Source organism: Streptomyces sp. NPDC051963, from assembly GCF_044593495.1.
GTDB lineage: Bacteria > Actinomycetota > Actinomycetes > Streptomycetales > Streptomycetaceae > Streptomyces.
Window position 1 is genome coordinate 826373 of record NZ_JBIUCC010000002.1, and the last position, 57086, is coordinate 883458.

The following is a 57086-nucleotide window of genomic DNA, read 5'->3' on the forward strand; positions in this document are numbered from 1 at the left end:
GCGCCCCGTCCACGAGCAACGCGGTCGCGGCCCGCGCGTCCGGCCCGAGCGCGGTCGCACAGACCGCACAGGGACAGTCGGGGCGGGGGAGTCCCGCGGGGGCGCCGGTGCCGAGCAGAGTCACGTCCACAAGTTGATTTTCGCCGTTCACTTGTAGTCACGCGCGACTGGGACGCCCCTTAGGGGCGCGGGGCTGTATCGACGTGCGGCTCCGCTGCGTGGCCGCGACCGGCCCCCACCGGCCCGCAGACAACGAACAACCGCATACCCTGCTGTTTCGGTAACCGCTCAGACACGGGAGGCGCACATGGCCGTATGGACGTGGCGATTCGAGAAGACCGACGGCGCGGAGGTCCAGCCCGCGGTGCAGCCCGAGGAGTTCACCACGCAGGGGGACGCCGAGTCCTGGCTCGGGGAGCACTGGAAGGACCTGCTCGCCGGCGGTGCGGACCAGGTGCGGTTGTTCGAGGACGCCACGGAGATCTACGGCCCGATGAGCCTGGATGCCGCCGAGGCGTAGGACCGTTGGGGCAGGGGGCGACCGCAACGGGCCGCCCCCTCCTCACTGCTCACCCAGCGTCACATCCACCGTCTTCTCGGCGCCGTTGCGCGAGAACGTCACCGTGGTCTTGTCACCCGGCTTCTCCGCGGCCAGCGCCTCGGTCAGCGAGGTGATGGTGGTGATGTCGGTGTCGCCGAGCTCGGTGATGATGTCCCCGGGCGCCAGGCCCGCCTTGTCGGCCGCCCCGCCCTTCGTGACCTCGACGACGGCGACCCCGGTGGCCTGGTAGTCGTCGTCGAGGACCGTACGGCCGGTGATGCCGAGCGCGGCCCGGCCCGAGTCCGTCACCCTGCCGTCCTTGATGATCTGGTCGGCGATGGTCTTCACCATCGACGCGGGGATCGCGAACCCGATGCCGGGTGCCGCGCTGTCCCCGACGTTGGGGTCGGTGGCGGCGAGCGTCGGGATACCGATGACCTGGCTGTCGAGGTTCACCAGGGCGCCGCCGCTGTTGCCGGGGTTGATGGCGGCCGACGTCTGCACCATGTTCGCGATGGTCGCGCCCGTACCGCCGCCGGTCCGGCCCTCGCTGACGGTCCGTCCGGTCGCCGAGACGATGCCCTGTGTCACGCTCGACGACAGTCCGAGCGGCGAGCCCATGGCGAGGACGATCTGCCCGACCTCGACCTTCGAGGAGTCCCCGAACTTCGCGGCCTTGAGCCCGTCCGGTACGTCGTCGAGCTTGATGACGGCGAGATCCTGCTGCGGATACGCGTAGACGAGCGTGGCGGTGAGCACGTCCTCGCTGTTGGCGGTCGTCACCCGGAACGTCTTCTCGTCCCCGACGACATGCGCGTTGGTGACGATGTGGCCCTGGCCGTCGTACACCACCCCGGAGCCCAGGTCGGACGTGGCCTGGATCTGCACCACCGACGGCAGGACGTCCTTGATCACCTTCGTGTAGTCGTCCTGGAGGTCGCTGTCCACCGCCGGCACGGCCGCCTGCGTGGTGGTCGAGCCGTCCTTCTTCGATCCCGAGGACTCCGAGGATCCGGAGCCCGAACAGCCGGAGACGATCGCGAGGGAGCAGGCGAGTACGGCGACGAGCGTGACGAGCCGCGGGGCACGGATACGGGAGGCGTCCATGCCCCGAGTCTCTCGTCGGGGTGAATGCCCGGCCCCCGCTGTTGACCCGAACGGGCTTCAGCCACGCACCCCGCACAGATGCAGCAGCGCCGCGACGCGCCGATACGGATCCGTCCGCCCGGCCCGCTCCTCCGCGGCCAGCAGCGCGTCGATCTCGCCGGGTATCTCCGCCCCGTCCGCCGCCGTGTCCGTGAAGACCCGCACGCCGTACCAGGTGTTCAGCGGAGCCCCGATCCCGGCCAGCGTCCCGGTCAGCGCGTCCAGCCGGTCCGCACGCACATCGAGTCCGAGCCGGTTCCGGTAGGACACCGTGTCGAAGGCGCCCAGCGCGCCCGTCCAGTCCCCGGACAGGCCCGGCCGCATCGCGAGCGCGTCCGCGTTGCGCACCAGCAGCGACAGCAGACCGCCCTGGGCGAGCATCCGGGCCAGCCCCGCCAGCAGCGGGTCGGGCTCGTCGACGTACATGAGCACGCCATGACACAACACAACGTCGAAGCTGCCCGGCAGAAAGTGCACGCCGGTGTCGCGGCCGTCGCCCTGGACGATCCGCATCCGCTCCCGGATCCCCTCCGGCTCGGCGGACAGGGCCTCTCTCGCCACGGAGATCATCTTCGGATCCTGCTCGACACCGGTCACCTGGTGTCCGGCCCGGGCCAGCCGCAGCGCCTGCGTGCCCTGGCCCATCCCCACGTCGAGCACCCGCAGCCGCTGCCCGACCGGGAACCGGCCGGCTATCTGCTCGTCGAGCTGGCGGGCCACCAGCTCCTGGCGTACGACGTCACGGAGCCCGCCGAGCTTGCTCAGCCAGGCTTCCGCCGCGCCCCCCGAGAACGAATGCGTGCCGGTCAGGGCCGCTCTCCGCGCTTGACCTGCGGCTTCGGCAGCCGGAGCCGGCGCATCTGCAGGGAACGCATCAGCGCGTAGGCGACGGCGCCGCGCTTGTTCTCGTCCGGGAAGCGCTCGGCCAGCCGCTTCTTCAGCCGGACCGCGGTCATGACCGAGTCGAGCACGATCAGGACGATCACGACGAGCCACAGCAGCAGCGCGATGTTCTGCAAGGAGGCCACCCGCACCATGCTCAGCACGAGGATGACCACGGCCATCGGCAGGAAGAACTCGGCGATGTTGAATCGCGAGTCGATGAAGTCCCGCGCGAACTTGCGGATCGGCCCCTTGTCACGCGCGGGCAGATAGCGCTCGTCGCCGCCGGCCAGCGCCTGGCGCTGCTTGTCCATGGCGGCACGACGCTCCTCGCGCTGACGCTTGGAGGCGTCCTTGCGGGTCATCGACGTATTGGCGACGCTGCGGCGCTGGGACTGGGACTCACTCCGCTTGGGAGTGGGCCTGCCCTTCGGGGCCTGCGGGTCACGGGTCTGAGTGGAGTCGGTCAGCGACGCCTTGTCGGCGAGCGCGGCCTTCTCTTCCTTGGCACGGCTACGGAACACAAAACCCAAGGGTACGGGGTCCGGGGCATGGACCCCAGCCCCGCGGGGAACGATCCCGCAACACCAGTCGTCGTACTGGGGCAGAGGGGACGTTGCTCTTAAGGGGTCACCTACTCCCTACGCCGGAGCGAGGCCTTACGCAGTCGTCCTTGGGGATGAGCGCATCCATCCCCGAACAGTGCGGTAATGGATGCAGGGCCCGTACTGTGGGTTCTGTCGCAGCAGCTGGAGCTGGAGTCCGTCAGAAGGGGGCGCGCGAAGCCCATGAGCGGTGTCATGAAGCGTATGGGGATGATCTTCCGCGCGAAGGCGAACAAGGCCCTTGACCGGGCCGAGGACCCGCGCGAAACCCTCGATTACTCGTACCAGAAGCAGCTTGAGCTGCTTCAGAAGGTGCGCCGTGGAGTCGCCGACGTGGCGACCTCGCGCAAGCGCCTGGAGCTCCAGCTCAATCAGCTCCAGCAGCAGTCCACCAAGCTGGAGGACCAGGGTCGCAAAGCGCTCGCCCTGGGCCGTGAGGACCTGGCGCGCGAGGCGCTGTCCCGCCGCGCCGCCCTCCAGCAGCAGGTGACGGATCTGGAGACGCAGCACGCGACGCTCCAGGGCGAGGAGGAGAAGCTCACCCTCGCGGCGCAGCGCCTCCAGGCCAAGGTCGACGCCTTCCGTACGAAGAAGGAGACCATCAAGGCCACCTACACCGCCGCCCAGGCGCAGACCCGCATCGGAGAGGCCTTCTCCGGCATCTCCGAGGAGATGGGCGACGTCGGCATGGCCATCCAGCGTGCCGAGGACAAGACCGCGCAGCTCCAGGCCCGGGCCGGCGCCATCGACGAGCTCCTCGCCTCCGGCGCCCTGGACGACCAGTCCGGTATGCACAAGGACGACATCCAGGCCGAGCTGGATCGCCTCTCCGGTGGTACTGATGTAGAGCTGGAGCTTCAGCGCATGAAGGCCGAGCTGGCGGGCGGCTCCTCGTCGCAGCAGGCGATCGAGGGCGGCAAGGACCAGTCGCAGTCCCAGCAGCAGCCACAGGACACCCCGCGCTTCGACAAGCAGTAATCGCCATACGGAGGGCGACATGATCGTACGGATCATGGGGGAGGGGCAGGTGAAGCTGGCCGACAGCCACTTCGCCGAGCTGAACAAGCTGGACGACGAACTCCTCGAGGAAATGGAGAGCGGCGACGGCCCGGGCTTCCGAGCCACTCTCCACGCCCTGCTCCACAAGGTCCGCGAACTGGGCGAGCCCCTGCCGGACGACTCACTGGAGCCGTCGGAGCTGATCCTTCCGTCGCCGGACGCGACGCTGGAGGAGGTCCGGGAGATGCTGAGCGACGACGGGCTGATTCCGGGCTGAAGCGGGGGTCTGGGGGCCACAGCCCCCAGGACGTACTGTTGACGACCGTGAGCAGCATCAACGGCGCCAGACAGTGGCTGAAGTCGCATCCGCTGGCGCTCGACGGGGCACTCGCGGCCACCGTGTTCGTCTGCATGGTGGCCGGCTCCTTCGTGGACCCGCACGGCGTGGACCCGCACGTGAACGACGGCGTCTCCTGGGGCGTGCGCACCCCCGACGCCCGCAGCCTCGTCCTCATGACGCTCGGCGCCGCGGCCCTGGTCTTCCGTCGCCGCGTCCCCATGACGGTCCTCGCCCTCACCGGCGCCCTCTCGGTCGTCGAGAGCCTCACCGGCGACCCGCGCGCCCCCGTGGCCATGTCCGCGGTCATCGCGCTCTACACCGTCGCCGCCAGCACCGACCGGCACACCACCTGGCGCGTCGGGCTGCTCACCATGACCGTGCTGACCGGCGCCGCGATGCTCGCCGGCCCGCTTCCCTGGTACGCCCAGGAGAACCTCGCCATCTTCGCCTGGACCGGCATCGGCGCCACCGCGGGCGACGCGGTCCGCAGCCGTCGTGCCGTCGTGCACGCCATCCGGGAGCGCGCCGAGAAGGCCGAGCGCACCCGTGAGGAGGAGGCCCGCCGCCGGGTCGCCGAGGAACGCCTGCGGATCGCCCGCGATCTGCATGATGTGGTCGCCCACCACATCGCCCTGGTCAACGTCCAGGCCGGAGTCGCCGCCCATGTCATGGACAAGCGGCCCGACCAGGCCAAGGAGGCGCTCGCCCACGTACGGGAGGCCAGCCGCTCCGCGCTCAACGAACTGCGCGCCACCGTCGGCCTGTTGCGTCAGTCCGACGACCCCGAGGCGCCGACCGAACCCGCACCCGGCCTGGTCCGCCTCGACGAACTCGTCGGCACCTTCCGCAGCGCCGGACTGCATGTCGAGGTCGCCCGCACCGACCAGGGCATCAGCCTGCCCGCCGCCGTGGACCTGGCCGCCTACCGCGTCATCCAGGAAGCCCTCACCAATGTGCAGAAGCACGCCGGCATCGAGGCCAAGGCCGAGGTCAGCGTCGTACGCGTGGGACCCAACGTCGAGATCACGGTGCTCGACAACGGTGCCGGTCAGGACGACACCCCCGAGGCGGGCGGCGGACACGGACTGATCGGCATGCGGGAGCGGGTCACCGCCCTGCGCGGCACCCTCACCACCGGTCCCCGGTACGGCGGCGGTTTCCGCGTGCATGCGATCCTGCCGGTCAAGACCCGCACCAGCCCAGCGAAGGACTCCGTATGACCATCCGTGTCCTGCTCGCCGACGACCAGGCGCTGCTGCGCAGCGCCTTTCGTGTGCTCGTCGACTCCGAGCCAGACATGGAGGTGGTCGGCGAGGCGTCCGACGGGGCGGAGGCGGTACGCCTGACCAAGGAAGAGCGCGCGGACGTCGTCCTGATGGACATCCGTATGCCGGGTACGGACGGTCTCGCGGCCACCCGCATGATCAGCGCCGACCCGAGCCTCGCCCATGTCCGGGTGGTGATACTGACGACCTTCGAGGTCGACGACTACGTGGTGCAGTCGCTGCGCGCGGGCGCCTCCGGCTTCCTCGGCAAGGGCTCCGAACCCGAGGAACTCCTGAGCGCGATCCGGATCGCGGCCGGCGGTGAGGCACTGCTGTCCCCGGCCGCCACCAAGGGCCTGATCGCCCGCTTCCTCGCCCAGGGCGACGCGGCGGACGACGACCGCGACCCCGCCCGCGCCGAACGCCTCGACGCGCTCACCGGGCGGGAGCGGGAGGTGCTGGTCCAGGTCGCCGGCGGCCACTCCAACGACGAGATCGCCGAACGCCTCGAAGTCAGCCCGCTGACCGTGAAGACGCACGTCAACCGGGCCATGGCCAAGCTCGGCGCCCGGGACCGGGCACAGCTCGTGGTGATCGCGTACGAGTCGGGACTGGTCCGTCCAAGGGTGGACTGAGCTCCACCCGGTCGTACTGCGGCCGGAGTATGCGAGAGATAAGGAACTGGACCCAGGGGCGACGGATCACGGTCCGTGGATGGCTCAGTGTGTACGGGAGGGCGCTCACATGTGCCCTTTCCTCCGCTCGGCCACAGAAGAGAGACGCTGACCCATGTCCTGGCTGTCGAGATTCAGCCTCGCGCAACGGGCCCTCATAGGGCTGATGTCGATCATTGCGCTCGCCTTCGGGGCGATCGCGATTCCACAGCTCAAGCAGCAGCTGCTGCCCTCCATCGAACTTCCCATGGTGTCCGTGCTCGCCCCGTACCAGGGCGCGTCCCCGGACGTGGTCGAGAAGCAGGTCGTCGAACCCATCGAGGACTCCCTCGAGGGCGTCGACGCCATCACCGGCGTCACCTCCACGGCCAGTGAGGGCAACGCCCTGATCATGGCCTCCTTCGAGTACGGCAACGACACCAAGCAGCTCGTCGCCGATGTCCAGCAGGCCGTCAACCGCGCCCGCGTCCAGCTCCCGGACGACGTGGACCCGCAGGTCGTGGCCGGCTCCACGGACGACATCCCGACCGTCGTCCTCGCCGTCACCTCCGACCGGGACCAGCAGGCCCTCGCCGACCAGCTCGACCGGACCGTCGTGCCGGACCTGAAGGACATCGACGGCGTCGGCCAGGTCACCGTCGACGGCGTACGCGACCTCCAGGTCACCGTCACCCCGGACCAGGCGAAGCTCGCGAAGGCGGGCCTGAGTTCGCCGGCCCTGTCCCAGGCGCTCCAGGCGGGCGGCGCGACCGTCCCGGCCGGTTCCTTCGACGAGGACGGCAACAACCGCACCGTCCAGGTCGGCGGCGGCTTCACGTCCCTGAAGCAGATCCAGGACCTGATGGTCACCGGCGAGGCCGGCGGCGATCCGGTGCGCCTCGCCGATGTGGCGACCGTCGAGCAGGAGCAGGCCGGCGCCGACTCCATCACCCGCACCGACGGCAAGCCCAGCCTCGCCGTGAGCGTCACCATGGACCAGGACGGCAGCGCGGTCGCGATCTCGCACGCCGTCGAGGACAAACTCGCGGACATGCGCAAGGACTTGGGCACCGGCTCCACCATCACGGTCGTCAGCGACCAGGGCCCGGCGGTCTCGAAGTCCATCTCCGGTCTGACCACCGAGGGCGGACTCGGTCTGCTCTTCGCCGTACTCGTCATCCTGGTGTTCCTCGCGTCGATCCGCTCGACGCTGGTGACCGCGGTCTCCATCCCGCTGTCGGTGGTGCTGGCCCTGATCGTCCTGTGGACCAGGGACCTCTCCCTCAACATGCTGACGCTCGGCGCGCTCACCATCGCCATCGGCCGTGTCGTCGACGACTCGATCGTGGTCCTGGAGAACATCAAGCGGCACCTCGGCTACGGCGAGGAGCGCGAGGAGGCCATCCTCAAGGCGGTCCGTGAGGTCGCGGGCGCGGTCACCGCCTCGACCCTCACCACCGTCGCCGTCTTCCTCCCGATCGGCCTGACCGGCGGCATGGTGGGCGAGCTGTTCGGCTCGTTCAGCCTGACGGTGACGGCGGCCCTGCTGGCGTCGCTCCTGGTGTCGCTGACGGTCGTCCCCGTCCTGTCGTACTGGTTCCTGCGCGCCCCCAAGGGCACCCCGGAGAACGCCGAAGAGGCCCGCCGCCAGGCGGAGGAGAAGGAGGCCAAGAGCCGCCTCCAGCGCATCTACGTCCCCGTTCTGCGCTTCGCGACCCGTCGCCGCCTCACCAGTGTGGTGCTCGCGATCGTGATCCTCATCGGTACGTTCGGCATGGCGCCGCTGCTGAAGACCAACTTCTTCGACCAGGGCGAGCAGGAAGTCCTCACCGTCAAGCAGGAGTTGAAGCCCGGCACCAGTCTGGCGGCGACCGACGAGCAGGCGAAGAAGGTCGAGAAGCTGCTCGGCTCCGTCGACGGCGTGAAGGACTACCAGGTCACCGTCGGCTCGTCCGGCTTCCTGGCGGCCTTCGGCGGCGGTACGGACACCAACCAGGCGTCGTACCAGGTGATGCTGGAGGACTCGGCGTCGTACGACGACGTACAGACCCGTATCGAGGACGGCCTCAAGAAGCTCTCCGGTATCGGTACGACGACCATCGCGGCCGGTGACGGCTTCGGCAGCCAGGACCTGAGCGTCGTAGTGAAGGCGGCCGACGCCGGTGTCCTGCGCGAGGCCGCGGAGGAGGTCCGCAAGACGGTCGCCGGTCTCGACGACGTCACCGACGTGACCAGCGACCTGGCGCAGAGCGTGCCGCGCATCTCGGTCCGGGCCAACGACAAGGCTGCCGCGGCGGGCTTCAACGACACGACCCTCGGGGCGGCCGTCGCCGAGGCGGTCAAGGGCACCACCGCCGCCAAGGCGACCCTGGACGACACCGAGCGTGACGTCGTCATCAAGTCCGCGAAGCCGGCCGAGACGCTGGCCGAACTGAAGGCGCTGCGCCTCGGCCCGGTGAAGCTGTCCGACATCGCGACGGTCCGGATGGTCGACGGACCGGTGTCGATGACCCGCATCGACGGTCAGCGCGCGGCCACCATCACGGCCAGGCCGACCGGCGACAACACGGGTGCGGTCAGCACGGACCTCCAGTCCGAGATCAACGGACTGGACCTCCCGGAGGGCGCCACGGCCTCGATCGGCGGTGTCTCCGAGAACCAGGACGACGCGTTCGCCAACCTGGGCCTGGCGATGCTGGCTGCGATCGCCATCGTCTTCATGCTGCTGGTGGCGACGTTCCGCTCGCTGGTCCAGCCGCTGATCCTGCTGGTCTCCATACCCTTCGCGGCAACGGGCGCCATCGGCCTCCTGATCGCGACGGGCACCCCGATGGGCGTCCCCGCGATGATCGGCATGCTGATGCTGATCGGCATCGTGGTGACGAACGCGATCGTGCTGATCGACCTCATCAACCAGTACCGCAGAGAGGGCTACGGCGTCGTGGAGGCGGTCGTCGAGGGTGGCCGCCACCGTCTGCGCCCGATCCTCATGACGGCGCTCGCGACCATCTTCGCCCTGCTCCCGATGGCCCTGGGCGTCACCGGCGAGGGCGGCTTCATCGCCCAGCCGCTGGCGGTGGTGGTGATCGGCGGCCTGATCACGTCCACGCTGCTGACCCTGCTCCTGGTCCCCACGCTCTACGCGATGCTGGAGCTCCGCAAGGAGCGCCGGGCGAAGAAGCGCGCGGCGAAGAGGCAGGCGAAGCTGCCCTCGAAGCCGACGTCGGCTTCCGAGGAGCCGGAGCCCGCGGGCGTATGACGGCCGGGTGACGGCCTGATCCACGGCGGCCCGGTACCGAACCTTCGGGGTTCGGTACCGGGCCGCCGCCGTTTGTCGTTACGTATCCTGTGGCCCGAACTGCTTTACGGGGGGAAGGGGATTCGGGCGTGCCGCTGCACAAGGACGACCCGAGATCGGTCGGCGGATACAAGCTGGTCGACCGGCTCGGGGCCGGGGGCATGGGGATCGTCTACTGGGGCCGCTCGCGCTCGGGCCGTGACGTCGCCGTCAAGGTGGTGCACGCCCAGTACGCCGAGGACCCGGTCTTCCGCACCCGCTTCCGCCAGGAGATCGAGGCCGTCCGCAAGGTGAGCGGCGCCTTCACCGCACCGGTGGTGGACGCCGACGCGGAGGCCGTACGGCCCTGGATGGCAACGCAGTACGTCCCCGGCAGCTCCCTCGCCCAGCGCATACGCGACCAGGGCGCACTCCGCGGCACCGAGTTGCGGCGACTCGCCCTGGGCCTTGTCGAGGCACTGCGGGACATCCACCGCGCGGGCGTCGTACACCGCGACCTCAAGCCCGCCAACGTCCTGATGGCCGAGGACGGCCCCCGCGTCATCGACTTCGGCATCTCCCGCGCGGTCGAGAACCACGCCACCCTCACCGAGACCGGCCAGATGATCGGCACCCCGCCCTTCATGTCCCCCGAGCAACTCACCGACGCCCGCACGGTCGGCCCCGCGTCGGACGTCTTCTCCCTCGGCGCGCTTCTGGTGTACGCGGTCACGGGGCGGGGTCCGTTCGACGCGGACAGCCCCTACTTGACGGCGTATCGGGTGGTGCATGACGCCCCCGTACTGGAGGGGATCGCTCAGCCGCTCCTGGGGGTCCTCGAACGCTGCCTGGCGAAGAACGCCGCGGACAGGCCCGAACTGGACGTACTGGCCGCGGAGTTCGCGAAGGTGTTGCCCGCAGCGACGGCGGAGGACTCGCCCACGGTGACGCTGCGTGCGGACGAGGTCGCGGTGGTGGCGATTCGCTCCGCGCCGCCCATCGGGGACCCCGGCGGGCGGCGCGGCCGTATCCGCCGGCTGTGGGCCACGACCGGCGTGGTGGGCGCTCTCGCGCTCGGCCTGACGGGGTACCTGCTGTTCGGGCCCGGACGCGGGGACGACAGTACCCGGGCGGGGGCGGGCTCCTCCACGTCCTCACGGTGGGAGACGCCGCCGACCGGCTGGAAACCCTGGCAGACGACGGTGTACGCCGCCGCCGCGCACGGAGTGAAGAAGGGCAGCGGCGTCACCGGCGTCGGGGCACAGGGCGACCCGAAGTGCAAGGTGTACGAGGGTGACGTCTACTGCGCGGGCGACGGGACCCTGCCCGTGCGCCTCGACGGGCTCACCGGACGGATCGCCTGGCGTGCCGCTGTGCTGCCGCCCGGCACGGGCAAGGGGTCGTACGCCTTCTCCGTCCTCGGTGTCGCGGACGACGCCGTGCTGGTCGAGCAGGAGTACCAACCCGAGAACTCGGGCGACTTCGTGACCTCGGTCGCCGCCTTCGACTCGGGGACCGGAGAGCGGCTCTGGCATCGCACGGTGAACCCCGAGTCCGTCCGTCCGTACTTCTCCGGCGACCTCGTGATCGCTCCGGACAACAACGGACGTTCGATCACCGCCCGTTCGCCGCGTACCGGCGCCGGGCGCTGGACGGCACCGCTGCCGGCGGGGCTGTACTGCGGCTTGGCGGACACCGATGGGGACCTCTACCTCCAGTGCGTCCCGGGCATCACGGCCTCCGAGGACATGGTGCTCCATCGGCTGGACCGGGCCGACGGCTCGGCGCGGCGCCTGACGGTGCCCAATCGCGGAACCCTCGCGGGGACGTTCGACGGCCGCCTGCTCTTCGTCGACCCGCTCGATGACGAGGAGGCGACCGTGGCCACCGACGACGAGGGGCCGTTCTCCCGGATCCGCCGGGTGGATCCGGACACCGGTGACGAGAGTTCGACGAAACTGGCGGAGGAATGCGAGGGCAATGTGACGCTGGGGGGCGGCACGCTGTGGTTCGCCACCTCCTCCGGTCAGGTGACCGCCGTGTCGGCCCGGACGGGCAGGCGGCTGTGGCAGACCCCGACGAGTCTGGAACAGCCGAGCAGCGTCACATACGACGCGAGCGCCGGCGTGATCTACCTGTCCAGCGCCAGCGGCCGGGTCGCCGCCCTCGACACGAAGAAGGGCACGCTGCTGTGGGAGACCCTGCCGCGTGCCGAGCGGGTGACCAATCGGGGCTGGGCGCTGTCCGAGGTGCTGCTCCACAAGGGCGCCCTCGTCGTCTCCACCCCGGACGGCGACATCTTCACCCTCGACCCCGCCCACCCCGACCGGAAACCCGTCTCGGGGTGAGCGTGCGTCACGCCGGGCCTACGGCAGCGCCAGCATCCGTTCCAGGGCCAGTTTCGCGAACGCTTCCGTCTCCTTGTCGACCTCGATGCGGTTGACCAGGTTGCCCTCGGCGAGGGACTCCAGGGTCCAGACGAGGTGGGGGAGGTCGATGCGGTTCATGGTCGAGCAGAAGCAGACCGTCTTGTCGAGGAAGACGATCTCCTTGCCCTCGGGTGCGAAACGGTTCGCCAGCCGGCGGACCAGGTTGAGCTCCGTGCCGATGGCCCACTTGGAGCCGGCCGGCGCCGCTTCCAGGGCCTTGATGATGTACTCCGTCGAGCCGACGTAGTCCGCCGCGGCGACGACCTCGTGCTTGCACTCGGGGTGGACGAGGACGTTCACGCCGGGGATGCGTTCACGGACGTCGTTCACGGAGTCCAGCGAGAAGCGACCGTGCACCGAGCAGTGACCGCGCCACAGGATCATCTTCGCGGCGCGCAGCTGGTCGGCGGTCAGACCGCCGTTCGGCTTGTGCGGGTTGTAGACGACGCAGTCGTCCAGCGTCATCCCCAGGTCCCGCACCGCGGTGTTGCGGCCGAGGTGCTGGTCGGGCAGGAAGAGCACCTTTGTCGTCGAGGGCTCCCCCTGCTCGAAGGCCCACTCCAGGGCCCGCTGGGCGTTCGAGGACGTGCAGATCGTGCCACCGTGCTTGCCCGTGAACGCCTTGATGTCCGCGGACGAGTTCATGTACGAGACGGGCACGACCTGCTCGGCTATCCCGGCCTCGGTCAGCACGTCCCAGCACTCGGCGACCTGCTCGGCCGTCGCCATGTCGGCCATCGAGCAGCCGGCGGCGAGGTCGGGCAGGACGACCTTCTGGTCGTCGGAGGTCAGGATGTCCGCCGACTCCGCCATGAAGTGCACACCGCAGAACACGATGTACTCGGCCTCCGGACGCGCGGCGGCGTCCCGGGCCAGCTTGAAGGAGTCCCCCGTGACATCGGCGAACTGGATGACCTCGTCGCGCTGGTAGTGGTGGCCGAGCACGAAGACCTTGTCCCCGAGCTTCGCCTTGGCCGCACGGGCACGCTCCACCAGGTCCGGGTCGGACGGCGAGGGCAGGTCGCCGGGGCACTCGACGCCGCGCTCGCTCCTCGGGTCGGCCTCGCGGCCGAGGAGCAGCAGGGCGAGGGGCGTCGGCTGTACGTCGAGCTCCTGGGTCTGGGCGGTGGTCACGACACGCACCCTTTCTGTTCTGCGGCTCGCCGACCCGGGGGCCGGGGCGGCGGGACATGCGGGACATCCTGCACCGGCGAGAAGAAGACTTCTCGTCGATTTGACGTTATCTATCATAACCGCTTCACGTCAGTTTGACGATGGCCATCATGTCGATGTGACGTGAATCCCGACACCTGGATGTCGGACCGCGTTGTCGTGCTGTCCGTGGTGCCGTCCGTGCTGGTGCCAGTGCTGCTGTCCGTGCTGCTGTCCACAGGTCGCTGTGCGCTTCCGGGCGCATGTGCGAGCATGAAGGGACAAGCCAAGGGAATGTCACGGGCGTGCCCGGAATGAATCCGCGGCCACGCCGGTTGAAACCGTCGGCAAGCAGTCTCCGTACTACCCGGGAGAGATGTAGATGTCCGTATCGGACGAGACCAGCACCGTCACCGACGGCATCATCCTGTCCGAAGCCGCAGCGGCGAAGGTCAAGGCCCTGCTCGACCAGGAAGGCCGAGAGGATCTGGCCCTGCGTGTCGCCGTTCAGCCGGGTGGCTGCTCCGGCCTGCGCTACCAGCTCTTCTTCGACGAGCGTTCCCTCGACGGGGACGTCGTCAAGGAGTTCGGCGGCGTCAAGGTCGTCACCGACCGCATGAGCGCCCCGTACCTGGGCGGTGCCTCCATCGACTTCGTGGACTCCATCGAGAAGCAGGGCTTCACGATCGACAACCCGAACGCGACGGGCTCCTGCGCCTGCGGCGACTCCTTCAGCTGAGCCCCAGAGAACGATGTGAAGGCGGCGGCCCCCTCCGACGGGGCCGCCGCCTTCACGCCTGTGTGGGGTGAATCACCGGGTGCCGGTCGGCGCCGGCAGCCGTGCCCCCGTCTTCTCCAGCGGGACCGCCTTGCCGTCCGACCCGACGACCTTCCGGTCACCCAGCGGCTCGTCCAGCTGGACGGTCTGGTAGTACTCCTTGGCGATCAGGATGCAGACCTTGTCCGGCCAGGGCGTCTCGGTCACCTTGACCGTCACCGTGTCGCCGTCCTCGGCCGCCGTGGCCTCGTAGCCGGCGCAGACCCCGCCGGTGAAGGCGACGGTCAGCTCGTTGCCCTCGGCCGTGTAGCCCTCGACCGTCACGTCACGGGTGGCCGGCGCGGACGTCGGCTCGTCGCCGGGTGAGGTCGGCAGGGTGCTGGGCTGCCCGCTCGGCGCGGAAGTCGTCGGCGAGGCGAGGAACTTCGGGTCGACCGCCGGATGCGTCACCGTGAAGGTGTCCTCGGCGCCCGGCGCCCGAACCTCGTACAGCCAGGACGGCACCAGGGCCGGCTGCCCGCCCACGGTGTGCGAGGCCAGTCCGAACACCGCCTTCTCGACGGTGATCGTCTGCTCCTGCGGAGTGCCGGCCGACGATCCGCACGGCGCCTCCAGCCGGTCCTTCAGCGGTACGGGACTCGCGCAGCCGCCGATGCCCATACGGTGGTCGGCCGCCGGAGCCGTGTTCATCAGGCCCAGCGTCTTCTCGGCGCTCAGGACGGGATACGTGTCCCCTTTCACCGGCGCCTTCAACTGGCCGCTGCCGCCCACGACTTCACCCTGTTGGCTGATCGTCAGCCCGGTCGTCCAGCCGTACGTCGGCAGCTCGCCGACCGCCGGATCGGCGTTCACCACCCGCTGGGCGCCGATGACCTGGCTCGTGTCGAGCTTGGCGTCGTCCTGTCCGACCGCCTTCAGGATCGGCGCGGCCGCCTCCTTCGCGGCCTCGGCGCTCACCGGGTCGTCGGCCGGATTGGCGGGATCCTTGGAGCAGACGGTGGTGCTCTCACAGGCGTCCGTCCCCGGCGCGTACCGGTGGAACGTCCACGTACCCGGCGCCGCCTTGCTCACCTGGAGACTCGGCCCCGCCGCGTCCTGCGCCCCGACCTTCCAGGCCTGTCCCTCGGCCACCGGCTTTCCGTCCACCCCGAGCGCGGCGGCCAGCTCGGCCACCTCGTCCTCGGTGACCTCGCCCTTCGCTCCGTACACGGGCGCGGAATCAGGACCGTCCGGCAGCTCGCCCGCGGCCCGGTACGTCACCCCGTTCGGGTCGGGCTCGCCCGGCGCGATGCCTGCGGCGCCCTCGGAGTACCCGTCGAGCGCGAGCGGCGGGGGAGTGCCGTCGCCGCCGGGGGCCCCGGACGTCGTACCACCACCGTCGGAACCACCGGACGCGGTGGCGGCGAAGTACGCCCCGCCACCGCCCACGAGCAGCACGGCGGCGGCGACGGAGGCAATGGCAACAGGCGAACGCCGCCGAGCAGCGGGCCGCACGCCATCGCCGTCCTTGGCGGCGACCAGGTGGATGTCGGAGGTGTCGTCGTCGGGGGTCTCCGTGCCGGGGGGAGTTACATCGGGCTCGTCGGAGCCGGGCGCTTCCGCGCTGACGGGTGTGACAGCGGGTCCGTCGGCGTCGACGTCGGCGGCTTCCGTGTCAGGCGTCTCGGCGCCGGAGCCGTCACCTTTCGCCAAGGTGCCCTTGTCCTCCTGGACCCCCTCGCCCTTCCCGGCGATGTCATCGGCGTCCCGAGTCGTGCCGCTGTTCTCGGCGGCACCGGTCTCGGCGGCGTCGTCGTTGTCGGGTCGCTCGGTGTTCACCGCATCGCTCCTTCTGCTGCACGCTGTCCCTTTTGACCCGGCCCTGCCAATATCGGATACAGCCAGATACAGCCGGACTCCGCCAGATACAGGCGGCCGCGGGTCGTATGACGCATCCCCTCTACGGGGGACAGCGATGGGACGCAGCGGGGGAGCGCGCGGTTCCCCTGGAGGCGCCGATTCAGTCGCCGTAGTCCGACATCGCGTCCAGCAGCCGCGCGGACTTCTTCGGCACGCTCACCCCGTGAATGAGTGACGGGGAGACGGGAAGGGCGGCGCTCCGGTCGGGAACCGTCCAGTGGGGGGCCATCCGGGCGCAGTCGCCGCGCAGCGACGCCAGATCGCCTTCCAGATCGACCGGGACCGGGGCTTGGACGTCGAGTTTCGTCATAACGGCACCGTAGGCACGCCCGAGCCGGCGAAGAAAGATCTACTATCGGGTAGTTTTGGTCGCTTCAACGTCACCACGCCGACCCGGTAGCGTTAACTGTCAATCCGCCTCCGCATCCGTTGGAGATTCCTAGCCGTGCGCATCGCAGTCACCGGCTCCATCGCCACCGACCACCTCATGACCTTCCCCGGCCGCTTCGCCGACCAGCTCGTCGCGGACCAACTGCACACGGTCTCGCTCTCCTTCCTGGTCGACAACCTCGACGTCCGCCGGGGCGGGGTCGGCGCGAACATCGCCTTCGGTATGGGCCAGCTCGGCACAGAGCCGATCCTGGTCGGCGCCGCAGGCTTCGACTTCGACGACTACCGTGCCTGGCTCGACCGGCACGGCGTCGACACCGACTCGGTCCGTATCTCCGAGACGCTGCACACCGCCCGTTTCGTCTGCACGACCGACGCCGACCACAACCAGATCGGCTCCTTCTACACGGGTGCGATGAGCGAGGCCCGCCTCATCGAGCTGAAGACCGTCGCGGACCGTGTCGGCGGCCTCGACCTGGTGCTGATCGGCGCGGACGACCCGGAGGGGATGCTCCGCCACACCGAGGAGTGCCGTACCCGGTCCATCCCGTTCGCCGCCGACTTCTCCCAGCAGATCGCGCGCATGAACGGCGACGAGATCCGGATACTGCTGGACGGTGCGACGTACCTCTTCTCGAACGAGTACGAGAAGGGCCTCATCGAGTCCAAGACGGGCTGGACGGACGAGGAGATCCTGGGCAAGGTCGGCCACCGCGTCACCACCCTCGGCGCACGCGGCGTCCGCATCGAGCGGGCCGGCGAGGACCCGATCGAGGTCGGCTGCCCCGAGGAGGACCGCAAGGCCGACCCCACCGGCGTGGGCGACGCCTTCCGTGCGGGCTTCCTGTCCGGCGTCAAGTGGGGCGTCTCCCTGGAGCGCGCCGCCCAGGTCGGCTGCATGCTCGCCACCCTGGTCATCGAGACGGTCGGCACGCAGGAGTACCAGCTGCGCCGCGCCCATTTCATGGACCGCTTCACCAAGGCGTACGGCCATGACGCCGCCGCCGAGGTCCAGAAGCACCTCGCGTAACTAGGAGACCCGGCGGACCAGGTACGCGGTGCCTCGGTCCGCCGGCTCCTCACCGACGTACCGCTGCCCCCGCATCTCGCACCACGCGGGGATGTCCAGCCGTGCCGCCTCGTCGTCCGACAGTACGCGGACCGTGCCGCCGACCGGCACCTCCCCGATGACCTTCGCCAGTTCGATGACGGGGATCGGGCACCGCTTGCCGAGCGCGTCGACGACTAGGGCGTCCTCCCGCACGATCGTCGCCGGCGCCGGTGCCCCCAGCTTCTCCCGCACCGCGGCCACGGCCCCCGGCAGCACCGCCAGGAACCGGTCGACGTCCTCCTCGGGTGTCCCGAGCGGCAGCGAAACCCGCACATTCCCCTCACTCAGCACCCCCATCGCCTTCAGCACATGGCTGGGCGTCAGCGTGCTGCTCGTACAGGACGATCCGGAGGACACGGAAAAACCGGCGCGGTCCAGTTCATGGAGCAGAGTCTCCCCGTCGACATAGAGACAGGAGAAGGTGACGATCCCGGGCAGCCGGCGCACCGGATCCCCGACCACCTCCACATCGGACACCAGCTCCGGCACCCGCGCCCGGATCCGCTCCGTCAACTCCCGCAGCCGTATCGCTTCCTGCGCCGCCTCCGCCCGCACCGCCCGCAGCGAAGCCGCCGCCGCCACGATCGCCGGCAGATTCTCGAACCCGGCCGCCCGCCCCGACTCCCGCTCGTCCACCGGCCCTTGAGCCGCGAACCGCACCCCTTTGCGCACGACGAGCAGCCCGACCCCCGACGGCCCACCCCATTTGTGCGCACTCGCCGTGAGCAGCGACCAGTCCCCCTCGACCCGCCCCCACCCCAGCGACTGCGCGGCGTCCACCAGCAGCGGCACCCCCGCCTCCCGGCACAACTCCGCCACCGCGCCGACGGGCTGCTCGCTGCCGACCTCATGGTTGGCCGACTGAAGACACGCCAACGCCGTGTCACCGCGAAGGGCAGCGCCGTACGCCGCCGCGGTCACCACACCCCCGCGATCCACGCCCACTTGCGTCACCGCCCCACCGCCCGCCTCGTGCACATCGGCCGAATGGAGCACCGAGGAGTGTTCGACAGCAGACACGATCAGGTGACGCCCAACGCGCCTGCGCCCCGCCAACGCCCCGGCGATCCCGCTGTGCACGGCCCGCGTACCCGAAGAGGTGAAGACGAGCTCGTCCGGCCGACAGTCCACGGCTTCGGCGGCGGCCTCCCGCGCAGCATCCAGCAGCATCCGGGCCCTACGTCCTTCCCTGTACAGACGTGCGGGGTCCGCCCACCCCTCGTCGAGGGAGGCCTGGAACGCCTGCCGCGCAACGGGATGAAGGGGAGCAGCTGAAGCGGCATCAAAGTAGGACACACGGCAACGCTAAACCGCCGTTCACCGCAACGCCCCGTCAGGGGCGCGGGGAACTGCGCGACCAGCCACAACGAAGCCGCACCCGCCAAACCAGCGAACCAACGGAGTTACAGGCACCCCTCCCCGCGAACCGTCGGAGACCGTCGGCTAGGGTTTGGTCCGCATAAACATCCAAACCCCTGCCCGACGCAGGGCGGCGACCGACCACCGAGCAAGGCAGGCCGCAGCCAAACCGCGCGGGCGAGACTCTCGGGAAGGCGCTACGTGAGTCCCAACGGCTCCGACCTCCCCCACGCCCTGGGGGGCGCGGGCGATACCCCCACGCCGCGGCGCCCGATGCGGCGGAAGCTGCTGCAGGCACTGACCGCGGGCTTGGTCCTTGCGACCGCAACCGGTTGCACATCCGAGGACTTCCCCCGCCTTGGTTTGCCCACCCCCACCACCGAAGAGGCCCCGCGAATCCTCTCCCTGTGGCAGGGATCCTGGGCGGCCGCGCTCGCCACCGGCGTGCTGGTCTGGGGCCTGATCCTGTGGAGCACCATCTTCCACCGGCGCAGCCGCACCAAGGTCGAAGTCCCTCCGCAGACCCGGTACAACATGCCGATCGAGGCGCTGTACACGGTGGTCCCGCTCATCATCGTCTCGGTGCTGTTCTACTTCACGGCCCGCGACGAGACGAAGATCCTCAGTCTCGACAAGAAGCCCGACGTCACGGTCAACGTGGTCGGCTTCCAGTGGAGCTGGGGGTTCAACTACATCGAGAACGTCGACGGTTCCACCGGCGACGCGAAGACCGACGAGAACCTGGACGCGATCCCGGACCGGTTCAAGGACGAGTTCCCGGCGAACGCCGGCGGTGTCTACGACGTCGGCACGCCCGGCACCCGGAACCCGCAGACCGGCAACCCGGGCCCGACCCTCTGGCTCCCCAAGGGCAAGACGGTCCGCTTCGTCCTCACCTCACGGGACGTCATCCACTCCTTCTGGGTGGTGCCGTTCCTCATGAAGCAGGACGTCATCCCGGGCCACACCAACTCCTTCCAGGTGACCCCCAACAAGGAGGGCACCTTCCTGGGCAAGTGCGCCGAGCTGTGCGGCGTCGACCACTCCCGGATGCTGTTCAACGTGAAGGTCGTCTCCCCTGAGCGTTACGAGCAGCACCTCAAGGACCTCGCCAAGAAGGGGCAGACCGGTTACGTTCCCGCCGGCATCGCGCAGACGAGCCACGAGAAGAACCGGGAGACGAACAACCTGTGAGCATCCTCAACGAACCCCAGGGTGCCGCCGCAGCGGAGTCCCACTACACGGACGAGCTGCCGGTCAGGCGCAAGCAGCCCGGCAACGTCGTGATCAAGTGGCTCACGACCACTGACCACAAGACGATCGGAACGCTGTACCTCGTCACATCGTTCGCGTTCTTCTGTATCGGTGGCGTGATGGCGCTCTTCATGCGCGCCGAGCTGGCCCGTCCGGGCCTGCAGATCATGTCGAACGAGCAGTTCAACCAGGCGTTCACGATGCACGGCACGATCATGCTGCTGATGTTCGCGACGCCGCTGTTCGCCGGCTTCACGAACTGGATCATGCCGCTCCAGATCGGCGCGCCCGATGTGGCGTTCCCGCGGCTGAACATGTTCGCCTACTGGCTGTACCTGTTCGGCTCGCTGATCGCGGTGGGCGGCTTCCTCACCCCCTCCGGTGCGGCCGACTTCGGCTGGTTCGCCTACTCCCCGCTGTCGGACGCGGTCCGCTCGCCGGGCATCGGCGCCGACCTGTGGATCATGGGCCTGGCCTTCTCCGGCTTCGGCACCATCCTCGGCGCGGTCAACTTCATCACCACCATCATCTGCATGCGCGCCCCGGGCATGACCATGTTCCGGATGCCGATCTTCGTGTGGAACGTGCTGCTCACCGCGGTTCTGGTGCTGCTGGCCTTCCCGGTCCTCGCGGCCGCGCTGTTCGCCCTGGAGGCGGACCGAAAATTCGGGGCGCATGTCTTCGACTCCGCCAACGGCGGCGCCCTGCTCTGGCAACACCTCTTCTGGTTCTTCGGCCATCCAGAGGTGTACATCATCGCGTTGCCGTTCTTCGGCATCATTTCCGAGGTCATCCCGGTCTTCTCCCGCAAGCCGATGTTCGGCTACATGGGCCTGATCGGCGCGACCATCGCGATCGCGGGTCTGTCCGTGACGGTGTGGGCCCACCACATGTACGTCACCGGCGGAGTGCTACTCCCGTTCTTCTCCTTCATGACGTTCCTCATCGCCGTACCAACGGGCGTGAAGTTCTTCAACTGGATCGGAACGATGTGGAAGGGCTCCTTGTCCTTCGAGACACCGATGCTGTGGGCGGTCGGCTTCCTGATCACCTTCACCTTCGGTGGTCTGACCGGTGTCATCCTGGCCTCGCCGCCGATGGACTTCCACGTCTCGGACTCGTACTTCGTGGTGGCGCACTTCCACTACGTCGTGTTCGGCACCGTCGTCTTCGCGATGTTCTCCGGCTTCCACTTCTGGTGGCCGAAGATGACCGGCAAGATGCTCGACGAGCGCCTCGGCAAGATCACCTTCTGGACGCTGTTCATCGGCTTCCACGGCACCTTCCTGGTCCAGCACTGGCTGGGCGCCGAGGGCATGCCGCGCCGGTACGCCGACTATCTGGCGGCCGACGGCTTCACCGCCCTGAACACGATCTCGACGATCAGCTCGTTCGTGCTCGGCCTGTCGATCCTGCCGTTCTTCTACAACGTGTGGAAGACCGCCAAGTACGGCAAGAAGGTCGAGGTCGACGACCCGTGGGGCTACGGCCGCTCGCTCGAGTGGGCGACGTCCTGCCCGCCGCCGCGGCACAACTTCCTCACCCTGCCGCGGATCCGCAGCGAATCCCCGGCGTTCGACCTGCACCACCCCGAGATCGCCGCTCTCGACCAGCTCGAGAACGCGCCTCACGGTGAGAAGGCTCTCGCGGGCGGCAAGGAGGCCGGCAAGTGAAGATCCAGGGCAAGATGTTCATGTGGCTGAGCGTCTTCGTCCTCGCCATGGCGGTCGTCTATGGCGTGTGGTCGAAGGAGCCGGCCGGTACCACGGCCCTCTTCCTGGCCTTCGGCCTGTGCATCATGATCGGCTTCTATCTGGGCTTCACCGCCCGGCGGGTCGACGCGGGTGCCCAGGACAACAAGGAGGCGGACGTCGCGGACGACGCCGGCGAGGTCGGGTTCTTCAGCCCGCACAGCTGGCAGCCGCTCGCCCTCGGCTTCGGTGGCGCGCTGGCCTTCCTGTCGATCGCGATCGGCTGGTGGCTGCTGTACTTCTCGGCGCCGATCATCATGATCGGCCTGTACGGCTGGGTCTTCGAGTACTACCGCGGTGAGAACCGCACCCAGTAGCACAAGCCGCGCACTCTGGAGCCCGGACACTCCGACAAGGAGTGTCCGGGCTCCTGCGTTTGCCGCAATCCATTTCACTCGTACGTGTCACCCAGCGCGCCGCGGTTGACGTGGCTTCCTAGCGTGAAGCCATGAACACCACACCCCGCACCCGCACCGTAGTCGGCTGCACGCTGCTGGTGATCGCCCTAGGCGCGGGCGTCACGGGCTGCGGCAGCGACGGCAACCCGCTGTCCGCCGCCCCGTACGACGCGGCGGACCAGATCGCCTTCAACGGCCCCTCCAAGGGCGGGAAGAAGGCCGACCCGGACAAGCCCCTGGAGGTCACCGCCGAGGGCTCGGACGGCCGTATCACGGACGTCACGGCCATGGACGGCAGAGGCCGGTACGTGGCGGGCGAACTCTCCGCCGACGGCTCCCGCTGGCACAGCACCTCGCCACTGGCCGCGGACGCCCACTACACGGTCCGGGTGAGCACCGAGGACGAGGACAGCGCGCCCGGCCGCAAGGTCCTCACCTTCGACACCGGCAAGCCCCTCACGAAGAAGCGCCTGAAGGTGGAGTTCGGGCCGGAGGCGGGCACGTACGGCGTCGGCCAGCCCATCACGGCCGAACTGGACCAGCCCGTCAGACTGAAGGCCCAGCGGGCCATCATCGAGCGGGCCCTGAAGGTCGAGTCCACACCGGCCGCGGAGGGCGCCTGGCACTGGGTCGACGACAAGGAACTCCACTACCGCCCCAAGGAGTACTGGCCCACCCACGCCACCATCCGGGTCCGCAGCACCTTGGAGGGCATCAAGATCAGCGACCGCCTCTGGGGCGGCAGCACCCAGCCGCTGAAGCTCACCACGGGCGACCGGGTCATCGCCGTGACGGACGCGTCGTCCCACTCCATGACGGTCTACAAGAACGGCGAGGCGATCAACGACATCCCCGTCACCACCGGCAAGCCCGGCTTCGAGACCCGCAACGGCGTCAAGGTCGTGATCGGCAAGCAGTACTTCGTACGAATGCGCGGCACCAGCATCGGCATCGCCGAGGGCTCCTCGGAGTCGTACGACCTCCCCGTCTACTGGGCGACCCGGCTCACCTGGAGCGGCGAGTACGTCCACGCCGCCCCCTGGTCCGTCGGCTCCCAGGGCTACGCCAACGTCAGCCACGGCTGCACCGGCATGAGCACCGGCAACGCCGCCTGGTTCTACGAGAACGTCCGCGAGGGCGACCTCGTCGAGGTCGTCAACTCCTACGGCGAGACGATGGAACCCTTCGGCAACGGCTTCGGCGACTGGAACCTGGAGTGGAAGAACTGGCGCCAGGGCAGCGCGCTGCTCAAGGGCAACCCCGAGGGGCCGAAGCCGGAGGACGTGTCAAGGCTGCGACCCGCGGCCGTGTGAGCTGCCTAGGCGCTCAGCGCACTCTTCCCGCGCAACAGGGAAGCCAGCGCAGAAGCGAACTCCACCGGATCCACCGGCAGCGTCACCGCGGCGTCCGCCCGGCTCCAGGTCGCCAGCCACGCATCCTGCGGCCGTCCGATCAGCACCAGCACCGGCGGGCAGTTGAACACCTCGTCCTTGATCTGCCGGCAGACCCCCATGCCGCCCATCGGCACGGACTCACCGTCCAGGACGCAGACGTCGATCCCGCCCTTGTCCAGCTCCTTGAGCACGGCAGCCGGCGTCGCGCACTCCAGGAACTCCACCAGGGGCACGTCCGGAGCGGGCCTGCGCCCGGTCGCCAGCCGTACCTGCTCACGGGTGTTGGAGTCGTCGCTGTAGACCAGCACCGTGGCGGTCGCCTGCATTGTTCCTCCGCGTCTTTGGTCGGGAACTTCCGGGTACCGATGCCGCGGATGCTACTCCCTCGGACTCTCCGTCAACACCTGTTGGAACATCGCTGCGATGGGCCATACGGGCAGTCCACGAGCTGCGAACACTCCGAACGGCACCCCCCGGAGTGAGGGCGGGATAAGCGACCGACATAATGTCGGTCGTGGCGACAGCAACGACAGTAGATACCGGGCATGCGCACCCGTCGGTCAACCGGCCGAACCTCACCAGCGTCGGAACCATCATCTGGCTGAGTTCCGAGCTGATGTTCTTCGCGGCCCTCTTCGCGATGTACTTCACCCTGCGATCGGTGACGGGACCCGATCACTGGAAGGAGATGGCGGACGCCCTCAACGTCCCCTTCTCCTCGGTGAACACCACGATCCTGGTGCTCTCCTCCCTCACCTGCCAGCTCGGCGTCTTCGCCGCCGAGCGCGGTGATGTGAAGAGGCTCCGGGGCTGGTTCATCATCACTTTCATCATGGGTGCGATCTTTATCGGCGGTCAGATCTTCGAGTACACGGAGCTGGTGAAGAAGGACGGGCTCTCGCTCTCCTCGGACCCGTACGGCTCGGTGTTCTACCTGACCACCGGCTTCCACGGCCTGCACGTGACGGGCGGCCTCATCGCCTTCCTGTTCGTTCTCGGCCGCACTTACGCGGCCAAGAGGTTCACTCACGAGCAGGCGACCGCCGCCATCGTCGTGTCCTACTACTGGCACTTCGTCGATGTCGTCTGGATCGGCCTCTTCGCCACGATCTACCTGATCAAGTAGCCGGGCCCGCTCCCGAACATTCCAGAAGCATCGACGCAGAAGATCCTGACACCGGGGTAATCCGTGAAAAAGCTCTCCGCACGACGACGCCATCCGCTGGCGGCGCTCGTCGTCCTACTCCTCGCGCTGGCATGCACAGGGGGGCTGTACGCCGTGTTCGCGCCTGCGGACAAGGCGCAGGCCGATACAACCGCCCAGTCCCTCGCCATCGACGAGGGCAAGAAGCTCTACGCCGTCGGCTGCGCCAGCTGCCACGGCACCGGCGGTCAGGGCACCACTGATGGTCCGAGCCTGGTGGGCGTGGGCGCCGCGGCCGTCGACTTCCAGGTCGGCACCGGCCGTATGCCGGCGCAGCAGCCGGGCGCGCAGGTCCCGAAGAAGAAGGTCATCTACTCGCAGGCCGAGATCGACCAGCTGGCCGCGTACATCGCCTCGCTGGGTGCCGGTCCGACCGTCCCGACCGAAGCGGAGTACGGCCCCGAGGGCGCCGACATCGCCAAGGGCGGCGAGCTGTTCCGCACCAACTGCGCGCAGTGCCACAACTTCACCGGCAAGGGCGGCGCGCTGACGCACGGCAAGTTCGCACCGGACCTTGAGGGCGTCGACCCCAAGCACATCTACGAGGCCATGCAGACCGGCCCGCAGAACATGCCTTCGTTCCCCGACACCACGCTGTCGGAGCAGAACAAGAAGGACATCATCGCGTACCTCGACGCGGTCAACGGCGACGACACCGAGAGCCCCGGCGGTCTTGAGCTGGGCGGACTCGGTCCGGTCAGCGAGGGCCTGTTCGCGTGGGTCTTCGGACTCGGCGCGCTGATCGCGGTCGCCGTCTGGGTCGCCGCTCGGACCGCAAAGGCCAAGAAGTCATGAGTAGCCAAGACATTCCAGAAGAGAACCTGCCCGCTGAGCAGGACACGCACGGCGCAGTGGGCGTCGCGGACGAGAAGCACCCGTTCGCCGACCCCGGTCTGCCGCCCCACGAGCACCGGGTCCAGGACATCGACGAGCGGGCCGCCAGCCGGTCCGAGCGCACGGTGGCCATGCTGTTCACGGTGTCGATGCTGGCCACCGTCGGCTTCATCGCCTCGTATGTGACGATCCCCGCCGACAAGTCGGTCTACATCTTCCCGCTGGGCCACATCAGCGGGCTGAACTTCGCGCTGGGCATGACGCTCGGCATCGCCCTCTTCGCCATCGGCGCCGGCGCGGTCCACTGGGCCCGCACGCTGATGTCCGACGAGGAGATGGTCGACGAGCGCCACGCGATCGAGGCGGAGCCCGAGGTCAAGGCCAAGGTCATGGCCGACTTCAAGCAGGGCGCCAAGGAGTCCGCGCTGGGCCGCCGCAAGCTGATCCGCAACACGATGCTCGGCGCGCTCACCCTGGTGCCGCTGTCCGGCATCGTCCTGCTGCGCGACCTCGGTCCGCTGCCCGAGACCAAGCTCCGCCACACGAGCTGGCGCAAGGGCAAGCTCCTCGTCAACATGAACACCGACGAGCCGCTGCGTCCCTCCGACGTCGTGGTCGGCTCGCTCACCTTCGCCAAGCCCGAGGGCCTGGAGGAGCACGACGAGGACTTCCAGCAGCACATCGCCAAGGACGCCCTGATGATCGTCCGGATTCAGCCGGACAACATCAAGGACAAGCGCGAGCTGGAGTGGTCCCACGAGGGCATCGTGGCGTACTCGAAGATCTGCACCCACGTCGGTTGCCCGATCTCCCTGTACGAGCAGCAGACGCACCACGTCCTCTGCCCCTGCCACCAGTCCACCTTCGACCTCTCCGACGGTGCCCGAGTGATCTTCGGTCCCGCCGGTCACGCCCTGCCGCAGCTGCGCATCGGTGTGAACGACGAGGGCTACCTCGAGGCGCTCAGCGACTTCGAAGAGCCCGTCGGTCCTGCATTCTGGGAGCGCGGATGAGCACTACGACGACCAACGAGGCCCGCGACCGCGGGAAGGCACCGGCCGGCGAGCGCGTCGCCGACTGGGCCGACGGCCGGCTGGGGATCTACTCCCTGGCCAAGACCAACATGCGCAAGATCTTCCCCGACCACTGGTCGTTCATGTTGGGTGAGGTCTGCCTCTACAGCTTCATCATCATCATCCTCACGGGTGTGTACCTGACGCTGTTCTTCCACCCGTCGATGAACGAGGTGGAGTACCACGGCAGTTACATCCCGCTGCAGGGCCAGCTGATGTCGGAGGCGTTCAGCTCCACGCTGCACATCTCCTTCGACGTCCGCGGCGGTCTGCTCATCCGGCAGATCCACCACTGGGCGGCGCTGGTCTTCCTGGCCGCCATGTTCGTGCACATGATGCGGGTGTTCTTCACGGGCGCGTTCCGCAAGCCGCGTGAGGTCAACTGGCTGTTCGGCTTCCTGCTGTTCGTCCTGGGCATGTTCACCGGCTTCACCGGCTACTCGCTCCCGGACGACCTGCTCTCCGGCACCGGTGTCCGCTTCATGGAGGGCGCGATCCTGTCCGTGCCGATCGTCGGCACGTATCTGTCGTTCTTCCTCTTCGGCGGCGAGTTCCCGGGCGGCGACTTCGTGGCCCGCTTCTACTCGATCCACATCCTGCTGCTGCCGGGCATCATGCTCGGCCTGGTGGTCGGCCATCTGATCCTGGTCTTCTACCACAAGCACACGCAGTTCGCGGGCCCCGGCCGGACCAACAAGAACGTCGTCGGCATGCCCCTGCTGCCGGTGTACATGGCGAAGGCCGGAGGCTTCTTCTTCCTGGTCTTCGGTGTCATCGCGGCCATCTCCGCGATCGCCACGATCAACCCGATCTGGGCCATGGGCCCCTACCGTCCGGACCAGGTGTCGACCGGCGCCCAGCCCGACTGGTACATGGGCTTCTCCGAGGGTCTGATCCGTGTGATGCCGGGCTGGGAGGTCAACTTCTGGGGTCACACACTCGTCCTGGGTGTGTTCATCCCGCTGATGATCTTCCCGCTGGTCCTGGTCGCGATCGCGGTCTACCCGTTCATCGAGTCCTGGGTCACCGGCGACAAGCGCGAGCACCACATCCTGGACCGCCCGCGCAACGCTCCGACCCGTACGGCCTTCGGTGTCGCCTGGATCACCTGGTACATGGTGCTGCTGATCGGTGGTGGAAACGACCTCTGGGCCACCCACTTCCACCTGTCGATCAACGCCATCACCTGGTTCGTCCGGATCGCGTTCTTCGTCGCCCCGGTCGTCGCGTTCGTCATCACCAAGCGGATCTGCCTCGGCCTCCAGCGCCGGGACAAGGACAAGGTGCTGCACGGCCGCGAGTCGGGCATCATCAAGCGCCTGCCGCACGGTGAGTTCGTCGAGATCCACGAGCCGCTCAGCCAGGACGCGCTGTACACGCTCACCGCTCACGAGCAGTACGAGCCGGCCGAGATCGGCCCGCTGGTCGACGAGAACGGTGTCGCGCGCAAGGTGAAGGGCTCCCAGAAGCTGCGCGCCAAGCTCAGCAAGGCGTACTACGGCGAGGAGAGCCAGATCGCCAAGCCGTCCGTCGAGGAGTACAAGGAGATCACGAGCGGCCACGGCCACCACTGATCGCTGCGCGCAAGCCACGCCACGGTCGAAGGGCCCCGTCCGGTGTACGGACGGGGCCCTTCGCCCTGCCCTGGGCTGGATAGGGTGGGGCTCACACTCTTCTACGACCCACAGGAGCGGCTATGAACGCTGTGACCCCCGCTGGAGGCGACATCGCGGCGGGCCGTTCCTGGCCGGAGGTGCTGAACGGGCTGCTGGAGGGCCGGGACCAGAGCGCCGACGACACGGCCTGGGCGATGGACCGGATCATGCGTGGTGAGGCCACCGACGCGCAGATCGCCGGGTTCGCGGTGGCGCTGCGCGCCAAGGGCGAGACCGTGGAGGAGATCACCGGGCTCGTCCGGGCGATGTACGAGCACGCGAACGTGATCGAGGTGCCGGGGCGTACGGTCGACATCGTCGGCACCGGCGGTGACGGCGCCAAGACGGTGAACATCTCCACCATGTCCTCGATCGTCGTGGCCGGCACGGGCGCCAAGGTCGTCAAGCACGGCAACCGGGCCGCGTCCTCGGCGTCCGGCGCCTCGGACGTCCTGGAGAAGCTGGGCGTCAATCTGGAGCTGACGCCGCAGCGGGTCGCCGAGGTCGCCGAGGTCGCCGGGATCACCTTCTGCTTCGCGGTGAAGTTCCATCCGGCGCTGCGTCATGTGGCGGCGGCGCGTGGCCAGTTGGGGATCCGGACGACGTTCAACTTCCTCGGCCCGCTGACCAACCCGGCGAAGGTGAGGGCGCAGGCGGTCGGCGTCGCGGACCTCCGGATGGCGCCGATCGTGGCCGGCGTCTTCGCCGAGCGCGGCAACTCGTCCCTGGTGTTCCGCGGCGACGACGGCCTGGACGAGCTGACCACCACGGCCACCTCCCGGGTGTGGATCGTCCGCGACGGCAAGGTCACCGAGGAGTCCTTCGACCCGCGCGACGTCGGCCTCGAACTGGTGCCGGTGGAGGCGTTGCGGGGCGCGGACTCCGCGTACAACGCCGAGGTCGCCCGGCGCCTGCTGGACGGCGAGACGGGCCCGGTGCGGGACGCAGTGGTGCTGAACTCGGCGGCGGCGCTGGTGGCCCTGGAACCGGCCGGCACCTCGCTCGTGGAGCAGATCAGCGCCGGGATGGAGAAGGCGGCGGAGTCGATCGACTCCGGGGCGGCTAAACTGACGCTGGAGCGCTGGGTGGCCGCGAGCAACAAGTAGCGGCCCACAAGGTCTCGTCCCGCAATCCGGACACGGGTTGCGGGACGTCGATCATTTCACGTACTTTTCTGCCCAGGTCATGAGTGACAGTCATGAGGCCCCGGCCGACTGTCCGGCAACCCTCCGTCCGTGGCGGGGTGCCCCGGGTGAAGACCAGGCCGTGCACAGCAAGGTGTACGGCAAGCGCGGATCCCTCACGCAGCCAGGGATCCTGGTCGTCGAGGAGTCCTCTGTGAGCAAGCGAATGCGATAGGGCGTAGAGCCCCCCTTCCGCGTACCCCTTTTCACTTTCCTTGCCTCTCACGGGAGTTCCCCATGTCTGTCCCCACCGCTGCCGCCGTCCAGACCATTTGTGCCCCGCTGCCCGTTCTCGGCAGGGATGTCACCGTTCCGCTCGTCACCGGCGGCGAGGTCACCTACGCCGCGCTCGACTACGCGGCCAGCGCCCCCGTGCTCCAGCGCGTCTGGGACGACGTGGCGGCGTATGCGCCGTACTACGGCAGCGTGCACCGCGGCGCCGGCTACCTCTCCCAGCTGTCGACCGACCTCTTCGAGAACGCCCGCGGGACGGTCGCCGAGTTCCTGGACTGCCGCGCCGACGACCAGGTGGTCTTCACCCGGTCCACCACGGATTCGCTGAACCTCCTCGCCGCCGCGCTCCCCGCCGACTGCCAGGTCTTCGTCTTCGAGACCGAGCACCACGCCTCGCTGCTGCCCTGGCAGGACGCCCGCGTCACCTACCTCAACGCGCCGCGCACCCCGCGCCAGGCCGTCGAGACCCTGGAGCGCGCCCTGGCCGACCGTGACCCTCAGGGCCCGGCCCTGGTCTGCGTCACCGGCGCCTCGAACGTCACCGGCGAGCTGTGGCCCGTGCGGGAACTGGCCGCGGCCGCGCATGCGCACGGCGCCCGGATCGTCCTGGACGCCGCCCAACTGGCCCCGCACCACGCGGTGTCGGTGCAGGACCTCGATGTCGACTGGGTCGCCTTCTCCGGGCACAAGCTGTACGCCCCGTTCGGCTCCGGTGTCCTGGCCGGCCGCGCCGACTGGCTGCGCGCGGCCGAGCCGTACCTCGCCGGTGGCGGTGCCAGCCGCAAGGTCACCCGGCGCCCGGACGGGGGAGTGGAGGTGGAGTGGCACGACACCGCCGCCCGGCACGAGGCGGGCTCCCCGAACGTCATCGGCGTCTACTCCATCGCCTCCGCCTGCAAGGCGCTCACCGAGGTCGGCTTCGACACCCTGGTCGCCCGTGAGCAGTACCTGATCGACACCGTGCGTGCGGGGCTCGCCGAGGTCCCCGAGGTCAGGATCCTGTCCCTCTTCGGCGACGACGCCCCGCGGGTCGGCGTCATCTCCTTCGTCGTCGACGGCTGGAACAGCTCGCACTTCGCCGCGGCCCTCTCCGCCGAGTACGGCATCGGCGTCCGCGACGGCCTGTTCTGCGCCCACCCCCTGGTCCGCACCCTGCTCGGCAGCGACCCGCAGACCCAGGGCGAGTGCGGCGCTCCCGAGGCGGCGCCCGGGGAGAAGTCCCTCAACGCCATCCGCGTGAGCTTCGGCGCGGGCACGCCGGACGAGCACGTCGAGCGGTTCGTGACAGCCGTCAAGGAGCTCGTCCGCAACGGCGCCCGGTGGAACTACCGCACGGAGGACGGACGTTGCGTCCCCGACACGTCCGCGTGAACCGGTGGCCGACCGTCAGTTGTCGAGCCCGATGGCGAACGCCGCCTCCAGGTCGTGCTGGGAGTACGTCCTGAAGGCCACGTGCGTGTCCGTACCCTCCACGCCGGGGATCTTGCTGATGCGGCCCGGGATGACGTCGGCCAGGTCCTCGTGTTCCTTCACCCGGACCATGGCGATCAGGTCGTAGGTGCCGGTGACGGAGAAGACCTCGCTGACCGAGTCAAGGGCGGCGATCGACTCCGCGATCTCGGGGATCCGGTCCACGCTGGTCTTGATGAGCACGATCGCGGTGATCACGGCTGTTTCTCTCCCTCGGGGGCCGGCGTCGCTGGGGTGCGCCTCACTCTAGCCGTCCGCCCGTCGCCCACCACCGCCCTTCCAAGGCCGCGCTACGCGCCTTTTTCCTTCTCCGAAACGGACCCACGCGTAACAGAGACCGAGGCCGAAGCCCGCCAGGTGGGCCAGGTACGCCACGCTCGGGCCCTGGGAGACGCGGGCCGCCGCCAGCCACTGGAGCGCCGCCCAGAAGGGCAGGACGACCCAGGCCGGGAAGCGCAGCGGCAGGAAGAACAGGAACGGCAGAAGACTGGTCACCCGGGCCCCGGGGAACAGGTACAGGAACGCGCCGAGGACCGCCGAGATCGCCCCGGAGGCGCCGACCAGGGACTGCTCGGAGTCGGCGTTGGCGGACGCGTAGGCCAGCAGGGCCAGATAGCCGCAGCCGAGGTAGAAGAGGGTGAACTGAAGGCGGCCCATCCGTTCCTCGGTCATCACCCCGAAGACGTAGAGGAAGAGCATGTTGCCCAGCAGATGCACCCAGCTGCCGTGCAGGAACAAGGCCGTGGCCGGAGTGAACACCGCCCGAGCCGATCCCTCGAACAGCTCTGCGGGGACCACCCCCCAGCGATGGAAATAGTCCCGCTGGGCGGCGAGCAGCGCGTCCCCGGTGCCGTACACCGGATTGAGCCCCGCCGCCGGTCCGACCAGGAAGAGCAGACAGCAGGCGGCGATCAGGGTGTACGTCATCGGTGCCGACGGCGTCCGGATGGCCTTGACCGCCGACGCGGTCCAGTTGCTGATCATGACCACAGAGCATGACGTAACGGGACGCAGCCGCACAGACCGCCTCGCCGCCGGACGGGCCCGGCGGACGGACGGGCGTCGAGTACGCGCCAGGCCGTAGGGTTACGAGCCACACGCATCAGGGAAGCTGGCGTGTCACGGACACTAGAAGGAAGGCCAACAGTCACGATGACGGTTCCCCTGCCGACCGCCACGACGCGGTGGCGCTGCACCCTCTGCGGCAATCTCACGCGCTTCGACGTGACCCGCTCGTCGAAGGTCGTCGAATACATCCACCTCGACCTCGCCGGTGAGCCGAAGGTCGAGGAGCGCGAGGTGGTCACGGAGGAGATCGAATCGGTGCGGTGCCGCTGGTGCAACGCGGTGGATCAGGTGGAACTCGTGGACAGGCCGGGCGCCGGCTCCTGATGGGAGCGGCCCCCGCACGGGCGATCCCTGCTCCGGGGATCCCGCACAGGTGATGGGGTGTGACGGATGGTGGAGAGTGCAGGCGGGGAGCCGGGCGACGGCGCCGCTGAGGTGCTCGACCGTCCGCTGCCCGACGGGGTGCGCCGCAGAGTCGTACAGATCGTCTCCGACGGTTTCGGCGGGCTGACCGTCGGTGAACTGCCCGCGCAGCTTCGGCAGTACGCACGCTTCGCCCCCAATCGCCGGGCCAAGTTCGCCGGCAACGCGATGGCGGCCGCCCTGGAGACCGATCCGCTGTTCCGGCAGCGCATCGGCGAGAAGTTCAGAGAGACCCAGCCGGAACTGTCCGGCGCCCTCGACTCCGGCTCGCCGCCCCCGGCCGCGGACCCGCTCGACGTGGCGGCCGCGGCCTATGTACTGCGCCCGACCGGCTGGGTGAAGCTGGTGACCGCGGCCGGCGAGGAGGCCCAGCGGGCCGATGCCGAGCGGGCCGACGAGGAGAGCCGCGCCGAACTGGAACGGCTGCGCGCCGAACTCGACCGGGCCCGCGAGCACACCCGGGCCGAGACCGAGCGGCTGCGCACCGAGCTGGACGCGGCGAAGAAGGAAGCCGACTCCCTCCATCGCAAGCTGCGCGCCGCCCTCAGTGACGTCAAGCGCGGCGAGGCCGCGCTGCGCAAGCTGCACGGCGAGGTCGAGGTCGTACGCACCGAGACGCATGCGCAGGTGTCCGCCGCGGAGAGCGAGTCCCGGCGGCTCAAGGCGCGGCTCGGGGAGGCGGAGGCCGCGCTGGAGGCCACGCGCAGGGCGGCCCGGGAAGGCCGCAGCGTCGAGGACATGCGCGTACGGCTGCTGCTGGACACCGTGCTCGACGCGGCCCAAGGGCTGCGGCGGGAGCTGGCGTTGCCACCGGTGTCGGTGCGGCCGGCCGAGACCGTGGATGCGGTCGAACCGGGACGAATGACGCCGAAAGACATCGCGGCGCGGGCGTTGTCCGAAAACGACCCCGCGATTCTCGACCAGCTCCTGGCCCTGCCGCAGGCGCATCTGGTCGTCGACGGCTACAACGTCACCAAGACAGGCTATCCCCAAATGCCGCTGGAGAAGCAGCGGTTGAGGCTGCTGGGGCAGCTCTCGCAGCTCGCCGCGCAGACCGGCGCCGAGGTGACCTGTGTCTTCGACGGGGCCGAGCTGGCGGCGCCGGTGCTGCTCGCACCGCCGCGCGGGGTGCGGGTGCTGTTCTCCAAACCGGGCGTCACCGCCGACGAGTTGATCCGCCAGCTGGTGCGCGCGGAGCCGCCGGGGCGTCCGGTCATCGTCGCCTCGACCGACCGCGAGGTCGCCGACGGGATCGCGAAGGCGGGCGCCCGGCCGGTCGCGTCTGCGGTACTTCTCAAGCGACTGTCCTGAAGGTCAACGTACAGACTCAATGCCCGAATTGGCGGATCTGTCACGCAACGTAGTGTCAATCGTGCATCACCGCATGTGAGTTGCGGGTAAAGAATGCGGTCCGTAACCGGGATTTATCGCCCAGGGATTTGATCTGATCACAGCTGTGTCACTAGGGTCTGGCTTCGAACCTCCGAGCGGGTGATCACTCACAAGAAGGAGTTCGCCTCCGTGGCGTCCCATCGTCGACCCAAGCAGCCCAGTCGCACACGCGTGACCGTGCTGACCACCGCGGCCGCTGCCGCTGTAGCGCTGAGCGCGCAGGCCGCCAACGCCGCGCCGAGCGAGAAGCCGAGCAAGGACGAGGTCAAGGCCAAGGTCGACAAGCTCTACGAAGAGGCGGAGCAGGCCACCGAGAAGTACAACGGGGCCAAGGAGAAGCAGGAGAAGCTCCAGAAGGAGATCTCCACCATCCAGGACAACGTGGCCCGTGGTCAGGCAGACCTGAACGAGCTGCGTGACTCCATGGGGCTTGCGGCCGCCGCGCAGTACCGCACCGGCTCCATCGACTCCTCCCTCCAGCTGTTCCTGTCGTCGAACCCGGACGACTACCTGGACAAGGCGTCCACCGCCGATCAGCTCAGCTCCCAGCAGGTCGAGCAGCTGAAGAAGATCCAGGACAAGCAGCGCGAACTCGCCCAGGACCGGTCCGAGGCGTCCGAGAAGCTCAAGGACCTCGCCTCCACCCGCACCGAGCTGGGCAACAAGAAGAAGGAAGTCCAGGGCAAGCTCGCCGAGGCGCAGAAGCTGCTCAACTCCCTCACCGCCGCCGAGAAGGCCGCCCTCGCCGCCGCGGACGCCCGCGCCAGCCGCTCGGCCTCCGCGCGCGTGGACCTCGGCAACACCGGTGCCGCCTCCGGCCGGGCCATGGCCGCCTTCCAGGCCGCCCAGAGCGTGATCGGCTCGCCCTACGTCTACGGCGCCTCCGGCCCGTCCTCCTTCGACTGCTCGGGCCTGACCTCCTGGGCCTTCGCCCAGGCCGGCGTCTCCATACCGCGCACCTCGCAGGCCCAGGCCACGGCCGGCACCCAGATCTACTCGCAGAGCGACCTCAAGGTCGGCGACCTGGTCATCTTCTACGGCGACCAGCACCACGTCGGCTTCTACGCGGGCAACGGCCAGGTGCTGCACTCGCCCCGCACCGGCGCGGTCGTGCGCTACGAGTCGATCAACAACATGCCGTTCCAGTTCGGCGTCCGGATCTGAGCCCAGCACTCCAAGATCAGCGCGTCGTACCGCCCGTTCGAGCGAATCACGACAACTGCGACTGACCCCGCGCCCCGCCGATGACCTGCGTCAGAGGCGGGGCGTCACGTTGTGTGCCCACGAAGGTCTTTGGTCGTCACCCCACCACGGGGCTACTGTCTGCCGCGTTTCCCTGTCCGCCAGCGGAAGGAGTGCGGCATCCGTGGGGTCCCATCGTCGCCTTGCACCGTCCGGATTCGACCGGGGCGCCAGCGCCGCGGTCTGTGTGCTGTCCGCCGCCGCCGCGGCCCTTGGCGCGTTTCCGGCGGGCGCCGCCCCGCACGACGACACGCGTGCCGAGGTGGACCGCCTCTACTCGGAGGCCGAGAAGGCCACCGAGGCCTACAACGAGGCCGATGAGCGCGCCGACGCGCTGCGCGAGGAGGTCGGCAACGCCCAGGACCGGATCGCCCGGCAGCAGGAGCGCATCAACACGATGCGGGAGGCGCTCGGTTCGCTGGCCGGCGCCCAGTACCGCTCCGGCGGCATCGATCCCTCCCTCGCGCTGCTGTTCTCCGACAACCCGGAGGACTACCTCGACAAGGCCCTCGTCCTCGACCGGATCACCGCCCACCAGACGGGCGAGCTGAAGGATCTCCAGGACGCCATGCGCACACTCGCCGGGGAGCGCACGGAGGCGGCCGGGAAGCTCTTCGAGCTGGAGAAGAGCCGCAAGGCCGTCGCCTCCCACAAGAGAACCGTCGAACGCAAGCTCGCCCGGGCCCGGCAGCTGCTCAACTCGCTGACCGCCGCCGACCGCGCCGCCTACGACCGCGCCTCCCGCTCCGGCCGCCTGGACCTGCCCGACTTCGGGGGCGCCGTCCCGCCCTCGGGCCGGGCGGCCGCCGCGGTCGCAGCCGCCATGTCCGCCGTGGGCAGGCCGTACGTCTGGGGCGCCAACGGCCCCAGCGGCTTCGACTGCTCGGGCCTGATGCAGTGGTCGTACGCCCAGGCCGGGGTCTCCCTGCCGCGCACCTCGCAGGCCCAGGCCGGGGCGGGCCAACAGGTCCCGCTGTCCGATGCCCAGCCCGGTGACCTGGTCACTTACCACGACGCCAGCCACATCGGGATGTACATGGGCAACGGCCAGGTGGTCCACGCCCCGTACCCCGGCGCACCTGTGCGCTACGACCCGGTGGGGATGATGCCGGTCTCGTCGGTGACGAGGGTCTGACCCGTACTCGACAGCCCCCGTACGATCGGGAACGTGGCTAAGCGACCCCGGGGAAGTGCAGGCACGCCCCCACGCCGCCCAGCACGCACTCTCGCTGTACCGGCCAAAGACCCAAGTAGCTCCGCTACGAGGGCCTTCGTCCGGCACACCGAGAGCACACACCGAACGACGCGGGAACGCACCTGCACTTCCCCGGGGCCGCTTCAAGGGCGGGCATCAGGATCCGGAGTCGTGGCGCTGTGTCTGCTGCTCGTCGCCCTGGTGTCGTGCGGTGGCAGACCGGCGACCGACAGCACCCGGGCCGATGTGCAGCGGGTCCTCGACACCCGGGCGATGGCGATACTCGGCCACGACCAGGCGGCCTTCCTGCGCACGGGGGCGCTGAGCTGGTTCGGCAATCTGCGGGAAGTGCCCCTCGCCGACTGGTCCTACCGGGTCACGAGCGTGCTCGGCTCCGGTGACACCGTGACCGCCGAGGCCGAGCTGCGCTACCGCGTCGACGGGTACGACAAGGCACCCATCACCGTCGGCCGCACCCTCGACCTCAGCCGGTCCGACGGCGGGCAGTGGTACGTCGACGCGGAGCGGCCGGAGAAGGAGTCCGCCGACCAGCTGTGGGACCAGGGCGCGGTGAGCGTCGTACGGGGCGAGGAGAGCCTTGTGATGGGGGTCGGGCAGTCCCATGAGCGGCTGGGCGAGTTCGCCGCTCTCGCGGACCGGGCGGTGCCCGCCGTGTCGGAGGCCTGGGGCACGGACTGGTCCCGGCACGTCGTGGTGCTCGTACCGAAGTCCCTGGAGGGCATGGCGGGGCTGCTGGGCTCGCCCGCCTCCTCGTACCGGGGGATCGCCGCGGTCACCACCGGCGAGACGGGCGCCCCGGCGGCCGCACCCGCGGACCGGGTGATCGTCAACCCGGACGCGTACGGCGTCCTCGGAGACAGCGGCAAACAGGTCGTGCTCACCCACGAGACCACCCATGTCGCCACCCGCGCCCACACCGGCCTCGCGACCCCGCTGTGGCTGTCCGAGGGGTACGCCGACTGGGTCGGCTACCGGGGCTCCGGGCGCACCCCGTCCGAGGCCGCGCCCGAGCTGGAGCGCGCCGTGACCGGCGGGCAGGTGCCGGCCGCGCTGCCCGAGGACGCGGACTTCGGGTTCTCCGGCGACGCGACCCGGCTCGCGCGCGCCTACGAGAGCGGCTGGATGGCCTGCCGGCTCATCGCGGACCACTGGGGCGAGGTACGGCTCGGCGAGTTCTACCGTGCCGTCGGCGACCATCAGGAGCGGGCGGGCGCGGTCGAGGACGCGATGAAGAGGGTGCTCGGGACGACGCCGGAGGAGTTCACCGCGCAGTGGCAGGAGTATCTGCGGGGCCAGTTCGGCTGATACCCAGGTCTCAGGTCTCGCGTCTCAGGTCTCAGGAGGGGAGGGACGCCTCCTTGCTGCGGGCGACCTGCGTGGGCAGGGGGAGCGCGGCGGCGGCTGACACGGTCGAGCGCCACAGGGCCCGGGCCGCCACGACGGTGGCGATCACCAGCAGGCCGTTGCGGACGAACAGGAGCGTGACGCCGAGGGTGTCGCCAGCCACGACATGGGCGAAGTAGACCGGGAACTCCAGCACCGTCACAAAGGACGCCGCCAGGACCAGCCCGGCGGGCAGCCGCATCGGGCCGGCGCGGTAGCAGAGGCAGACGGCCGCCAGGCCGACCAGCCAGACCATGTACTGCGGGCTGATCACCCGGCTCGTCGTCGTGAACATCAGTACCGCCACGAACGCCGCGTCGGCGAGGGTGTGCGTCACGAACCGTCCGGCCATCAGCCGCCACAGCAGCAGCCAGCCGAAGGCGAGCCCGGTCAGGGCCAGGGCGGCGGTGCTCACGAGGCTCACATACGGGCCGAGGAATTCGACCGAGCCGTAGTTGAGCAGCACCTCGCCGCTCCAGCCGAAGTGCCGGGCCACATGGAAGACGAGGGCGCCCAGCGACTCGATCTCGGTGCCGCGGTCGCGCTGGAAGGTCAGGAAGGCGAAGGCGCCCGGCATGACGGCGGCGAAGAGCGCGGCCAGCGCCAACGCCGTGACCCCGGCCGCGGCCCAGGCCCGCCGCTTGAGCGCACCGACCAGCAGCAGCACCGGCCACACCTTGACCATCGCGCCCAGGCCCACCAGCGCGCCCATCAGCCGAGGGCGCCGGGCTCCGGCGAGCAGCGCGGCCACCGCCACGGCCGTGACCATCACGTCGTACCGCGCGTACACGGTCGGCCCGAGCAGCGGGACGCCCGCCACCCACATCCAGGCGCCGCGCAGCGAGCGGCCGGGGCGCAGGCCCGCGTGCAGGAGCAGGGCGAGGACGGCCAGGTCGGCGAGGAAGGCGAGGACGAAGAAGGCGTTCGCGTAGTCCAGGAAGAACAGCAGTGCGGGGGAGAGGATCGCCAGGGCCGCGGCGGGCGGGTACTGCCAGGTGACGTCGTCGAGCGGGAAGGTGCCGGTGCGCAGCACCTCGAACCAGCCCTGGTAGATGACCGACACATCACTGGTGACGTCCGGGCCGGGGAAGACGAACACCTTGAAGACGAACAGCAGCAGCACCAGCCGGGTAAGGCCCCAGGTCCCCAGCAGCCACCACAGCGACCGCCGCCCACCTGCAATGTCCACCTGAGCCCCTGTTCGTCCCGGTCCGGTCCTGGCAGGGCCATGATCTCCCACCGGCCTGTGCGCCGGCCATGGAGCACGGCCACCTGGACGCGCCCGGTAGGGTCGGCCGCGATGGACAAGACCCTCATTGTGACGAACGACTTCCCGCCCCGGCCCGGCGGAATCCAGGCATTCCTGCACAACATGGCGCTACGGCTCGATCCGGAGCAGATCGTCGTCTACGCGTCCACCTGGAAGCGCAGCCAGGAGGGCATCGAGGCCACGGCCGCGTTCGACGCCGAGCAGCCCTTCACCGTCGTACGCGACCGCACGACGATGCTGCTGCCGACGCCGCAGGTCACCCGGCGGGCGGTCGGGCTGTTGCGTGGGCACGGGTGCACGTCGGTGTGGTTCGGGGCGGCCGCGCCGCTCGGTCTGATGGCGCCGGCGCTGCGGGCGGCCGGGGCCGAGCGGCTGGTGGCGACCACGCACGGGCACGAGGCCGGGTGGGCCCAACTGCCCGCCGCGCGCCAGCTGTTGCGCCGGATCGGGGAGTCCACGGACACGATCACCTACCTCGGCGAGTACACGCGCTCGCGGATCGCGGGTGCCCTGACGGCGCACGCCGCCTCGCGGATGGTGCAACTGCCGCCCGGGGTGGACGAGAAGACCTTTCATCCGGGGTCGGGGGGCGCTCAGGTGCGGGCCCGGCTCGGGCTGACGGACCGGCCGGTGATCGTGTGCGTGTCCCGGCTGGTGCCGCGCAAGGGGCAGGACACGCTGATCCTCGCCATGCCCCGGATCCTGGCCAAGGAGCCGGAGGCCGTGCTGCTGATAGTCGGCGGCGGGCCCTACGAGAAGGACCTGCGCAGGCTGGCGGCCGAGACCCGGGTGACCGACTCCGTGCGCTTCACCGGTGCCGTGCCCTGGTCGGAGCTGCCCGCGCACTACGGCGCCGGGGACGTCTTCGCCATGCCCTGCCGCACACGGCGACGCGGTCTCGACGTCGAGGGCCTCGGCATCGTCTACCTGGAGGCGTCCGCCACCGGCCTGCCCGTCGTCGCCGGCGACTCGGGCGGCGCCCCGGACGCGGTCCTCGACGGCGAGACGGGGTGGGTCGTCCGCGGCGGCTCCGCCGAGGAAGCCGCCGACCGCATCGTCACACTCCTGGCAGACTCCGAGCTGCGCCGCAGGATGGGTGAGCGGGGCAGGGAGTGGGTCGAGGAGAAGTGGCGCTGGGACCTACTGGCGGAGAACCTCAAAACACTCCTGTAGGACAACTCCCTTAGGGGCGCGGGGAACTGCGCGACAAGCCACGGACAACCCGCACTCGCCGAACGGCAGGTGCCGCGCTACTTCTGGTAGATCGCCTCGATCTCGTCCGCGTAGTCCTTCGCCACCACGTTCCGCTTGAGCTTCAGCGACGGCGTCAGATGGCCCGACTCCTCGGAGAACTGGGCGGGCAGAATCCGGAACTTCCGTACCGATTCCGCCTTCGACACCGCGGCGTTGCCGTCATCCACCGCGCTCTGGATGGCCGCGATCAGATCCGGGTCCTGATGCAGCGCCGCCGCGGTGGAGCCCTCCGGCTTGCCGTGCTCGGCCGCCCAGCGGCCCAGGAACTCCTCGTCGATGGTGATCAGCGCGCCGACGAACGGCCGTGCGTCACCGACCACCATGCACTCCGCGACCAGCGCATGCGCACGGATCCGGTCCTCGATCACGGCCGGAGCGACGTTCTTGCCGCCCGCGGTGACGATGATCTCCTTCTTGCGGCCGGTGATCCTCAGGTAGCCGTCCTCGTCCAGGGTGCCGATGTCACCGGTGTGGAACCAGCCGTCGGCCAGCGCCTCCTCGGTCGCACCCGGGTTGTTCCAGTACCCCGTGAACAGGTGCTCGCCGTGCAGCAGCACCTCACCGTCGTCCGCGATCCGCACCACGGAGCCCGGCAGCGGCTGGCCGACCGTGCCGATCTTCTGCCGGTCCCAGGGGTTGAACGCGGTCGCGGCACAGGACTCGGTCAGGCCGTAGCCCTCCAGGACCGTGAAGCCGATGCCGCGGAAGAAGTGCCCCAGGCGCTCGCCGAGCGGGGCGCCGCCGGAGATGGCGTACTCGCCCTTGCCGCCGAGCACCGCCCGAAGCTTGCTGTAGACGAGCTTGTCGAACGTCTTGTGCTTGATCTTCAGGCCGAGGGACGGGCCCGACGGGGTGTCCAGCGCCTTGCTGTACGCGATGGCGGTGTCCGCCGCCTTGTCGAAGATCTTGCCCTTGCCGTCCGCCTGCGCCTTGGCGCGGGCGGAGTTGTAGACCTTCTCGAAGACGCGCGGTACGCCCAGGATCAGCGTCGGCCGGAACGAGGCCAGCTCGTCCGTGAGGTTCTTGATGTCCGGTACGAGGCCCAGCTTGATCGGCGCCATCATCGGCGCGACCTGCACGAGCCGTCCGAAGACATGCGCGAGCGGCAGGAAGAGCAGCACCGAGCACTCGCCCGTGCGGAACAGCGGACGCAGGCGTTCCACGATGTTCCCGCACTCCGCGAAGAAGCTGCGGTGGGTGAGCACACAGCCCTTCGGGCGCCCGGTGGTGCCGGAGGTGTAGACGATGGTGGCCGCGTCGTCGGCCTTCGCCAGCGAGCTGCGCTCCTCGACGGTCTGGTCGGACACGTCCTGACCGAGCCGGCCCAGCTCCTCCAGCCCACCGGCCTCGATCTGCCAGATGTGCTTCAGGGCGGGCAGCCGGTCGCGTACCGACTCGACGGCGGCCGCGTGGTCGTCCGTCTCCACCACGAAGGCGGTGGCGCCCGAGTCGCTGAGGATCCACTGCATCTGCTCCGGCGAACTGGTCTCGTACACCGGCACGGTGACCGCGCCCGCGCACCAGATCGCGAAGTCGAGCAGCGTCCACTCATAGCGGGTACGGGACATCAGGCCGACCCGGTCGCCCGGTTCGACGCCGGCGGCGATCAGGCCCTTGGCGGCCGCGTGCACCTCCGTCAGGAAGGCGGTGGCCGTCACGTCCTGCCAGGCACCGCCCACCTTGCGGGCGATCACGGCGACGTCAGGATGCTGCGCGGCGTTTCTCCGGACGATGTCGGTGAGATTGCCGTCCGCAGGGACTTCGTACAAAGCCGGAAGGCTGAACTCGCGCAAGACTGCTGCTCCTCATAGGGCGCCGGCGCCACGACATTGTGTGATGCGACGGTGCGGTCCAAGGCTTGGGCAGGCACTCGGGACCCCGACATGACCGTGGTTGAGAATGATCATTGTTGAAATCCTGAGTACGACTGGACTGCCCGGACGTTACCCGCCGGTATGGCGTCTTCGACAGGGGGCCCGGCGATATGTTCGCTGCGTCACACAGATTGGTGTTCCTTCGCGCAGAGTAGTCCACGGTTTTGATGCCGTGCCAGTAACCGCAGGTCCAGCTGGCACTGTTCACGTACATCGCACACGCCTACCCTTGATCGCCATGGCACCCACACCAGCCGGAAACCGCCGGACACGCGTTCATGTGGTCAGTGACGTGCACGGAAACGCCCGTGACCTGGCCAGAGCCGGTGCCGGCGCGGACGCCCTGATCTGCCTGGGCGACCTGGTGCTGTTCCTCGACTACGCCGACCACTCGCGCGGCATCTTCCCCGACCTGTTCGGAGTCGCGAACGCCGACCGCATCGTCGAGCTGCGCACCGCCCGCCGCTTCGAGGAGGCGCGGGTGTTCGGGGCGAGCCTGTGGGCGGGCATCGGCGGCGACCGTGCCGCCGCGATCGAGAAGGCCGTGCGCAAGCAGTACGCCGAGATGTTCGCGGCGTTCCCGACACCGACGTACGCGACATACGGCAATGTCGACATGCCGCCTTTGTGGGCCGAGTACGCCGGGCCGGGCACGACCGTCCTGGACGGGGAGCGGGTCGAGATCGGGGGCCGGGTCTTCGGCTTCGTCGGCGGCGGGCTCCGCACGCCCATGAGCACGCCGTACGAGATCAGTGACGAGGAGTACGCGGCGAAGGTCGAGGCGGTGGGGGAGGTGGACGTGCTCTGCACCCACATCCCTCCGGAGGTCCCCGAGCTGGTCTACGACACGGTGGCGCGACGCTTCGAGCGGGGCAGCCGGGCGCTGCTGGCGGCGATCCACCGGACCCGGCCCCGCTATGCGCTGTTCGGCCATGTCCATCAGCCGCTGGTGCGCAGGATGCGGATCGGGCCGACGGAGTGTGTGAACGTCGGGCACTTCGCGGGGACGGGGAAGCCATGGGCGCTGGAGTGGTGACGGTCCCTCGACGGCGGTGAAGGCGGCAGGTCGGGTGCGCGGTAGCCTTCACGCTGCACACACGTGCGCACGAGGAAGATCTCGGTGATCTACCGGCCCGCATCTGGAGGAGCCACGGCGATGGCGGAACACACCAGCTCGAGCATCACGATCGAGGCGGCACCGGCCGATGTCATGGAGGTGATCGCCGACTTCGCCCGCTATCCCGACTGGACCGGCGAGGTCAAGGAGGCGGAGGTCCTGCGGACGGACGGTCAGGGGCGTGCCGAGGAGGTCCGTCTGGTGATGGACGCCGGGGCGATCAAGGACGACCAGACGCTGGCGTACACCTGGACCGGGGAGCACGAGGTGTCCTGGACGCTGGTGAAGTCCCAGATGCTGCGGTCCCTGGACGGCTCGTACATCCTCAAGCCGGCCGGCGCCGGATCGACCGAGGTCACCTACCAGCTGACCGTCGACGTCAAAATCCCCATGCTCGGCATGATCAAGCGCAAGGCGGAGAAGGTCATCACCGACCGCGCGCTGGCGGGACTGAAGAAGCGGGTGGAGTCGGGGGAGAAGTAGCCCCGCAGGCTGTGCCGGGCCACGGTCCGGCCGACGGTACGCACAGGTACCGTTCACCCCCATGCGCACCATCCTGATCACCGGCCCGGGCGGCAGCGGTCGTACGACCGTCGCCGCCGCCACCGCGCTCGCCGCCGCACATGACGGCATCGAGACGCTCGTGCTGAGCGGCGATCGGACGGACACGCTCGGAGCCGCGCTCGGGGCGGGCGTCGGACCGGCGCCGACCCGGGTCGCCCCGCACCTCACCGCCTGGCGACCGGACGCGACCGACGCGTTCCGGGACGACCTCGCCGCCTTCCAGAAACGCGCGAGTGCCGCCTTCGAACTGCTCGGTGCCTCCCGGCTCGACCCGGAGGAGGTCACCCCGCTCCCCGGCGCGGAAGAGCTCACGCTGCTGCGCGCACTGCGGGACGCCGCCCTCACGGAGGCGCACGAGCTGCTCGTCGTGGACCTGCCCGCCGTCCCGGACGCCCTGGCCCTGCTCTCCCTGCCCGAGGAGCTCCGGCGCTATCTGCGCCGGCTGCTCCCGCCCGAGCGGCAGGCGGCCCGCGCCCTGCGGCCCGTGCTGGGGCGGCTCGCCGGGGTTCCCATGCCCGCGGAGTGGCTGTACGAGACCGCCGCCCGCTGGGACACCGAGCTCGCCGCCGTCGAGGCCGTCGTCGCCGACCGGAACACCGTCGTACGGCTTGTCGCCGAGCCCGGTCCGAGCGGCGCCGACGCCGTACGCACGGCCACCCTCGGTCTCGCTCTGCGCGGCCTGCGCCCCGATGTCCTCGTCGCCAACCGCGTCCTGCCCGACACCGCCGCCGACAGCTGGCTCGCCGGGCCCGTCGCCCAGCAGCGCAAGACACTGGAGGAATGGGAGGGGGCGTACGAGGTCCGTCGCGTCGCGCATCTCGGCCATGACCCCCGTGGCGCCGACGACCTCACCGCCCTCACCGTCCCCGTTGTCAACACACGCCCCTCCACCGTGGAGTGGCCGGTCACCGACCAGCTCGCCGACGACGGCGACAGCCGGATCTTCGTCTGGCACATCCCGCTGCCCGGCGCCCTGCGGGACCACCTGGACCTCGTCCGGCGCGGCGACGAACTCGTCGTCACCGCAGGGCAGTTCCGCCGTATCGTCCCGCTGCCGTCGGCCCTGCGCCGCTGCACCGTGGAGGGCGCCGCCCTGCGCGACGGAGAGCTGCGCGTCCGGTGTGCGCCTGACCCCGATCAATGGCCCAGGACACGGTGAAACCGGTACGCCCGTTCGGGTAACGTCGGAGAGACGAACCGTAGTCAGGAGTCCGTCATGAGCGAAGAGCGCCCCGCGTCCGACCCCGCTCAGGAGAAGCTCGAGAAGTACGAGAGCGGCGAGCGGGAAACTGTCGACGAGGCACGCGCCACCGACGCCGACGCCTGGGCGACGGCGTGTGCCGAGGACCTCGCGGCGGAGAAGGCCCGCCGCCGCGCCGCCTACGGCCCGCCCCCCGGCTCGGCCGCCGAGGAACTGCGCAAGCTCGTCGACACCGTCGCGGACAAGCTGTCCGGCCTTCAGTCCCCCCTGCTCGGTGCGGTCGCCGGTCCGGCCGCCGAGCAGGTGGTGCGGCAGGTCGTCCAGCAGGCGAAGGCCGCCGTCGAGCCCGTCATCGAACGCAACCCGGACATCTTCGACCACCTGGCCGCGGCCGGCAACGAACTCCTCGCCGCCTACCGCTCCGCCGTCCAGGCCCAGGAGCGCCGCTGGACGGGCCGGACGGACGAGCTCGACGAGTCCGCCGACCACGACGACCCCGACGACCCCGGCGAGGGCACCGGCCCCGGCCAACGCATCGACTTGGACTGACGCCCACCCATGGCCCCTCAAGGCCCGCTCACCGGGCGGACGACGGGAACCTGACACAGAGGGCCTCGGGTACGGTTGGCCGTAGCGGGGCTCGACCGAAACTGAGGGATTCATGGGACTCACCATCGGCGTCGACATCGGCGGCACGAAGATCGCGGCCGGCGTGGTCGACGAGGAAGGCAACATCCTCTCGACCCACAAGGTGCCGACCCCGGGCACGCCCGACGGCATCGTGGACGCCATCGCCTCCGCCGTGGACGGGGCACGTGCCGGGCACGAGATCGTCGGCGTGGGTATCGGTGCCGCCGGTTACGTCAACCGCCAGCGCTCGACGGTGTACTTCGCCCCCAACATCGACTGGCGCCAGGAGCCGCTGAAGGAGAAGGTCGAGCAGCGCGTCGGCCTCCCCGTGGTCGTGGAGAACGACGCCAACGCCGCCGCCTGGGGCGAGTACAAGTTCGGCGCCGGCAAGGGCCACCGCAATGTCATCTGCATCACGCTCGGCACCGGCCTCGGCGGCGGCATCATCATCGGCAACAAGCTGCGCCGCGGCCACTTCGGCGTCGCCGCCGAGTTCGGCCACATCCGGATGGTCCCGGACGGCCTGCTGTGCGGCTGCGGCTCACAGGGCTGCTGGGAGCAGTACGCGTCCGGGCGGGCCCTGGTCAGATACGCAAAGCAGCGGGCGAACGCCACCCCCGAGAACGCCGAGATCCTCCTCGGCCTCGGCGACGGCAACCCCGACGGCATCGAGGGCAAGCACATCTCCATGGCCGCCCGCCAGGGCGACCCCGTCGCCGTCGACTCCTACCGCGAACTGGCCCGCTGGGCCGGCGCCGGCCTCGCCGACCTGGCCTCGCTCTTCGACCCCTCCGCCTTCATCGTCGGCGGCGGCCTCTCCGACGAGGGCGAACTGGTCCTCGACCCGATCCGCAAGTCGTACAAGCGCTGGCTGGTCGGCGGGAACTGGCGCCCGGTCGCCGAGGTGATCGCCGCGCAGCTGGGCAACGAAGCGGGTCTGGTGGGCGCGGCAGACTTGGCCCGGGAGCCAGACCCGATCATGTAACGCCGACTTTTCCGCTACGGGGACTGCAGCGCCCAGGGGCGCGAGGCTGTATAAACATGCGACTCCGCCGCGTGGGCGCGACCAGCCACACACGACCGGTAGTCGCCCACAATCCTCGCGCCCCGAGCTGTTGGGCGTACATTGATCCACATGCCGCCGCTCCCCAATTCCTGCACGGAGCCCGACGGTTCCGCGGTCATCAGGGTCCTCAGCTACAACATCCGCTCGATGCGGGACGACACCGCCGCCCTCGCCCGCGTGATCACCGCCTGCGCCCCCGACCTGGTGCTGATCCAGGAGGCCCCCCGCTTCTTCCGCTGGCGCAAGAAGCTGGCCCGTCTGGCCCGCGCGGCGGACCTGGTGATCCTCTCCGGCGGAGGCACGGCAGCGGGGCCCGCGCTGCTCTGCTCGCTCCGGGCGACCGTCGAACGCACCGAAGACGTCCTTCTCCCTCTCACCCCCGGCCAGCACCGCCGCGGCTTCGCCACCGCCGTCGTACGCTTCGGCGGCACGCGTCTCGGCGTGCTGAGCTGTCATCTGTCGCTGAGCAAGGACGAGCGCTACGACCAGTCCGGCATGCTCCTCGACCGCCTCGCCGGCCTGGGCGTGGACCATGCGATCGCCGGCGGTGACCTCAACGAACGCCCCGGCGGCCGAGCCTTCACCCGGCTCACCGAGCCCCTCCAGGACTGCTGGGCCACCGCGCCCTGGGGCGGCGAGAACACCTGGACGCACACCGAACCCCACCGCCGCATCGACGCGATCTTCGCCACGAAGGGCATCGAGGTACTCGGCGCCGGCGTACCCCTCGACCACCCCGGAGTGACCGAGGCAGATCTGAGGGCGGCCACGGATCACCTTCCGGTGCTGGCGGCATTGCGCGTACCCGCAGCCTGAGAAGGTTCTGCTCTGAGGGCGGCCACGGATCACCTTCCGGTGCCGGCCGCCCTCAGAATTCAGGCCGGCTAGACGACCGCGCCCCGCCCCGGGTCGTCGTCGTCCTCGTCGTCCGTCCGCATCCGCATCACCAGCGTGGCGAAGCCGCCCACGAAGCCGCCGATGCCGAGTGTGGTGAGCCACCAGGTCATCTCCCAGCCCAGCAGGACCGCGAGCAGCAGCAGGATCGGGCCGCCGATCACACCGAGCCAGGCGAACTTGGAGGTGGCGTCGGCGGCCGGCAGCGGCGGTGGCTCGGGCGGTACGAAGTGGCCCTCGTCGTCCTCGGTGAAGTCCTCCTCGGACGGCTCGGGCGCGGTGTAGTCCCGGGGGCCGCCGACGCCGGGCGCGAAGGAGACGGAGCTGCCCAGGGGCTTGGCCGGCTTGTCGCCCCCCGCGGGCTCCTCGGCCTCTTTGGCTTCCTTGGCCTCCGGCGCTTCCTTGGGGCTCACGTCGTTCGTCTCCGGCTCCAGGAGTGCCAGGTCCTCGACGGACTTGAAGGGCTTGGAGCCCGGCGGGTCCGGCGGCTCCTCGCCGTACCCCTCGACGATCGCCTCCCAGGCGGCGGCCTCGTCGAAGGGCACACCCTGCTCGTCCGGCTCGCGGTCCTCGCGGTCGGAGTCGTGCTCAGCCACCTGCGGCCGTCCCTTCCTTGCCGAGACTGGGTGCGAGCCGGCCGATGAACGCGAAGCTCTCCGCGAAGATCCGGTCCGCGTCGTGGTCCAACGTCGCCACGTGGTAGCTCTGTTCCAGCAGGATCTCCTGTACGTCCGTGGAGGAGATCCGGCTGAGGACCCGCGCCGAGTCGGCGGGCGGCACGACATGGTCCTGCGGGCTGCGCAGGAGCAGCACCGGCTGGGTGACCTGCGGCAGCTCTCCGTCGACCTGCTGGAAGAACCTGCGCAGGGAGTGCGCCGCGTGCAGTGGCACCTTGTCGTACCCGATCTCCGTGCTGCCGGGCAGGGCGATGTCGCTGGCGATCCCCTTCGTCGTACGGACGAGGTGGCGGGCGACCGGAAGGGCGTACGCCGCGAGGCCGTGCACCTTGTTGCCGGGGTTGACGACCACGACGCCGCTGATCGCGTCGCCGTGCTTGGCGGCCAGCCGCAGCGCCAGCGTGCCGCCCATGGACAGGCCGGCGACGAAGACCTGCGTGCAGCGCTCGCTCAGGGCGCGCAGCTCGCGGTCCACCTCGGCATACCAGTCCTGCCAGCCGGTGAGTTCGAGGTCCTCCCAGCGTGTGCCGTGTCCGGGCAGCAGTGGCAGGGAGACGGTCAGGTCTCGCTCGGCGAGATACTCCGCCCAGGGGCGCAGCGACTGCGGCGAGCCGGTGAAGCCGTGGCACAGAAGGACGCCGATCTCCCCGCCCTCGTGGCGGAACGGCTCGGCTCCAGGGAGGAGCGGCACCTTCGGTCTCCTGTTCTCGGGGGCGGTTGCAGGTACTTCACCGTACGCGACGGCACTGACACCGACCAGGGTCGTCGGGTCCTTTGACAGTGCGCCGGGTTAAGGTCTGACCGACGGACACAGGAGGCAATCGGTTGTTGTACGGCGCGATGAAGGTATCCATCGGGGGGCCGCTGAAGCTCGCCTTCAGACCCTGGGTGGAAGGCCTGGAGAACGTACCCGCCGAGGGCCCCGCGATCCTGGCGAGCAACCACCTGTCGTTCTCGGACTCGTTTTTCCTGCCCGCCGTCCTCGACCGCAAGGTCACCTTCATCGCGAAGGCCGAGTACTTCACCACGCCCGGCATCAAGGGCCGGATGACCGCAGCCTTCTTCAAGGGCGTCGGCCAGCTGCCCGTGGACCGCTCCGGTGCGCGCGGTGCGGGCGAGGCCGCCATCAAGAGCGGCATAGACGTGCTGGAGCGCGGTGAGCTGTTCGGGATCTACCCGGAGGGCACGCGCTCGCCCGACGGCCGCCTCTACCGCGGCAAGCCCGGCGGCCTCGCGCGCGTGGCGCTCGCGTCCGGCGCGCCCGTCCTCCCGGTCGCGATGATCGACACGGAGAAGATCCAGCCGCCGGGGAAGGTGATGCCGAAGCTGATGCGCCCGGGCATCCGCATCGGCAAGCCGCTGGACTTCAGCCGCTACAACGGCATGGAGCACGACCGTTTCGTGCTGCGCGCGGTGACCGACGAGGTCATGTACGAGATCATGAAGCTCTCCGGCCAGGAGTACGTCGACATCTACGCGACCGCCGCCAAGCGGCAGATCGCGGAGGCGGCCAAGGCCGAGAAGGACGCGGAGAAGGCGGCCAAGGCCGCCCTCGCGCAGGCCGAGAAGGAACGGGCCGAGAAGGAGAAGGCCGAGAAGGAGAAGTCCGAGTCCTAGGCAAGGCAGTCCGGGACTCAGGGGGTGGGGGATATGACCAAGCGCGAACGCGTCATGCGAATGTCGGTCGAGCAGCCGCTGTGGCGTGCCCTCACCGGCTACCGGATCCTGACCCTGCTGTATGCGATCGGCCTCTTCGCCACCTCCTACGACGAGTTCACCCGCCCGTGGGTGGCCATCGTCTTCTACGCCGTGCTGGCCGTCTGGACGTTCGCGACCCTGCCCCGGGTGGCGAACGCGGCGAGCTGCACCAAGCGGTTCCTCGCCGTCGACCTCACCATCGCGCTCACCGGCATCCTGCTCACCGGACTCGCCGCCAGCCCCGAGCGGATCGACGCGGGCGGCTCGACGCTGCCGTCGATATGGACCGCCGGTTCCGTGCTCGCGTTCGCCATCAAGGGCGGCTGGCGCTGGGCCGTGTTCGCCTCCACACCGGTCGCCGTCGCCAACCTGATCTACCGCGGCGCCCCGGCCCGCGACACCGTCCACAACGTGATCCTCGTCTGGGTCGCCTCCATCGCCATCGGCTACGTCGTCGAGGTCGCCCGCGCCTCCGAGCGCACCCTCGCCCGCGCCCTGGAGATCGAGGCCACCACCCGCGAACGGGAGCGGCTCGCCCGGGACATCCACGACGGCGTTCTCCAGGTCCTGGCGATGGTGCAGCGACGCGGCGCCGTTCTCGGCGGCGAGGCGGCCGAGCTGGGCCGTATGGCGGGCGAGCAGGAGGTGGCGCTGCGCACGCTGGTCTCCGGCGGCCTGGTGCCCGTCTCCCGGGTGTCGGAGGACGCCGCCGAGGGAGCGGTCGTACGAGCCGTCGAAGAACCGGAGGACGACGGACCTGTCGACCTGCGCTCCCTGCTCGCCCCCTTTGCGGGCGCCCGGGTCAGCCTCGCCGAGCCCGGTGCCCCCGTGCCGCTGCCGTCGGCCGCCGCGAAGGAGATCGCCGCGGCCGTCGGGGCCGCTCTGGACAATGTCCGCAAGCATGCGGGGCAGGACGCCCGCGCCTGGATCCTGGTCGAGGACGAGCCGGACGAGGTCGTCGTGTCCGTACGCGACGAGGGGCCCGGCATCCCCGAGGGACGGCTCGCGCAGGCCGAGGGCGAGGGGCGGCTCGGGGTCGCCCTGTCGATCCGGGGGCGGCTGCGCGACATCGGCGGCAGCGCCGAGCTGATCTCGGTGCCGGGGCAGGGCACGGAAGTCGAACTGAAGGTGCCGAAGCAGATCACACGGGGGACGCGATGAGCGAGGGACCGAGCGCGATCAAGGTGATGGTGGTCGACGACCACCCCATGTGGCGCGACGCCGTCGCCCGTGACCTGGGCGAGTCCGGCTTCGACGTGGTGGCCACCGCCGGCGACGGCGACCAGGCCGTACGCCGCGCCAAGGCCGCCGCCCCGGACGTCCTGGTGCTCGACCTCAACCTGCCCGCCAAGCCGGGTGTCCAGGTCTGCAAGGAACTCGTCGGCCACAACCCGGCGTTGCGCGTCCTGGTGCTGTCCGCGAGCGGTGAGCACGCCGACGTGCTGGAGGCGGTGAAGTCGGGCGCGACCGGCTATCTGCTGAAGTCGGCGTCGACCGAGGAACTGCTCGACGCGGTGCGCCGTACGGCCGTCGGCGACCCGGTGTTCACCCCGGGCCTGGCCGGTCTCGTCCTCGGCGAGTACCGGCGGCTGGCCTCCGAGCCCGAGCCGGCCGCGCCGGACGCCGAGCAGTCCAGGGCCCCGCAGCTCACCGAGCGGGAGACGGAGGTGCTGCGGCTGGTCGCCAAGGGCCTGAGCTACAAGCAGATCGCCGAGCGTCTCGTCATCTCGCACCGCACGGTGCAGAACCACGTGCAGAACACCCTCGGCAAGCTCCAGTTGCACAATCGCGTGGAACTCGTGCGGTACGCCATAGAGCGCGGACTTGACGACGAGTAAACCAACCGCACGACGATTCACCGGAATTGCGCTTCCGACCCATCCCTAGGTGACCTGGATCACTATTAGCGTGGCCCTCACCAGGCAACCGCGGCGAAGGGACATTTCCATGCGGGTCGGAGTACTGACCGGAGGCGGCGACTGCCCCGGGCTCAACGCCGTCATCCGGGCCATCGTCCGCAAGGGCGTGCAGGAGTACGGCTACGACTTCGTCGGCTTCCGGGACGGCTGGCGCGGTCCCCTCGAGAACGACACCGTACGGCTGGACATCCCCGCCGTACGCGGCATCCTGCCCCGCGGCGGCACCGTTCTCGGCTCCTCGCGGACGAATCCGCTGAAGCAGGAGGACGGCATCCGCCGGGTCAAGGAGAACCTCTCCAAGCAGGAGGTGGAGGCGCTCATCGTGATCGGCGGCGAGGACACCCTCGGCGTCGCGGCACGGCTGTCCGACGAGTACGGCGTGCCGTGCGTCGGCGTCCCGAAGACCATCGACAACGACCTGTCCGCCACGGACTACACCTTCGGCTTCGACACCGCCGTCAGTATCGCGACGGAGGCCATCGACCGTCTGCACACCACCGCCGAGTCCCACATGCGCGTCCTCGTCTGCGAGGTCATGGGCCGGCACGCCGGCTGGATCGCGATCCACTCCGGGCTCGCGGGCGGCGCCAACGTCATCCTCATCCCCGAGCAGCGCTTCGACGTCGACCAGGTGTGCGCCTGGGTGACCTCCCGCTTCAAGGCGTCGTACGCCCCGATCGTGGTCGTCGCCGAGGGCGCCATGCCCAAGGACGGCGACATGGTGCTCAAGGACCAGTCCCTCGACTCCTTCGGACATGTGCGGCTGTCCGGCGTCGGCGAGTGGCTGGCCAAGGAGATCGAGAAGCGCACCGGCAAGGAGGCCCGCACCACCGTGCTGGGGCACATCCAGCGCGGCGGCACACCCAGCGCCTTCGACCGCTGGCTCGCCACCCGCTTCGGACTGCACGCCATCGAGGCCGTCCGCGACGGCGACTTCGGCAAGATGGTCGCCCTGCGCGGCACGGACATCGTCCGCGTCCCGATCGCCGAGGCCACGGCCAAGCTGAAGACGGTCGACCCGAAGCTGTACGAGGAGGTCGGGGTCTTCTTCGGCTGATGGTTGGATCCTCGGCGCCGGTCGGGCAGTCTCAGCCCGTCCGGCGTTTGAGGACGAGGCCTTTCGGGCCGAAGCGGGGGTCTGGGGGCGGCAGCACCCAGGGGCGAGGGCGGCGCCGGGCGGCCGTATATTCGACCCTGACCAGACAATTCCGGCACAACCCCCGGAGGGTTCCGTGGTGATCCTCGCCTTTGGAGTCCAAGCGGATGAACGGCCCCTGATCGAGAAGGCCTTCACGGGCCACCACGACATCCGCTGCCTGGGCGTCTTCCTCGACGAGGACACCGCTCCCATCGCGGCCGGTCACGAGATCGTCTGCACCAGCGTCAACTGCGATCTCGGCGACCGCGTCCTGCGGACCCTCGCGGCCGGCGGCACGCGGATGGTCGCCCAGCGTTCGACCGGCTTCAACAACATCGACCTCGATGTCGCCGAGCGCCTCGGTATGACGGTGTCCCGGGTGTCGTACTACTCGCCGTACTCGGTCGCCGAGTTCGCCTGGGCGCTCGGCATGGCCGTCAACCGCCGTATCGTCCGCGCCGCCAACCGCACCCGCGACTTCGACTTCCGCCTCGACGGACTGATGGGCCGCGACATGCACGGCCGCACCGCCGGCGTCCTCGGCACCGGCAAGATCGGCGAGGCGTTCGCACGCATCGCGCACGGCTTTGGCATGCGGCTGCTCGGCTGGGACATCGCAGAGAACCCCGCCTGCGTGGAGCTGGGTATGCAGTACGTCCCCAAGGAGCACCTCCTCGCCGAGTCCGACCTCGTCACCCTGCACGTCCCGCTGATGCCGGAGACCCAGCGCCTCATCGACGCCGGCGCTCTCAAGACGATGAAGGACGACGCGATCCTGGTGAACTCCAGCCGCGGCGGCCTCATCGACACCGCGGCCCTCGTCGCCGAACTGCGCGAGGGCCGCTTCACGGGCGTGGGACTCGACGTCTACGAGGCGGAGGCGGGCCTGTTCTTCCTCGACAAGTCCCTTGAGGCCATCGAGGACGACATCCTGGCCCGCCTGGTCACCTTCCCCAACGTCCTGGTGACCTCGCACCAGGCGTACTACACCGAGGACGCCGTCGGCCAGATCGTCGACACCACGGTCGACAACGTCCTCGACTACACGGCCGGCCGCCGCTCCGAGAACGTGCTGGTGCCGCGCAGCTGACCGACCAGTTCGCGTACGACGGCGGCGCCGTTCAGCGTCAGCACGGACTCCGGGTGGAACTGGATCCCCGCGAAGCCCGGGCCGCGCACCGCGTGGACCTCGTCTGACGCGCTGCGGCTGACCTCGATGCCGTGCGCGGCCAGCTCCTCGGCACTCTCGTCGTCGCAGCGCGCCACGAAGCTGTTGTAGAAACCGACGGTCTCCGGCCGCCCGAACAGCTCGATCTCCGTCTGCGCACCCTGGTGCGGGACCTCCTTCCGTACGATCTCCAGGCCCAGCTCGGCCGCGATCAGCTCGTGCCCGAGGCAGACACCGAGGACGCCGTGCCGGTGCGTGCCGATCACCTCGGCGGTGAGGTCGCGCAGGAAGCGCATCCTGGGGTCCGCCAGGTCGCTGGGGTCGCCCGGACCCGGGCCGAGGACGACCGTCCCCTCGTGCGCGAGGACCGCTTCCCGCAGCCCTGCTTCGTCGAAGCGCCGGACGGTGACGGTGAGGCCCGAGGAGCGCAGGACGTGCGCGAGCATCGCCGTGAACGTGTCCTCCCCGTCGACGACCAGGGCATGGCCGCTCAGCTCCGTGGAGCGCTCCTGCATCCGCAGCCAGAACGGCGCCAGCGACGACCGCCGTCCGTCCAGCGCGGCCCGCACCCGGGGGTCGTCGGCCAGCGGTGGCCGCTTCCGCTCCTGACGCGGCCTGGACGGTCGTACGCCCAGAGCCGCCAGCACTCCGGCCGCCTTGGCGTGGGTCTCCGCGACCTCGCTCGCCGGGTCCGAGCCGCGTACGAGCGTGGCGCCGACCGGCACCCGCAGCCGTCCGGCGGCGTCGATGTCGGCGGTGCGGATGAGGATGGGGGAGTCGAGGGTCTGCGCACCCCCGGAGTCCTGGCCGATCAGCGCGAGCGCGCCCGCGTAGTAGCCCCGCCCGCCGACCTCGTGCCGCTCGATGACCCGGCAGGCGTTCTGCACGGGGGAGCCGGTGACGGTGGCCGCGAACATCGTTTCGCGCAGGACGTCCCGCACGTCCAGCGAGGACTTCCCCCGCAACTCGTACTCCGTGTGCGCGAGATGCGCCATCTCCTTCAGACGCGGCCCGACGACGACCCCGCCCATGTCGCCGACCGTGCACATCATCTTGAGCTCCTCGTCGACGACCATCGACAGCTCCTCGATCTCCTTGCCGTCGGCGAGGAAGTCCAGCAGGTGCTCGGGGGTGGGGCCGTCGGCCGGGTAGCGGTACGTCCCGCTGATCGGGTTCATCACGACGGTGCCGCCGGACATCCGCACATGCACCTCGGGGCTCGCGCCGACCAAAGTGCGCTCTCCGGTGTGGACGACGAACGTCCAGTACGCGCCCCGCTCGCCCTGAAGGAGCCGTCGGAACAGGGCCAGCGCGTCGGCCTTGGAGAACCCGGGGATCTCACCCTCGTACGTCCGCCGGATGACGAAGTTGGCGCCCTCGCCCCGCCCGATCTCCTCCCGCAGCACCCGTCCGACGATCTCCGCGTACTCCTCGTCGCCCACGTCGAAGCCGCCGCCCTCGACCCGGACGTCATGCGCGGGGAGCTGTCGCAGGGCCTCGGCGAGCGGGATGTCGTACCGCTCCTCGGGCGTGAGCACCGTCAGCGGTGTGCCGTCGTCGCGGACGTCGAAGCCGCGCTCGCGGATCTGGCGGTACGGGACGAGCGCGAGGCCCTCGTCAGGGAGGTCGGCGAGCCGGTCGCATGTGCGCACCGGGCCGAGGAGCAACTCGACGGTGTCGCACTTTTCGGCGGCACGCCCCGGTGTGCGGCGGCGGAGCAGGGCGAAAGGGCGGTCGTCGTGCGGGAGCTCTGCCAGGTCCATGGTTCCTCTTCCGTGGGTGATCGGGGAGGAACGGTCCGGGTGCCGAAAACACCGAAGGCCGCCCCTCGGGCGGCCTTCGCGAAGTGGTGCGTACGCGCAGTCAGTGGGCCGCCGGAGAAGCGGTCCACCACCAGTTCTGGATCGAGTGCGCGAACATGGAGCGCACCCTATCCCACGTCCTGGCGGACCGGATGTCTCATTTCCTGGGCACCGTCCTGAGACCGTGACATCACCCCGTAATGTTGAGGTCGTGACCGTGAACGCTAAGACCAGCGCCAGCGCTGGCAACACCTGGCGAGACCTGCCCGCGGCGCAGCAGCCCGAGTACCCCGACACCGAGGCTCTGCGCACAGTCGTTGCGGAGCTCGAGTCGTATCCGCCGCTCGTCTTCGCGGGCGAGTGCGACCAGCTGCGCGCCCGGATGGCGGCCGTCGCCAAGGGAGAGGCGTTCCTCCTCCAGGGCGGCGACTGCGCGGAGGCCTTCGACGCGGTCTCCGCCGACCAGATCCGCAACAAGCTCAAGACGCTGCTCCAGATGGGCGCCGTGCTGACGTACGCCGCCTCGGTACCGGTCGTGAAGGTCGGCCGGATCGCCGGCCAGTACTCCAAGCCGCGATCCAAGGGCACCGAGACCCGCGACGGCGTGACCCTGCCGACCTACCGCGGCGACTCGGTCAACGGCTTCGACTTCAACGAGAAGGCCCGGATCCCGGACCCCGAGCGGCTGAAGCGGATGTACAACGCGTCCGCGTCGACGCTGAACCTGGTCCGCGCCTTCACCACCGGCGGTTACGCGGACCTGCGTCAGGTGCACGCCTGGAACCAGGACTTCGTGAAGTCCTCCCCGTCCGG

Annotated in this window: 53 protein-coding genes, 1 pseudogene and 1 riboswitch (2 of these 55 running past the window's edge); of the genes and pseudogenes, 37 read left to right on the top strand and 17 right to left on the bottom strand. The window is 69.7% G+C overall.

Annotation, left to right across the window (positions count from 1 at the left end):
• Positions 1-130, bottom strand: partial view of a bifunctional adenosylcobinamide kinase/adenosylcobinamide-phosphate guanylyltransferase gene (locus tag ACIHFB_RS10145; protein ID WP_400126305.1) — the start only. Its footprint begins 1073 nt before the window's first position; only the first 130 of its 1203 coding nucleotides appear in the window; the start codon lies at positions 128-130; the stop codon falls past the left edge of the window.
• 177 nt (positions 131-307) lie between these two features.
• Here ACIHFB_RS10145 and ACIHFB_RS10150 point away from each other — a divergent pair, with 177 nt between their 5' ends.
• Positions 308-520, top strand: coding sequence for a hypothetical protein (locus ACIHFB_RS10150; RefSeq protein WP_365277244.1), 213 nt, complete (start codon positions 308-310; stop codon positions 518-520).
• A 42-nt stretch (positions 521-562) separates the two neighbouring features.
• Here the strand turns inward: ACIHFB_RS10150 and ACIHFB_RS10155 are convergent, their stop codons facing one another.
• The 3 genes and pseudogenes from ACIHFB_RS10155 to ACIHFB_RS10165 form a co-directional block, all read right to left on the bottom strand.
• Entirely contained in the window at positions 563-1648 is a 1086-nt protein-coding gene (locus ACIHFB_RS10155; RefSeq protein WP_400126307.1) for a S1C family serine protease, read from the bottom strand.
• A gap of 57 nt (positions 1649-1705) precedes the next feature.
• A complete protein-coding gene (locus ACIHFB_RS10160) occupies positions 1706-2407 on the bottom strand; it encodes a methyltransferase domain-containing protein (protein WP_365277250.1) in 702 nt (233 codons plus the stop codon).
• 86 nt (positions 2408-2493) lie between these two features.
• Positions 2494-3131 (bottom strand): annotated as a pseudogene (locus ACIHFB_RS10165) (DUF3043 domain-containing protein).
• Between the two features lie 226 nt (positions 3132-3357).
• Here ACIHFB_RS10165 and ACIHFB_RS10170 point away from each other — a divergent pair.
• The 6 genes from ACIHFB_RS10170 (at position 3358) to ACIHFB_RS10195 (ending at position 12056) form a co-directional block, all read left to right on the top strand.
• A complete protein-coding gene (locus ACIHFB_RS10170; protein ID WP_400126309.1) occupies positions 3358-4152 on the top strand; it encodes a PspA/IM30 family protein in 795 nt (264 codons plus the stop codon).
• 19 nt (positions 4153-4171) lie between these two features.
• The gene (locus ACIHFB_RS10175; protein WP_365277256.1) at positions 4172-4450 is read left to right on the top strand and encodes a hypothetical protein; all 279 of its coding nucleotides are present in this window, start codon (positions 4172-4174) and stop codon (positions 4448-4450) included.
• Between the two features lie 47 nt (positions 4451-4497).
• The gene (locus tag ACIHFB_RS10180; protein ID WP_365277258.1) at positions 4498-5733 is read left to right on the top strand and encodes a sensor histidine kinase; all 1236 of its coding nucleotides are present in this window, start codon (positions 4498-4500) and stop codon (positions 5731-5733) included.
• Entirely contained in the window at positions 5730-6413 is a 684-nt protein-coding gene (locus tag ACIHFB_RS10185) for a response regulator transcription factor (protein WP_365277261.1), read from the top strand. Before ACIHFB_RS10180 ends, ACIHFB_RS10185 begins: the two co-directional genes overlap by 4 nt.
• Before the next feature lie 154 nt (positions 6414-6567).
• The gene (locus tag ACIHFB_RS10190; protein WP_400126312.1) at positions 6568-9690 is read left to right on the top strand and encodes an efflux RND transporter permease subunit; all 3123 of its coding nucleotides are present in this window, start codon (positions 6568-6570) and stop codon (positions 9688-9690) included.
• A 128-nt stretch (positions 9691-9818) separates the two neighbouring features.
• On the top strand, positions 9819-12056 hold the full coding sequence (locus ACIHFB_RS10195) for a PQQ-binding-like beta-propeller repeat protein (RefSeq protein WP_400126314.1): 2238 nt from the start codon (positions 9819-9821) through the stop codon (positions 12054-12056).
• 18 nt (positions 12057-12074) lie between these two features.
• On the opposite strand, the gene nadA is transcribed toward ACIHFB_RS10195, so the two are convergent.
• On the bottom strand, positions 12075-13271 hold the full coding sequence (gene nadA, locus ACIHFB_RS10200; RefSeq protein WP_365277268.1) for a quinolinate synthase NadA: 1197 nt from the start codon (positions 13269-13271) through the stop codon (positions 12075-12077).
• Positions 13272-13671: 400 nt separating this feature from the next.
• Between nadA and ACIHFB_RS10205 the strand changes: the two genes are divergently transcribed.
• Entirely contained in the window at positions 13672-14028 is a 357-nt protein-coding gene (locus tag ACIHFB_RS10205) for an iron-sulfur cluster assembly accessory protein (protein WP_365277271.1), read from the top strand.
• Positions 14029-14100: 72 nt separating this feature from the next.
• On the opposite strand, the gene ACIHFB_RS10210 is transcribed toward ACIHFB_RS10205, so the two are convergent.
• Together ACIHFB_RS10210 and ACIHFB_RS10215 are read right to left on the bottom strand one after the other, a co-directional pair.
• Positions 14101-15885 (bottom strand): hypothetical protein, encoded by a 1785-nt coding sequence (locus tag ACIHFB_RS10210; protein WP_400126316.1) that lies wholly within the window; start codon positions 15883-15885, stop codon positions 14101-14103.
• A 181-nt stretch (positions 15886-16066) separates the two neighbouring features.
• The gene (locus tag ACIHFB_RS10215; protein ID WP_365277277.1) at positions 16067-16276 is read right to left on the bottom strand and encodes a hypothetical protein; all 210 of its coding nucleotides are present in this window, start codon (positions 16274-16276) and stop codon (positions 16067-16069) included.
• Between the two features lie 135 nt (positions 16277-16411).
• Between ACIHFB_RS10215 and ACIHFB_RS10220 the strand changes: the two genes are divergently transcribed.
• Entirely contained in the window at positions 16412-17386 is a 975-nt protein-coding gene (locus ACIHFB_RS10220) for a carbohydrate kinase family protein (RefSeq protein ID WP_365277280.1), read from the top strand.
• Here ACIHFB_RS10220 and ACIHFB_RS10225 read toward each other — a convergent pair whose 3' ends face one another.
• On the bottom strand, positions 17387-18763 hold the full coding sequence (locus ACIHFB_RS10225; protein WP_400126318.1) for a cysteine desulfurase/sulfurtransferase TusA family protein: 1377 nt from the start codon (positions 18761-18763) through the stop codon (positions 17387-17389). It abuts the gene before it with no gap.
• Between the two features lie 264 nt (positions 18764-19027).
• Here ACIHFB_RS10225 and coxB point away from each other — a divergent pair, with 264 nt between their 5' ends.
• The 4 genes from coxB (at position 19028) to ACIHFB_RS10245 (ending at position 23542) form a co-directional block, all read left to right on the top strand.
• Positions 19028-20020, top strand: a complete 993-nt coding sequence (gene coxB, locus ACIHFB_RS10230; protein WP_400126319.1) for a cytochrome c oxidase subunit II — start codon at positions 19028-19030, stop codon at positions 20018-20020.
• Positions 20017-21753 (top strand): cytochrome c oxidase subunit I, encoded by a 1737-nt coding sequence (gene ctaD / locus ACIHFB_RS10235; protein ID WP_365277286.1) that lies wholly within the window; start codon positions 20017-20019, stop codon positions 21751-21753. The genes coxB and ctaD overlap by 4 nt, the downstream gene beginning before the upstream one ends.
• Positions 21750-22148, top strand: a complete 399-nt coding sequence (locus ACIHFB_RS10240; protein WP_365277288.1) for a cytochrome c oxidase subunit 4 — start codon at positions 21750-21752, stop codon at positions 22146-22148. The genes ctaD and ACIHFB_RS10240 overlap by 4 nt, the downstream gene beginning before the upstream one ends.
• A 131-nt stretch (positions 22149-22279) precedes the next feature.
• Positions 22280-23542, top strand: coding sequence for an Ig-like domain-containing protein (locus tag ACIHFB_RS10245; protein ID WP_400126321.1), 1263 nt, complete (start codon positions 22280-22282; stop codon positions 23540-23542).
• Positions 23543-23547: 5 nt separating this feature from the next.
• Here the strand turns inward: ACIHFB_RS10245 and ACIHFB_RS10250 are convergent, their stop codons facing one another.
• Positions 23548-23949, bottom strand: a complete 402-nt coding sequence (locus ACIHFB_RS10250; protein ID WP_365277295.1) for a hypothetical protein — start codon at positions 23947-23949, stop codon at positions 23548-23550.
• Positions 23950-24128: 179 nt separating this feature from the next.
• Here ACIHFB_RS10250 and ACIHFB_RS10255 point away from each other — a divergent pair, with 179 nt between their 5' ends.
• The 6 genes from ACIHFB_RS10255 (at position 24129) to ACIHFB_RS10280 (ending at position 31178) form a co-directional block, all read left to right on the top strand.
• Positions 24129-24749, top strand: a complete 621-nt coding sequence (locus ACIHFB_RS10255) for a heme-copper oxidase subunit III (RefSeq protein ID WP_365277298.1) — start codon at positions 24129-24131, stop codon at positions 24747-24749.
• 63 nt (positions 24750-24812) lie between these two features.
• Positions 24813-25622, top strand: a complete 810-nt coding sequence (locus ACIHFB_RS10260; protein WP_365277301.1) for a c-type cytochrome — start codon at positions 24813-24815, stop codon at positions 25620-25622.
• Complete coding sequence (locus ACIHFB_RS10265) at positions 25619-26674, top strand: Rieske 2Fe-2S domain-containing protein (protein ID WP_365277304.1); 1056 nt, start codon at positions 25619-25621, stop codon at positions 26672-26674. Before ACIHFB_RS10260 ends, ACIHFB_RS10265 begins: the two co-directional genes overlap by 4 nt.
• Positions 26671-28308, top strand: coding sequence for a cytochrome bc complex cytochrome b subunit (locus ACIHFB_RS10270; protein ID WP_365277307.1), 1638 nt, complete (start codon positions 26671-26673; stop codon positions 28306-28308). The genes ACIHFB_RS10265 and ACIHFB_RS10270 overlap by 4 nt, the downstream gene beginning before the upstream one ends.
• A gap of 122 nt (positions 28309-28430) precedes the next feature.
• The gene (gene trpD, locus ACIHFB_RS10275; RefSeq protein WP_365277310.1) at positions 28431-29495 is read left to right on the top strand and encodes an anthranilate phosphoribosyltransferase; all 1065 of its coding nucleotides are present in this window, start codon (positions 28431-28433) and stop codon (positions 29493-29495) included.
• Positions 29496-29570: 75 nt separating this feature from the next.
• Positions 29571-29687, top strand: a riboswitch (SAM riboswitch).
• Positions 29688-29810: 123 nt separating this feature from the next.
• Entirely contained in the window at positions 29811-31178 is a 1368-nt protein-coding gene (locus ACIHFB_RS10280; protein ID WP_400126325.1) for an aminotransferase class V-fold PLP-dependent enzyme, read from the top strand.
• Between the two features lie 15 nt (positions 31179-31193).
• Here the strand turns inward: ACIHFB_RS10280 and ACIHFB_RS10285 are convergent, their stop codons facing one another.
• Positions 31194-31475 (bottom strand): Lrp/AsnC family transcriptional regulator, encoded by a 282-nt coding sequence (locus ACIHFB_RS10285; protein ID WP_210576181.1) that lies wholly within the window; start codon positions 31473-31475, stop codon positions 31194-31196.
• Positions 31476-31523: 48 nt separating this feature from the next.
• Positions 31524-32261: a rhomboid family intramembrane serine protease gene (locus ACIHFB_RS10290; protein WP_400126327.1), complete on the bottom strand. Its 738-nt coding sequence runs from the start codon at positions 32259-32261 to the stop codon at positions 31524-31526.
• Positions 32262-32429: 168 nt separating this feature from the next.
• Between ACIHFB_RS10290 and ACIHFB_RS10295 the strand changes: the two genes are divergently transcribed.
• The 5 genes from ACIHFB_RS10295 (at position 32430) to ACIHFB_RS10315 (ending at position 37923) form a co-directional block, all read left to right on the top strand.
• Positions 32430-32669: a hypothetical protein gene (locus ACIHFB_RS10295; RefSeq protein WP_365277317.1), complete on the top strand. Its 240-nt coding sequence runs from the start codon at positions 32430-32432 to the stop codon at positions 32667-32669.
• Between the two features lie 66 nt (positions 32670-32735).
• Positions 32736-34079, top strand: coding sequence for an NYN domain-containing protein (locus ACIHFB_RS10300; protein WP_400126329.1), 1344 nt, complete (start codon positions 32736-32738; stop codon positions 34077-34079).
• A 210-nt stretch (positions 34080-34289) separates the two neighbouring features.
• A complete protein-coding gene (locus ACIHFB_RS10305) occupies positions 34290-35324 on the top strand; it encodes an NlpC/P60 family protein (protein ID WP_365277323.1) in 1035 nt (344 codons plus the stop codon).
• Between the two features lie 202 nt (positions 35325-35526).
• On the top strand, positions 35527-36537 hold the full coding sequence (locus tag ACIHFB_RS10310; RefSeq protein WP_365277326.1) for an NlpC/P60 family protein: 1011 nt from the start codon (positions 35527-35529) through the stop codon (positions 36535-36537).
• Between the two features lie 231 nt (positions 36538-36768).
• Entirely contained in the window at positions 36769-37923 is a 1155-nt protein-coding gene (locus tag ACIHFB_RS10315; protein WP_365277329.1) for a hypothetical protein, read from the top strand.
• A 31-nt stretch (positions 37924-37954) separates the two neighbouring features.
• Here the strand turns inward: ACIHFB_RS10315 and ACIHFB_RS10320 are convergent, their stop codons facing one another.
• Complete coding sequence (locus ACIHFB_RS10320) at positions 37955-39190, bottom strand: glycosyltransferase 87 family protein (protein ID WP_400126331.1); 1236 nt, start codon at positions 39188-39190, stop codon at positions 37955-37957.
• A 111-nt stretch (positions 39191-39301) separates the two neighbouring features.
• Here ACIHFB_RS10320 and ACIHFB_RS10325 point away from each other — a divergent pair, with 111 nt between their 5' ends.
• Positions 39302-40444: a glycosyltransferase family 4 protein gene (locus ACIHFB_RS10325; RefSeq protein ID WP_365277335.1), complete on the top strand. Its 1143-nt coding sequence runs from the start codon at positions 39302-39304 to the stop codon at positions 40442-40444.
• A gap of 77 nt (positions 40445-40521) precedes the next feature.
• Here ACIHFB_RS10325 and ACIHFB_RS10330 read toward each other — a convergent pair whose 3' ends face one another.
• The gene (locus tag ACIHFB_RS10330; protein WP_365277338.1) at positions 40522-42318 is read right to left on the bottom strand and encodes an AMP-dependent synthetase/ligase; all 1797 of its coding nucleotides are present in this window, start codon (positions 42316-42318) and stop codon (positions 40522-40524) included.
• A gap of 361 nt (positions 42319-42679) precedes the next feature.
• On the opposite strand from ACIHFB_RS10330, the gene ACIHFB_RS10335 reads away from it, so the two are divergent.
• The 6 genes from ACIHFB_RS10335 to ACIHFB_RS10360 all read left to right on the top strand — a co-directional run bounded on the left by ACIHFB_RS10335 (position 42680) and on the right by ACIHFB_RS10360 (position 47793).
• A complete protein-coding gene (locus ACIHFB_RS10335) occupies positions 42680-43435 on the top strand; it encodes a metallophosphoesterase (RefSeq protein ID WP_400126761.1) in 756 nt (251 codons plus the stop codon).
• Positions 43436-43555: 120 nt separating this feature from the next.
• The gene (locus ACIHFB_RS10340) at positions 43556-43999 is read left to right on the top strand and encodes an SRPBCC family protein (protein WP_210587338.1); all 444 of its coding nucleotides are present in this window, start codon (positions 43556-43558) and stop codon (positions 43997-43999) included.
• 61 nt (positions 44000-44060) lie between these two features.
• Positions 44061-45239 (top strand): ArsA-related P-loop ATPase, encoded by a 1179-nt coding sequence (locus ACIHFB_RS10345; protein WP_365277345.1) that lies wholly within the window; start codon positions 44061-44063, stop codon positions 45237-45239.
• Between the two features lie 57 nt (positions 45240-45296).
• The gene (locus tag ACIHFB_RS10350) at positions 45297-45830 is read left to right on the top strand and encodes a DUF5304 domain-containing protein (protein WP_400126334.1); all 534 of its coding nucleotides are present in this window, start codon (positions 45297-45299) and stop codon (positions 45828-45830) included.
• 112 nt (positions 45831-45942) lie between these two features.
• On the top strand, positions 45943-46896 hold the full coding sequence (locus ACIHFB_RS10355) for an ROK family glucokinase (protein ID WP_365277351.1): 954 nt from the start codon (positions 45943-45945) through the stop codon (positions 46894-46896).
• A gap of 150 nt (positions 46897-47046) precedes the next feature.
• Positions 47047-47793, top strand: a complete 747-nt coding sequence (locus ACIHFB_RS10360; RefSeq protein ID WP_365277354.1) for an endonuclease/exonuclease/phosphatase family protein — start codon at positions 47047-47049, stop codon at positions 47791-47793.
• Between the two features lie 68 nt (positions 47794-47861).
• Here ACIHFB_RS10360 and ACIHFB_RS10365 read toward each other — a convergent pair whose 3' ends face one another.
• Both ACIHFB_RS10365 and ACIHFB_RS10370 read right to left on the bottom strand, forming a co-directional pair.
• Positions 47862-48467: a hypothetical protein gene (locus tag ACIHFB_RS10365; protein ID WP_365277357.1), complete on the bottom strand. Its 606-nt coding sequence runs from the start codon at positions 48465-48467 to the stop codon at positions 47862-47864.
• Entirely contained in the window at positions 48460-49239 is a 780-nt protein-coding gene (locus ACIHFB_RS10370; protein ID WP_365277360.1) for an alpha/beta fold hydrolase, read from the bottom strand. The genes ACIHFB_RS10365 and ACIHFB_RS10370 overlap by 8 nt, the downstream gene beginning before the upstream one ends.
• A 149-nt stretch (positions 49240-49388) precedes the next feature.
• On the opposite strand from ACIHFB_RS10370, the gene ACIHFB_RS10375 reads away from it, so the two are divergent.
• From ACIHFB_RS10375 to ACIHFB_RS10395, 5 genes are all read left to right on the top strand, one after another.
• Positions 49389-50165: a lysophospholipid acyltransferase family protein gene (locus tag ACIHFB_RS10375; RefSeq protein ID WP_365277362.1), complete on the top strand. Its 777-nt coding sequence runs from the start codon at positions 49389-49391 to the stop codon at positions 50163-50165.
• Between the two features lie 33 nt (positions 50166-50198).
• Complete coding sequence (macS, locus tag ACIHFB_RS10380; protein WP_400126337.1) at positions 50199-51407, top strand: MacS family sensor histidine kinase; 1209 nt, start codon at positions 50199-50201, stop codon at positions 51405-51407.
• Entirely contained in the window at positions 51404-52084 is a 681-nt protein-coding gene (locus tag ACIHFB_RS10385) for a response regulator transcription factor (protein ID WP_365277367.1), read from the top strand. The genes macS and ACIHFB_RS10385 overlap by 4 nt, the downstream gene beginning before the upstream one ends.
• 109 nt (positions 52085-52193) lie before the next feature.
• Positions 52194-53222, top strand: coding sequence for a 6-phosphofructokinase (locus tag ACIHFB_RS10390; protein WP_365277369.1), 1029 nt, complete (start codon positions 52194-52196; stop codon positions 53220-53222).
• Between the two features lie 175 nt (positions 53223-53397).
• Positions 53398-54393, top strand: coding sequence for a 2-hydroxyacid dehydrogenase (locus tag ACIHFB_RS10395; protein ID WP_365277372.1), 996 nt, complete (start codon positions 53398-53400; stop codon positions 54391-54393).
• On the opposite strand, the gene ACIHFB_RS10400 is transcribed toward ACIHFB_RS10395, so the two are convergent.
• Complete coding sequence (locus ACIHFB_RS10400) at positions 54345-56234, bottom strand: anthranilate synthase family protein (protein ID WP_400126340.1); 1890 nt, start codon at positions 56232-56234, stop codon at positions 54345-54347. The two genes, ACIHFB_RS10395 and ACIHFB_RS10400, sit on opposite strands and share 49 nt — an antisense overlap.
• A gap of 100 nt (positions 56235-56334) precedes the next feature.
• Positions 56335-56391 (bottom strand): trp operon leader peptide, encoded by a 57-nt coding sequence (locus ACIHFB_RS10405; protein ID WP_142195936.1) that lies wholly within the window; start codon positions 56389-56391, stop codon positions 56335-56337.
• 93 nt (positions 56392-56484) lie between these two features.
• On the opposite strand from ACIHFB_RS10405, the gene ACIHFB_RS10410 reads away from it, so the two are divergent.
• Positions 56485-57086: the start of a class II 3-deoxy-7-phosphoheptulonate synthase gene (locus tag ACIHFB_RS10410; protein WP_365277377.1), read on the top strand. Its footprint extends 751 nt past the window's final position; only the first 602 of its 1353 coding nucleotides appear in the window; the start codon lies at positions 56485-56487; its stop codon lies beyond the right edge, outside the window.

What these genes read in the sequence shown, in the direction of transcription:
- ACIHFB_RS10150 (WP_365277244.1), top strand. Translation starts at nt 308, where the DNA reads ATGGCCGTATGGACGTGGCGATTCGAGAAGACCGACGGCGCGGAGGTC.
- ACIHFB_RS10155 (WP_400126307.1), bottom strand. Translation starts at nt 1,648, where the DNA reads ATGGACGCCTCCCGTATCCGTGCCCCGCGGCTCGTCACGCTCGTCGCC.
- ACIHFB_RS10170 (WP_400126309.1), top strand. Translation starts at nt 3,358, where the DNA reads ATGAGCGGTGTCATGAAGCGTATGGGGATGATCTTCCGCGCGAAGGCG.
- ACIHFB_RS10175 (WP_365277256.1), top strand. Translation starts at nt 4,172, where the DNA reads ATGATCGTACGGATCATGGGGGAGGGGCAGGTGAAGCTGGCCGACAGC.
- ACIHFB_RS10185 (WP_365277261.1), top strand. Translation starts at nt 5,730, where the DNA reads ATGACCATCCGTGTCCTGCTCGCCGACGACCAGGCGCTGCTGCGCAGC.
- ACIHFB_RS10190 (WP_400126312.1), top strand. Translation starts at nt 6,568, where the DNA reads ATGTCCTGGCTGTCGAGATTCAGCCTCGCGCAACGGGCCCTCATAGGG.
- ACIHFB_RS10205 (WP_365277271.1), top strand. Translation starts at nt 13,672, where the DNA reads ATGTCCGTATCGGACGAGACCAGCACCGTCACCGACGGCATCATCCTG.
- ACIHFB_RS10215 (WP_365277277.1), bottom strand. Translation starts at nt 16,276, where the DNA reads ATGACGAAACTCGACGTCCAAGCCCCGGTCCCGGTCGATCTGGAAGGC.
- ACIHFB_RS10245 (WP_400126321.1), top strand. Translation starts at nt 22,280, where the DNA reads ATGAACACCACACCCCGCACCCGCACCGTAGTCGGCTGCACGCTGCTG.
- ACIHFB_RS10250 (WP_365277295.1), bottom strand. Translation starts at nt 23,949, where the DNA reads ATGCAGGCGACCGCCACGGTGCTGGTCTACAGCGACGACTCCAACACC.
- ACIHFB_RS10255 (WP_365277298.1), top strand. Translation starts at nt 24,129, where the DNA reads ATGTCGGTCGTGGCGACAGCAACGACAGTAGATACCGGGCATGCGCAC.
- ACIHFB_RS10265 (WP_365277304.1), top strand. Translation starts at nt 25,619, where the DNA reads ATGAGTAGCCAAGACATTCCAGAAGAGAACCTGCCCGCTGAGCAGGAC.
- ACIHFB_RS10270 (WP_365277307.1), top strand. Translation starts at nt 26,671, where the DNA reads ATGAGCACTACGACGACCAACGAGGCCCGCGACCGCGGGAAGGCACCG.
- trpD (WP_365277310.1), top strand. Translation starts at nt 28,431, where the DNA reads ATGAACGCTGTGACCCCCGCTGGAGGCGACATCGCGGCGGGCCGTTCC.
- ACIHFB_RS10280 (WP_400126325.1), top strand. Translation starts at nt 29,811, where the DNA reads ATGTCTGTCCCCACCGCTGCCGCCGTCCAGACCATTTGTGCCCCGCTG.
- ACIHFB_RS10290 (WP_400126327.1), bottom strand. Translation starts at nt 32,261, where the DNA reads ATGATCAGCAACTGGACCGCGTCGGCGGTCAAGGCCATCCGGACGCCG.
- ACIHFB_RS10295 (WP_365277317.1), top strand. Translation starts at nt 32,430, where the DNA reads ATGACGGTTCCCCTGCCGACCGCCACGACGCGGTGGCGCTGCACCCTC.
- ACIHFB_RS10300 (WP_400126329.1), top strand. Translation starts at nt 32,736, where the DNA reads ATGGTGGAGAGTGCAGGCGGGGAGCCGGGCGACGGCGCCGCTGAGGTG.
- ACIHFB_RS10325 (WP_365277335.1), top strand. Translation starts at nt 39,302, where the DNA reads ATGGACAAGACCCTCATTGTGACGAACGACTTCCCGCCCCGGCCCGGC.
- ACIHFB_RS10340 (WP_210587338.1), top strand. Translation starts at nt 43,556, where the DNA reads ATGGCGGAACACACCAGCTCGAGCATCACGATCGAGGCGGCACCGGCC.
- ACIHFB_RS10345 (WP_365277345.1), top strand. Translation starts at nt 44,061, where the DNA reads ATGCGCACCATCCTGATCACCGGCCCGGGCGGCAGCGGTCGTACGACC.
- ACIHFB_RS10350 (WP_400126334.1), top strand. Translation starts at nt 45,297, where the DNA reads ATGAGCGAAGAGCGCCCCGCGTCCGACCCCGCTCAGGAGAAGCTCGAG.
- ACIHFB_RS10355 (WP_365277351.1), top strand. Translation starts at nt 45,943, where the DNA reads ATGGGACTCACCATCGGCGTCGACATCGGCGGCACGAAGATCGCGGCC.
- ACIHFB_RS10360 (WP_365277354.1), top strand. Translation starts at nt 47,047, where the DNA reads ATGCCGCCGCTCCCCAATTCCTGCACGGAGCCCGACGGTTCCGCGGTC.
- ACIHFB_RS10375 (WP_365277362.1), top strand. Translation starts at nt 49,389, where the DNA reads ATGAAGGTATCCATCGGGGGGCCGCTGAAGCTCGCCTTCAGACCCTGG.
- macS (WP_400126337.1), top strand. Translation starts at nt 50,199, where the DNA reads ATGACCAAGCGCGAACGCGTCATGCGAATGTCGGTCGAGCAGCCGCTG.
- ACIHFB_RS10385 (WP_365277367.1), top strand. Translation starts at nt 51,404, where the DNA reads ATGAGCGAGGGACCGAGCGCGATCAAGGTGATGGTGGTCGACGACCAC.
- ACIHFB_RS10390 (WP_365277369.1), top strand. Translation starts at nt 52,194, where the DNA reads ATGCGGGTCGGAGTACTGACCGGAGGCGGCGACTGCCCCGGGCTCAAC.
- ACIHFB_RS10400 (WP_400126340.1), bottom strand. Translation starts at nt 56,234, where the DNA reads ATGGACCTGGCAGAGCTCCCGCACGACGACCGCCCTTTCGCCCTGCTC.